The 57,671-nt window shown below is 44.5% G+C and carries 61 protein-coding genes, 3 tRNA genes and 1 other RNA gene (2 of these 65 cut by a window edge); 59 read left to right on the top strand and 6 right to left on the bottom strand.

The genetic code is table 11. The annotated features are described in order from the left end of the window. The 26 genes from mtaB to DSBG_RS03400 all read left to right on the top strand — a co-directional run. Positions 1 to 272, top strand: the 3' end of a protein-coding gene (gene mtaB / locus DSBG_RS03515; RefSeq protein WP_491005701.1) for a tRNA (N(6)-L-threonylcarbamoyladenosine(37)-C(2))-methylthiotransferase MtaB. It extends 1,048 nt beyond the left edge of the window; only the last 272 of its 1,320 coding nucleotides appear in the window; its start codon lies beyond the left edge, outside the window; the stop codon is at positions 270 to 272. 85 nt (positions 273 to 357) lie between these two features. Next, on the top strand, positions 358 to 702 hold the full coding sequence (locus DSBG_RS03510; protein ID WP_068962850.1) for a histidine triad nucleotide-binding protein: 345 nt from the start codon (positions 358 to 360) through the stop codon (positions 700 to 702). A gap of 122 nt (positions 703 to 824) precedes the next feature. Further along, positions 825 to 1,001, top strand: coding sequence for a 30S ribosomal protein S21 (rpsU, locus tag DSBG_RS03505; protein WP_009620268.1), 177 nt, complete (start codon positions 825 to 827; stop codon positions 999 to 1,001). A gap of 13 nt (positions 1,002 to 1,014) precedes the next feature. Next, positions 1,015 to 1,467, top strand: coding sequence for a GatB/YqeY domain-containing protein (locus DSBG_RS03500; protein ID WP_068962832.1), 453 nt, complete (start codon positions 1,015 to 1,017; stop codon positions 1,465 to 1,467). 137 nt (positions 1,468 to 1,604) lie between these two features. Then, positions 1,605 to 1,883, top strand: coding sequence for a YabP/YqfC family sporulation protein (locus tag DSBG_RS03495; RefSeq protein WP_068962831.1), 279 nt, complete (start codon positions 1,605 to 1,607; stop codon positions 1,881 to 1,883). 181 nt (positions 1,884 to 2,064) lie between these two features. Further along, entirely contained in the window at positions 2,065 to 3,285 is a 1,221-nt protein-coding gene (gene yqfD, locus DSBG_RS03490) for a sporulation protein YqfD (RefSeq protein WP_068962830.1), read from the top strand. Positions 3,286 to 3,348: 63 nt separating this feature from the next. Then, positions 3,349 to 5,601 carry an HD family phosphohydrolase gene (locus DSBG_RS03485; protein WP_068962829.1) on the top strand — a complete coding sequence of 751 codons (2,253 nt, stop codon included), beginning with the start codon at positions 3,349 to 3,351 and terminating at the stop codon, positions 5,599 to 5,601. 113 nt (positions 5,602 to 5,714) lie between these two features. After that, a complete protein-coding gene (gene ybeY / locus DSBG_RS03480; RefSeq protein WP_068962849.1) occupies positions 5,715 to 6,188 on the top strand; it encodes an rRNA maturation RNase YbeY in 474 nt (157 codons plus the stop codon). A gap of 117 nt (positions 6,189 to 6,305) precedes the next feature. Next, positions 6,306 to 6,692 (top strand): diacylglycerol kinase family protein, encoded by a 387-nt coding sequence (locus tag DSBG_RS03475; protein ID WP_068962848.1) that lies wholly within the window; start codon positions 6,306 to 6,308, stop codon positions 6,690 to 6,692. A gap of 103 nt (positions 6,693 to 6,795) precedes the next feature. Beyond that, entirely contained in the window at positions 6,796 to 7,239 is a 444-nt protein-coding gene (locus DSBG_RS03470) for a cytidine deaminase (protein ID WP_083236710.1), read from the top strand. 408 nt (positions 7,240 to 7,647) lie between these two features. Continuing rightward, positions 7,648 to 8,562 (top strand): GTPase Era, encoded by a 915-nt coding sequence (gene era, locus DSBG_RS03465; RefSeq protein ID WP_068962828.1) that lies wholly within the window; start codon positions 7,648 to 7,650, stop codon positions 8,560 to 8,562. Continuing rightward, positions 8,559 to 9,212, top strand: coding sequence for a deoxyribose-phosphate aldolase (deoC, locus tag DSBG_RS03460; RefSeq protein WP_176716157.1), 654 nt, complete (start codon positions 8,559 to 8,561; stop codon positions 9,210 to 9,212). The genes era and deoC overlap by 4 nt, the downstream gene beginning before the upstream one ends. Further along, on the top strand, positions 9,205 to 9,399 hold the full coding sequence (locus DSBG_RS22270) for a hypothetical protein (protein ID WP_141694227.1): 195 nt from the start codon (positions 9,205 to 9,207) through the stop codon (positions 9,397 to 9,399). The genes deoC and DSBG_RS22270 overlap by 8 nt, the downstream gene beginning before the upstream one ends. Positions 9,400 to 9,436: 37 nt before the next feature. Then, entirely contained in the window at positions 9,437 to 10,222 is a 786-nt protein-coding gene (gene recO / locus DSBG_RS03455) for a DNA repair protein RecO (RefSeq protein ID WP_068962827.1), read from the top strand. Beyond that, complete coding sequence (locus tag DSBG_RS03450; protein WP_083236709.1) at positions 10,215 to 10,676, top strand: UBA domain-containing protein; 462 nt, start codon at positions 10,215 to 10,217, stop codon at positions 10,674 to 10,676. The genes recO and DSBG_RS03450 overlap by 8 nt, the downstream gene beginning before the upstream one ends. A 122-nt stretch (positions 10,677 to 10,798) precedes the next feature. Then, positions 10,799 to 10,945, top strand: a complete 147-nt coding sequence (locus DSBG_RS22845) for a hypothetical protein (protein ID WP_176716156.1) — start codon at positions 10,799 to 10,801, stop codon at positions 10,943 to 10,945. Positions 10,946 to 11,089: 144 nt separating this feature from the next. Next, complete coding sequence (gene glyQ / locus DSBG_RS03445) at positions 11,090 to 11,980, top strand: glycine--tRNA ligase subunit alpha (RefSeq protein WP_068962825.1); 891 nt, start codon at positions 11,090 to 11,092, stop codon at positions 11,978 to 11,980. A 1-nt stretch (position 11,981) separates the two neighbouring features. Next, entirely contained in the window at positions 11,982 to 14,057 is a 2,076-nt protein-coding gene (glyS, locus tag DSBG_RS03440; RefSeq protein WP_068962824.1) for a glycine--tRNA ligase subunit beta, read from the top strand. A 114-nt stretch (positions 14,058 to 14,171) separates the two neighbouring features. Continuing rightward, positions 14,172 to 14,813 (top strand): transcriptional regulator CcpN, encoded by a 642-nt coding sequence (gene ccpN, locus DSBG_RS03435; RefSeq protein WP_068962823.1) that lies wholly within the window; start codon positions 14,172 to 14,174, stop codon positions 14,811 to 14,813. Positions 14,814 to 14,918: 105 nt separating this feature from the next. Further along, positions 14,919 to 15,740: a pyruvate, water dikinase regulatory protein gene (locus tag DSBG_RS03430; RefSeq protein ID WP_068962822.1), complete on the top strand. Its 822-nt coding sequence runs from the start codon at positions 14,919 to 14,921 to the stop codon at positions 15,738 to 15,740. Next, the gene (ppdK, locus tag DSBG_RS03425; protein WP_068962821.1) at positions 15,733 to 18,378 is read left to right on the top strand and encodes a pyruvate, phosphate dikinase; all 2,646 of its coding nucleotides are present in this window, start codon (positions 15,733 to 15,735) and stop codon (positions 18,376 to 18,378) included. Before DSBG_RS03430 ends, ppdK begins: the two co-directional genes overlap by 8 nt. Positions 18,379 to 19,088: 710 nt before the next feature. After that, positions 19,089 to 20,666, top strand: coding sequence for a [FeFe] hydrogenase, group A (locus tag DSBG_RS03420; RefSeq protein ID WP_068962820.1), 1,578 nt, complete (start codon positions 19,089 to 19,091; stop codon positions 20,664 to 20,666). Between the two features lie 19 nt (positions 20,667 to 20,685). Continuing rightward, on the top strand, positions 20,686 to 21,462 hold the full coding sequence (locus tag DSBG_RS03415) for a 4Fe-4S dicluster domain-containing protein (RefSeq protein WP_068962819.1): 777 nt from the start codon (positions 20,686 to 20,688) through the stop codon (positions 21,460 to 21,462). Positions 21,463 to 21,492: 30 nt separating this feature from the next. After that, positions 21,493 to 22,713 carry an NrfD/PsrC family molybdoenzyme membrane anchor subunit gene (gene nrfD / locus DSBG_RS03410; protein WP_068962818.1) on the top strand — a complete coding sequence of 407 codons (1,221 nt, stop codon included), beginning with the start codon at positions 21,493 to 21,495 and terminating at the stop codon, positions 22,711 to 22,713. A 234-nt stretch (positions 22,714 to 22,947) separates the two neighbouring features. Then, positions 22,948 to 24,003, top strand: a complete 1,056-nt coding sequence (locus DSBG_RS03405; protein WP_068962817.1) for a 4Fe-4S dicluster domain-containing protein — start codon at positions 22,948 to 22,950, stop codon at positions 24,001 to 24,003. A gap of 341 nt (positions 24,004 to 24,344) precedes the next feature. Beyond that, positions 24,345 to 25,478, top strand: coding sequence for a glycosyltransferase family 2 protein (locus DSBG_RS03400; protein ID WP_068962816.1), 1,134 nt, complete (start codon positions 24,345 to 24,347; stop codon positions 25,476 to 25,478). Between the two features lie 56 nt (positions 25,479 to 25,534). Here the strand turns inward: DSBG_RS03400 and DSBG_RS03395 are convergent, their stop codons facing one another. Further along, positions 25,535 to 26,791 (bottom strand): PucR family transcriptional regulator, encoded by a 1,257-nt coding sequence (locus DSBG_RS03395; protein ID WP_068962815.1) that lies wholly within the window; start codon positions 26,789 to 26,791, stop codon positions 25,535 to 25,537. Between the two features lie 210 nt (positions 26,792 to 27,001). Between DSBG_RS03395 and DSBG_RS03390 the strand changes: the two genes are divergently transcribed. From DSBG_RS03390 to DSBG_RS03330, 13 genes are all read left to right on the top strand, one after another. Further along, positions 27,002 to 27,808, top strand: a complete 807-nt coding sequence (locus DSBG_RS03390; RefSeq protein WP_068962814.1) for a methyltetrahydrofolate cobalamin methyltransferase — start codon at positions 27,002 to 27,004, stop codon at positions 27,806 to 27,808. Positions 27,809 to 27,840: 32 nt separating this feature from the next. Further along, positions 27,841 to 28,473 carry a corrinoid protein gene (locus DSBG_RS03385; protein ID WP_068962813.1) on the top strand — a complete coding sequence of 211 codons (633 nt, stop codon included), beginning with the start codon at positions 27,841 to 27,843 and terminating at the stop codon, positions 28,471 to 28,473. A 33-nt stretch (positions 28,474 to 28,506) separates the two neighbouring features. Next, positions 28,507 to 29,484 (top strand): uroporphyrinogen decarboxylase family protein, encoded by a 978-nt coding sequence (locus tag DSBG_RS03380; protein WP_068962812.1) that lies wholly within the window; start codon positions 28,507 to 28,509, stop codon positions 29,482 to 29,484. Positions 29,485 to 29,732: 248 nt separating this feature from the next. Further along, positions 29,733 to 30,281 (top strand): DUF2284 domain-containing protein, encoded by a 549-nt coding sequence (locus DSBG_RS03375; RefSeq protein WP_068962811.1) that lies wholly within the window; start codon positions 29,733 to 29,735, stop codon positions 30,279 to 30,281. A 391-nt stretch (positions 30,282 to 30,672) separates the two neighbouring features. Next, positions 30,673 to 32,538, top strand: a complete 1,866-nt coding sequence (locus tag DSBG_RS03370; protein ID WP_068962810.1) for an ASKHA domain-containing protein — start codon at positions 30,673 to 30,675, stop codon at positions 32,536 to 32,538. Then, entirely contained in the window at positions 32,510 to 33,766 is a 1,257-nt protein-coding gene (locus tag DSBG_RS03365; protein WP_348980958.1) for a multidrug effflux MFS transporter, read from the top strand. Before DSBG_RS03370 ends, DSBG_RS03365 begins: the two co-directional genes overlap by 29 nt. Positions 33,767 to 34,059: 293 nt before the next feature. Beyond that, a complete protein-coding gene (locus DSBG_RS03360; protein WP_068962809.1) occupies positions 34,060 to 34,428 on the top strand; it encodes a BlaI/MecI/CopY family transcriptional regulator in 369 nt (122 codons plus the stop codon). Then, positions 34,429 to 35,313: a M56 family metallopeptidase gene (locus DSBG_RS03355; protein WP_068962808.1), complete on the top strand. Its 885-nt coding sequence runs from the start codon at positions 34,429 to 34,431 to the stop codon at positions 35,311 to 35,313. An 86-nt stretch (positions 35,314 to 35,399) separates the two neighbouring features. Beyond that, positions 35,400 to 36,467, top strand: a complete 1,068-nt coding sequence (locus DSBG_RS03350; RefSeq protein WP_068962807.1) for a DUF4825 domain-containing protein — start codon at positions 35,400 to 35,402, stop codon at positions 36,465 to 36,467. Positions 36,468 to 36,485: 18 nt separating this feature from the next. Then, positions 36,486 to 37,436 (top strand): transposase, encoded by a 951-nt coding sequence (locus tag DSBG_RS03345; RefSeq protein WP_176716155.1) that lies wholly within the window; start codon positions 36,486 to 36,488, stop codon positions 37,434 to 37,436. 91 nt (positions 37,437 to 37,527) lie between these two features. Then, the gene (mntA, locus tag DSBG_RS03340) at positions 37,528 to 37,932 is read left to right on the top strand and encodes a type VII toxin-antitoxin system MntA family adenylyltransferase antitoxin (protein WP_068962805.1); all 405 of its coding nucleotides are present in this window, start codon (positions 37,528 to 37,530) and stop codon (positions 37,930 to 37,932) included. Continuing rightward, positions 37,933 to 38,355, top strand: a complete 423-nt coding sequence (gene hepT, locus DSBG_RS03335) for a type VII toxin-antitoxin system HepT family RNase toxin (protein WP_068962804.1) — start codon at positions 37,933 to 37,935, stop codon at positions 38,353 to 38,355. Between the two features lie 131 nt (positions 38,356 to 38,486). Next, the gene (locus tag DSBG_RS03330; RefSeq protein ID WP_242877393.1) at positions 38,487 to 39,527 is read left to right on the top strand and encodes a deoxyguanosinetriphosphate triphosphohydrolase; all 1,041 of its coding nucleotides are present in this window, start codon (positions 38,487 to 38,489) and stop codon (positions 39,525 to 39,527) included. 190 nt (positions 39,528 to 39,717) lie between these two features. On the opposite strand, the gene DSBG_RS03325 is transcribed toward DSBG_RS03330, so the two are convergent. After that, positions 39,718 to 40,320 (bottom strand): GerMN domain-containing protein, encoded by a 603-nt coding sequence (locus tag DSBG_RS03325; protein WP_068962803.1) that lies wholly within the window; start codon positions 40,318 to 40,320, stop codon positions 39,718 to 39,720. A 414-nt stretch (positions 40,321 to 40,734) separates the two neighbouring features. Between DSBG_RS03325 and dnaG the strand changes: the two genes are divergently transcribed. From dnaG to DSBG_RS03275, 12 genes are all read left to right on the top strand, one after another. Next, positions 40,735 to 42,588, top strand: coding sequence for a DNA primase (gene dnaG / locus DSBG_RS03320; RefSeq protein ID WP_068962802.1), 1,854 nt, complete (start codon positions 40,735 to 40,737; stop codon positions 42,586 to 42,588). Continuing rightward, on the top strand, positions 42,578 to 43,768 hold the full coding sequence (gene rpoD, locus DSBG_RS03315; protein ID WP_068962801.1) for an RNA polymerase sigma factor RpoD: 1,191 nt from the start codon (positions 42,578 to 42,580) through the stop codon (positions 43,766 to 43,768). The genes dnaG and rpoD overlap by 11 nt, the downstream gene beginning before the upstream one ends. A 134-nt stretch (positions 43,769 to 43,902) precedes the next feature. Then, a tRNA-Asn gene (locus tag DSBG_RS03310) sits at positions 43,903 to 43,977 on the top strand. Positions 43,978 to 43,997: 20 nt separating this feature from the next. After that, positions 43,998 to 44,072, top strand: a tRNA-Ile gene (locus tag DSBG_RS03305). A 154-nt stretch (positions 44,073 to 44,226) separates the two neighbouring features. Next, positions 44,227 to 44,301 (top strand) — tRNA-Val (locus tag DSBG_RS03300). A gap of 147 nt (positions 44,302 to 44,448) precedes the next feature. Continuing rightward, the gene (locus DSBG_RS23945; protein ID WP_282434191.1) at positions 44,449 to 44,583 is read left to right on the top strand and encodes a hypothetical protein; all 135 of its coding nucleotides are present in this window, start codon (positions 44,449 to 44,451) and stop codon (positions 44,581 to 44,583) included. After that, the gene (locus DSBG_RS03295; protein WP_068962800.1) at positions 44,567 to 45,370 is read left to right on the top strand and encodes a tRNA (adenine(22)-N(1))-methyltransferase; all 804 of its coding nucleotides are present in this window, start codon (positions 44,567 to 44,569) and stop codon (positions 45,368 to 45,370) included. Before DSBG_RS23945 ends, DSBG_RS03295 begins: the two co-directional genes overlap by 17 nt. Then, on the top strand, positions 45,361 to 46,212 hold the full coding sequence (locus DSBG_RS03290; protein ID WP_068962799.1) for a Nif3-like dinuclear metal center hexameric protein: 852 nt from the start codon (positions 45,361 to 45,363) through the stop codon (positions 46,210 to 46,212). Before DSBG_RS03295 ends, DSBG_RS03290 begins: the two co-directional genes overlap by 10 nt. Before the next feature lie 202 nt (positions 46,213 to 46,414). Continuing rightward, the gene (locus tag DSBG_RS22840; protein ID WP_207647212.1) at positions 46,415 to 46,576 is read left to right on the top strand and encodes a hypothetical protein; all 162 of its coding nucleotides are present in this window, start codon (positions 46,415 to 46,417) and stop codon (positions 46,574 to 46,576) included. A gap of 51 nt (positions 46,577 to 46,627) precedes the next feature. Then, an RNA gene (gene rnpB / locus DSBG_RS03285) (RNase P RNA component class A) lies at positions 46,628 to 47,067 on the top strand. Positions 47,068 to 47,356: 289 nt separating this feature from the next. Then, the gene (locus tag DSBG_RS03280) at positions 47,357 to 47,740 is read left to right on the top strand and encodes an EamA family transporter (protein WP_068962798.1); all 384 of its coding nucleotides are present in this window, start codon (positions 47,357 to 47,359) and stop codon (positions 47,738 to 47,740) included. A 215-nt stretch (positions 47,741 to 47,955) separates the two neighbouring features. Next, a complete protein-coding gene (locus DSBG_RS03275; RefSeq protein WP_009614438.1) occupies positions 47,956 to 48,144 on the top strand; it encodes a hypothetical protein in 189 nt (62 codons plus the stop codon). 81 nt (positions 48,145 to 48,225) lie between these two features. Here the strand turns inward: DSBG_RS03275 and DSBG_RS03270 are convergent, their stop codons facing one another. Both DSBG_RS03270 and DSBG_RS03265 read right to left on the bottom strand, forming a co-directional pair. Beyond that, complete coding sequence (locus tag DSBG_RS03270; RefSeq protein WP_068962797.1) at positions 48,226 to 49,011, bottom strand: CheR family methyltransferase; 786 nt, start codon at positions 49,009 to 49,011, stop codon at positions 48,226 to 48,228. Between the two features lie 111 nt (positions 49,012 to 49,122). Next, positions 49,123 to 49,560, bottom strand: coding sequence for a YaaR family protein (locus tag DSBG_RS03265; RefSeq protein ID WP_068962796.1), 438 nt, complete (start codon positions 49,558 to 49,560; stop codon positions 49,123 to 49,125). Positions 49,561 to 49,591: 31 nt separating this feature from the next. Between DSBG_RS03265 and DSBG_RS03260 the strand changes: the two genes are divergently transcribed. Continuing rightward, positions 49,592 to 50,632 (top strand): M28 family metallopeptidase, encoded by a 1,041-nt coding sequence (locus DSBG_RS03260; RefSeq protein WP_068962795.1) that lies wholly within the window; start codon positions 49,592 to 49,594, stop codon positions 50,630 to 50,632. Here DSBG_RS03260 and DSBG_RS03255 read toward each other — a convergent pair. Both DSBG_RS03255 and DSBG_RS03250 read right to left on the bottom strand, forming a co-directional pair. Further along, positions 50,629 to 51,513, bottom strand: coding sequence for a flagellar motor protein MotB (locus DSBG_RS03255; protein ID WP_068962794.1), 885 nt, complete (start codon positions 51,511 to 51,513; stop codon positions 50,629 to 50,631). The genes DSBG_RS03260 and DSBG_RS03255 overlap by 4 nt on opposite strands. Next, positions 51,510 to 52,325: a flagellar motor protein gene (locus DSBG_RS03250; protein WP_068962793.1), complete on the bottom strand. Its 816-nt coding sequence runs from the start codon at positions 52,323 to 52,325 to the stop codon at positions 51,510 to 51,512. Before DSBG_RS03250 ends, DSBG_RS03255 begins: the two co-directional genes overlap by 4 nt. A gap of 391 nt (positions 52,326 to 52,716) precedes the next feature. Here DSBG_RS03250 and flgM point away from each other — a divergent pair, with 391 nt between their 5' ends. The 7 genes from flgM to DSBG_RS03215 form a co-directional block, all read left to right on the top strand. Continuing rightward, complete coding sequence (gene flgM / locus DSBG_RS03245; RefSeq protein WP_068962792.1) at positions 52,717 to 52,989, top strand: flagellar biosynthesis anti-sigma factor FlgM; 273 nt, start codon at positions 52,717 to 52,719, stop codon at positions 52,987 to 52,989. Positions 52,990 to 53,021: 32 nt separating this feature from the next. Then, positions 53,022 to 53,504, top strand: a complete 483-nt coding sequence (locus DSBG_RS03240; RefSeq protein WP_083236707.1) for a flagellar protein FlgN — start codon at positions 53,022 to 53,024, stop codon at positions 53,502 to 53,504. A gap of 3 nt (positions 53,505 to 53,507) precedes the next feature. Beyond that, complete coding sequence (flgK, locus tag DSBG_RS03235) at positions 53,508 to 54,947, top strand: flagellar hook-associated protein FlgK (RefSeq protein ID WP_068962790.1); 1,440 nt, start codon at positions 53,508 to 53,510, stop codon at positions 54,945 to 54,947. 12 nt (positions 54,948 to 54,959) lie between these two features. Beyond that, on the top strand, positions 54,960 to 55,874 hold the full coding sequence (gene flgL / locus DSBG_RS03230; RefSeq protein ID WP_068962789.1) for a flagellar hook-associated protein FlgL: 915 nt from the start codon (positions 54,960 to 54,962) through the stop codon (positions 55,872 to 55,874). Positions 55,875 to 55,906: 32 nt separating this feature from the next. Next, entirely contained in the window at positions 55,907 to 56,365 is a 459-nt protein-coding gene (fliW, locus tag DSBG_RS03225; protein WP_068962788.1) for a flagellar assembly protein FliW, read from the top strand. A gap of 1 nt (position 56,366) precedes the next feature. Beyond that, positions 56,367 to 56,600 (top strand): carbon storage regulator CsrA, encoded by a 234-nt coding sequence (gene csrA, locus DSBG_RS03220; protein WP_068962787.1) that lies wholly within the window; start codon positions 56,367 to 56,369, stop codon positions 56,598 to 56,600. 246 nt (positions 56,601 to 56,846) lie between these two features. Continuing rightward, positions 56,847 to 57,671: the 5' end (the start) of a flagellin N-terminal helical domain-containing protein gene (locus DSBG_RS03215; protein WP_068962786.1), read on the top strand. 939 nt of this gene lie beyond the right edge of the window; 825 of the gene's 1,764 nt are visible here — the first part of the coding sequence; its start codon is at positions 56,847 to 56,849; its stop codon lies off the right edge, out of view.

Raw genomic sequence — 57,671 nt, 5'->3', positions numbered from 1 at the left:
CAGACTATCCGGATCAAGTTTCGAAAAAGCTAAAAGAACAACGGGTTAAGGATCTCATGGCGGTTGCTCGCGTTAGTCAAGAGGCATTTGTTCGTCGTTTTGTTGGAAAACCTGTGGAAGTGTTGATTGAATGGATTGATCCAAAAGGTTGTGCTGTAGGGCATACACCACATTATATTCAGGTTAAAATACCTCCTCGTGACGATGGAAAGCTCTGGGTTTCGCGGCAGCTTGTAACGGTTGTTTTAGAAGAAGGTCATCTCTTAATCTGATGGTAAAAGTGTAAAAAATTGACTAAAATACTTGGTAATAAAAAACGTTGTGTCGAATATGATAAGGGAGGAAATCAAAATGCCTATGTCTGATTGTATTTTTTGTAAAATTGCCCGCCGGGAAATTCCCAGTGAAATCGTCTATGAAGATGATGCGATAATTGCTTTTAAAGATATTCAGCCGCTGGCTCCCGTGCACTTGGTCGTTATTCCAAAGAGCCATTTGCGTAGTCTTAATGATGTCACGTCTGAATATGAAGCATTAATGGGTCATCTTTTGGGTGTGATCCGTCGCTTGGCAAGTGAGTTTGGGGTTGCAGAGTCTGGTTATAGGGTGGTAACGAATACGGGAACTGACGGAGGCCAAGTTGTCGGACACCTTCATTTTCATTTGCTTGGGGGTCAGGCTCTTAACGCAAAGATTGGGTGATTGTGTCGAAAGCCAATCGGGCAGTCGGTTATGGCTTTAAAGTCAACTTGACTCAACCAACTTCATCCAGTATAATAGTAAAGGTATAATTGTGATGATCCAGTGGAGGGAGGGATAAGACAATGAGTGAAGTCAAAGTTGGTAAAAACGAATCCCTTGATGCCGCACTCCGCCGGTTCAAGCGTACTTGTCAAAAGGCAGGGGTTAGTGCAGAGGCTCGTAAACATGAGGCATATGAGAAACCAAGTGTGAAGAGAAAGAAAAAATCTGAAGCTGCACGTAAACGCAAGTTCAAGTAAGGAGTGTCTCGAATTGACCCTGAAAGATCGCCTCGTTGAGGATATGAAGGTTGCCATGAAGGCCAAAGAGGAGGGGAAGGTTAGACTTTCCGTCATCCGAATGGCCAGGGCTGCCATAAAGTATGCTGAGATTGACAAGAAAATTGAATTTAACGATGATCAAGTCATCGAGGTATTAGCACGTGAAATGAAACAGCGTCGAGATTCGCTTGAAGAGTTTAAAAAAGCGGATCGCCCCGAAACGGTTAAGGCTCTGGAAGAGGAAATGGCCATTCTAATGGATTACCTTCCTCAACAGCTTTCCGAAGGGGAAATTCGTCAGCTTGTTCAAGAAACAATCGGCATAGTAGGGGCTCAAGGCCCTAAAGACCTCGGGAAAGTCATGGGTGCGCTATCACCTAAGACGAAAGGCCGTGCAGATGGCAAACTTGTTAATCAAGTTGTACGGGAGATTCTCGGGGCATAATCCATTAGTTTTAAAGAAAAACCCAGTTGAGGAATACAACTGGGTTTTTTGCTGTTCAAAAACAATTTGATCAAGGCTTGGACTATTCTGGCTCTTTCCCTCATAAAATTGCATACAGAGGGGAGGAGTCAATTTTTATGTTCAAAAAGTTAAAAAGGAACGTCGGAGATGTTTTGGATTTTCCAGCGGATGTGGTGGGCGAAGGTCCGAAAATTACGATAACTGGGCGACAACAGGTTTTGGTTGAAAATTATATTAGCATTATTACCTTTACGGAGGAAGAAATTCGGTTGGAAACGACGGAGGGGGATGTGTGTTTTCAAGGAAAGGGACTAGAGCTTAAGGTTCTATTATCCACAGAACTGCGCATTGAAGGGGAGATCTTTTCCCTATCATTTACTGCACAGAAACTATAGACTGACTGGATTCGAACCTTGAACATCCTTGTTCGAGGTAATGGCCAGCGCATCGGTGCAACTATGACATGCGGTGTCTGAAGCCCTGGAGCAGGCCTATGTGAACACTCATACCGCTGATACGGCACCCTGGGAAGGATGGAAATAGCTTTATTCAGGATAGAGGAGAGGAGATAAAGTAATGTTTGAATGGTTGAGAACATTTTGGCAGGGACGGATTTTTTTCCTCGCGAGAGGAGACCAACTTCCGCGTTTCTTGAATCAAGTGTTAAAAGACGGTGTGATTCTTCACCATATTCAAAAATCAGAACGAGGGATGCGGGCGCAGATTAAGTTGGCAGATTTTCGGCGTTTGCGGAAAGCTGCTCATAAAACTCATACGAGGGTACATATTATAGCAAAATATGGTTGGCCTTTTATTGCCAAACGTTGGTGGCGCAGAAAGGGTTTGTTGGCAGGGATCGTCATAATTGCCATGGTATTAACTGTGTTATCGCAACTTGTGCTGTCCATTTCTGTGTCGGGCAATAAGAATGTTATGTCCTCTGAGGTTTTGGAGAGGGCAGAAAAATTAGGACTTAAAACCTGGACTTACTCGAAAAACCTGGATTTAAACCAGATTGCCAAAGTTCTTCAGGAACAATTGCCGGACGCGGCTTGGATTGGTGTGGAACGTAGTGGAACAAGCGTTAAGATTAAAATATCAGAGAAAATACGCCCGTCCATCCCTAAAGAGGCGGGGAATCTGGTTGCTAGCCATGCGGGACTTGTCAAGGAAATTATGGTGATTCAAGGAACCCCTATGGTTCATGAAGGAGAAATCGTCAGGGCGGGTCAAGTGCTAATTACGCAGGTGCCAAATCCAGGGGTGCCAAGTATACCCATTGCTCAGAATTCTGCAGCGAACGAGTCAAATAGTTCTAAGCCGGTTCCCCAAGCCTCTGCAGCCAGAGGGTTTGTACGGGCACGAGTGTGGTATAGTGCCGAAGAACAAGTTCCCTTGGTCGAAGATAAAGTTGAGGAAAGCGGAAGAGTTACTGCAGGATGGGGTATAAAATTTGGCTCTCGCGTCATAATGGTAACAACACCGGATTCTCCGTATGAGCAAACTGAAAAAGAAGTGCTCGTTCAATACCTGCAACCCTGGAGGAATTGGCGTTTCCCTGTCGAAGGTATAAGAGTGAACTATAAAGAACTTCATAATGTGCACCTTGAACGGTCTGTTGCCGAAGCACGTCAACTGGCTGAAGAAAAGGCTCGGGTTGAAGTCCGGAAGAAGATCACGCCCGGAGTTGTGATTGTGGAAGAAAATGTGAAGGTTCTTTCGAGTAATTCTAATATCGAACGGGTTAGAGTTGAGGTGGAAACCTACGAAGATTTGGCGGTCTATGCCAATCCTTGAGACAATACACCGCTTATTCAGTTTATAGAGCGTGCTGAAAAGGTAAGGCACTGAGAAGTAAGGATGATGGTATTGAAGTTTAGATGGGTTAGAAAGATTTGGGAGGGGTTATCCAGCCGTTTGGATTTGCTTAGACATCACACCAACTGGCTACGTGCTATCGTTGGGGTGATGTATTTTCTGTTGTTTGCGGTTCTTTTATCTTTAGGCTTATTTGTTTCTAAACTCCATTTGGAAGTAGGGGAACCTAGTCCTCAGCTCATCACTGCGCCGTGGAGTAAGGACATTGAAGATACAGAGAAATATTCTAAAGACCTGGAAGCTGCTGCAAAAGCTATTCAACCTGTGTATAAGCCTAATGATGAATATTTGGCCGAGCTAACCAATGATCTGGGGAAAGCGTTCAATACCTTAAGTACTACGGCGGCGACCACGGGGGGCACGACTGAACTTGTCAGCAAATTAAAGCAAACAAAGCCGTTTACAGTCTTACCAGATGAGGTGTTGGCTTCGCTGCTAAAGGATTCTCCGGATGTTTTAAGTGCAGTTAAACAGATTGGTGGAGACATTATCTTAAACGATGCGCGCAATGTCAATTCCGGGGCGCGGACCGAGGTAGATGTGGCGTCACTGCGCGAAAAAATTGTTTTGGACATTCATCAGTCGGCACTCCAGGATGATGCCAAAGCGTTTTTTAAGGCCTTTGTGGAGCAAGAAGTGACCCAACCGACCTTGATTATAGATGAGCAAACTACAGAAAAATTGCGTGCTGCGGCGCGAGCTCTTGTGAAACGGGATGTCCTTTACTTTAAGACAAACCAAAAGATTATTGGGCCCGGAGAGATTGTTGATGAGAAGGTTTTCCATGTCTTGGTTGAATATGGGCTGATCAATAGTCTCAATACCTGGAAGATGGCGGCGGGGATTGCGTTGATGGTTCTCATTGGAATGGGAATCATTTTAGCCTATTTGTACCAATATAAACGGGATATACTACGTTTAACCAACCGCAGTGTTCTAATTGGACTGACGATGATCTTGGTGCTCGCCATGGGGCGTGGAGTAATTTCCTTAAATTTAGGGGGACCTGAATACAATGCCTTGGCGGGTGTACTCATCCCAGTGGCTTGGGCAACCATGACGGTTGCAATTTTAGTTGATGTCGATGTCGCTTTACTTGTCTCAGTGGTCTTAGCATTTTTTGTGGCTGTTTTAGTGGACCCTACTCTTTCAACCTCGACTGGCCTGCAAACAGGTTTAGTGGCCCTTTTTGGCGGGTTTGTTGGGGTGTATAGTGTCTCGCATTTAAGCCAACGTTCTGATCTGGCTCGTGCCGGGTTATTTGTGTCCGCGATGAATGTTTTGATGGTCAGCGGGATTGCCTTAACCACCGGAATGCGTTTAATGGTTTGGGTTGTTGGTTTAATCTTAGGAATTGTTAACGGAGTGGCGTCTTCGTTCTTAACGGTGGGTGCGTTGCATTGGTTTGAGTCGGGATTCCGTATTACTTCCTCTGTTCGGCTTTTAGAATTATCCAATCCCAATCGTCCGTTGCTGAAGCGTTTATTGATGGAGGCGCCAGGGACATACCATCATAGTATTTTAGTAGGCAATTTGGCTGAAGCCGCGGCTGAAGCTGTTCATGCGGATGCTACCTTGGTAAGGGTGGGCTCGATGTATCATGATATTGGAAAATTAAAACGCCCTTACTTTTTTATTGAGAATCAATTTACTCAAGATAACCCCCATGATAAGATTGCTCCGACTCTAAGCTCGTTGATTATTACCTCCCATGTCAAGGATGGGTTGGAGATGGCCAAGGATAATAAACTCCCGCAGCAGATCCAAGATATTATCGCTCAGCATCATGGGGACGGTTTAGTCAGCTTCTTTTATCATAAGGCTCTTGAAGAAAATGATGAGATTCCAGAGGAGGCCTTTCATTATGAAGGGCCTAAACCTCAGACCAAAGAGGCAGCCCTTGTGGCCTTGGCTGACAATGTAGAAGCAGCGGTACGGTCTATGAAACAACCCACACCTGGACGTGTCGAAGGGTTTGTTCGAAAAATTGTTAAGGACAAGCTGAATGATGGACAGTTAGATCAATGTGATTTAACGTTTCAAGACTTAGATCGCATTGCGATGGCCTTTGTGCGTGTTCTGACCGGTATTTTCCATTCCCGCGTCGAATATCCGGAATTGCCGGTAACCGGAAATGGAATGCTCTCTAAGAAGTCTTTGGGCGAGACCAGCCAAGAAAATGATGAAGGGGTTCCCCAGGATGATCAAAATCCCCCGGTTACTGATAAATCTTAAAGCTTTGGGTAGAACCGATATAGTTAGGTTTCGGGTGACTAGTTTATGTTGGAAGGGAGGGAAGGGTGGCCCAAATCTGTTGCAACAAAGGGATGGGGTTTACCCGTAAGCACATGATCCTGGATATTTCTTGGGAGGAAGAGTCTATTTCACTTGACCAGCGTGAGCCGCTTAGTACAATGCTGAGTCAGGCCATTGAAGAGGCCATCCGTCTATCGGATGGGCCGGAAGAGGCGGAGGTGAGCCTAATGCTGGTTGATGACCAGCGCATCCATGCCTTGAATCTTGAATATCGTGGGGTGGATCGCCCGACGGATGTTCTTTCTTTTGCTTTGCAAGAGGAATTGGATGAGGAACCTGATTCGGAGTTCGAGGACGATATGCTCGGTGATATCGTAATCTCTGCTGAACGGGCCAGGGAACAAGCTAAAGAATATGGTCATTCTTTCGAACGGGAAATTGTGTATCTGGCTGTTCATGGGACGCTTCATTTGTTAGGTTATGATCATGAAGAAGAGCCGGATAAACAAGAAATGCGTAGCAAAGAAGAAGAAGTGATGGCTTTATTGAGGTTAGAAAGAGTGTAGCTATTAAGCACTCTATAGCGAAGTGAGGGCGAAGGAGGATCCTACCTTCAACTGAAGCAGAGCCTGGAACTCTTACATAGAAAAGTGGAAAGTTTGGAAGTGGATAATACGGAGCGGATGGGGAAATATCAGAAACCAGGGTTTTGGCGCAGTCTTAACCATGCTTGGCGAGGGTTGATATACACTTGGAAAACGCAGGGTCACTTTCAGTTTCATGTCGTTGCAGGAATTTGCGTCGTAGGCTGTGCTTGGTGGAGCGAGGTTTCTCGTTTGGAATGGTTAATTCTTATTTTCGCAATTGGTAGTGTTATTGGCGCAGAAGCCATGAATTCTGCTCTCGAAATTGTAGTGGATTTGGTGCAACCAAACTTTCATCCTCTAGCGGGAATGGCAAAGGACGTGGCAGCCGGCGCAGTTTTGGTTGCAGTAATTCAAGCTGTGGTGATAGGGGTGATTGTCTTTCTACCACGGCTGTTAAGCTTCGTGAGTTATCTTTTAGGATAGACAGACGAGAATGTCCACATTTCTTTCAAATCTTATGAGACAATTGGTTTAATAAACTTTTGTCTATAGTCGATAGTCTATAGTTTAAGGAGCAGTTTTGAATTTGAAGCAGAAAAATCAATTGCTTAAGACAGAAACACTCGAAACACAGGTCCTGCAAGAACTTATTGACCAGGCTCAGGCGGCATACCGACAAGCATACGTTCCTTATTCTCACTACCCCGTTGGGGCAGCCGCACTGTTTGCGTCGGGTGTGATTTATGGTGGGTGCAACGTTGAAAATGCCAGTTACGGTTTAACAGTTTGTGCAGAGCGAAACGCTATTTTTCAAGCTGTGGCTCATGGAGAACGGGAACTGAAAGGAATCGCCATCGCTGTGCCGACAGATGTGTTTCCTTCTCCTTGTGGTGCATGTCGTCAAGTGATACGAGAGTTTGCTGTGGATTGCCCGGTAATTTTGATAAATGGTAAGGGGAAAACGAAGGTTACGAGGTTGAAGACGCTCTTGCCGGATGCGTTTGGGCCGGAGTTTATGGGCGACTTGTAAGCGACTTGTAAGACACAGCGCTCGGTGCTTACGACGCAGAGCAAACTAACCGTTCAAGCTCCCGGCTCTGGGGAGCGGGGTTCATCCTTCGGCGATAGTATTCTTTTAAAGAACCGCCTACGGCGATAATCTCCACTGGAGACTATCGTGCCAGATGAGCCATCCTTGGCTCACTGGCGGCAGCGCACGTCCTTGTGCGCTGCCCCGTCTCTGGGGTCGGTCGCTTGAACGGAAGTTTGCTGGGCTTGCTTACGCAAAGACGCCGCACATGTGTCATACTGCGTCCTGCCTGTTTGCACTTAATTCTAGTTATAGAAGTTGCTCTGAATAGACGTGGTAACTTAAGGTTATGGTAATAAATAATACAAAAGAAAATTAAAGTATTAAGATAGGGAAGTGACTTCACCGTTGGTTTCAACAAAATCAAATGAATTCCGTTCAGGCTTTGTATCTGTCATAGGAAGACCGAATGCAGGGAAATCGACCTTGCTTAATCATTTATTAGGTCAGAAGGTACTGATCATGTCTGATAAGCCTCAGACCACCCGTAATCGCATCCAGTGTATTCTAACGGAGGAACGAGGACAGATTATCTTTCTGGATACACCCGGAATCCATAAACCCAAACATAAGTTAGGGGAATATATGGTCGGTAAAGCCAAGGAATCCATGCGTGAAGTGGATGTTATTCTTTATATGGTAGACCTTTCGGCTGAATATGGTCCTGGCGAAGAGTTTATTATTGAGATGCTCAAGCAGACTCGGATCCCGTGCGTATTGGTCTTAAACAAAGTTGACCTTTTGGCGTCGAAAGAGCAGTTGATGCGTAAAATTCAGCAGTTTTCTGCGCTTGTGGATTTTAAAGCTATTGTTCCTGTATCTGCAAAAACAGGGGAAAATACGGACGAACTGTTAAAGGTTATTTTTAATCAACTTTCTAAGGGGCCTATGTATTATCCGGAAGATGAAGTTACCGATCAGCCGGAACGTTTTATTATGGCAGAGCTGGTGCGCGAAAAAGTGCTGCAGTTGACGCACGATGAAATTCCGCATTCGATTGCGGTAGTGATCGAAGAGGTAGCTGAGAAGAAGACTTTGGTTAAAGTACGGGCTTTGATTGTGGTTGAGCGTGACTCTCAGAAAGGGATTGTGATCGGGGCCGGAGGCAAGCAACTCAAGGAGATTGGCAGATTGGCTCGTATGGATATTGAGGCTTTATTAGGTAGCCCTGTGTTTTTAGAACTTTGGGTTAAGGTGAAAAAAGACTGGCGCAACCGGATGGATAGTTTACGAAATTACGGGTATGGAAAGGAACGGGATTGAGTATGCTGAATCTTGCTGGAATGACAGATCACACGTTGTTGAAACCGCAAGCTACGGAAAAAGATATTGTGACGCTTTGTCATGAGGCTCAACAGCATAAGTTTGCGACCGTTTGTGTCAACCCGACGTATGTGCAGACAGCGGCAAAACTTTTGCGCGGAACAGGAATTGGGGTCGCTGCTGTGGTAGGCTTCCCGTTAGGGGCGACGTTTACGGAAGTTAAAGTTCAGGAAGTTTTTATGGTTAAGGCGCACGGCGGCAAAGAAGTGGATATGGTTATCAATGTTGGCTGGGCAAAATCAGGAGATTGGGAAGCCGTTGAGCGTGATATTGCGCAAGTGGTTGCAGCGGCTCATGGTTGTGGATTGCTCATAAAAGTTATTATTGAAACCAGTTTGCTTACGGAAGATGAGAAACGAACTGTGGCTGAGATTGTCAAGCGCTCGGGAGCAGATTATATTAAGACTTCTACTGGCTTTGCCGGGGGCGGAGCGACCGTTCAGGATGTACGTAATCTTAAAGCGTGGGTCGGGGAAAAGGTTAAAGTTAAGGCTTCGGGTGGAATAAGGACCAGGGAGTTTGCCGTTGAGCTTATCGAAGCAGGAGCGGAACGTTTGGGGACCAGCGCGATACTTGAGGGACTTGTGTGACACAGCGCTCGGTCTTACGACGCAGAGCAAACTAACCGTTCAAGCTCCCGGCTTTGGGGAGCGGGGTTCATCCGGCGCATTTCATGCGCACCGTCTGATTGCAACAAAGAACCGTCCCTCGTCCCCTTCGGGCCTAAGTGCACTGGGAAATGAATCTTTAACTGATGGCTGGGGGTTTTATGTATAGAGAGCTAATAGATAACGCAAAATAGAGGGGTGAGAGCGTGGCCGTTTACCATGCGGACGCGTTAGTGATCCGTAGTCGGGAATTTGGGGAGTCGGATCGGGTGCTCACTCTTTTTTCTCGTGAGCTGGGAAAGCTGCAGGCTGTGGCAAAAGGGGTGCGTAAACCTAAGAGTCGTCAGAGGGCTGGGGTTCAGTTGTTTACCTATGGGGATTTTCTAATCCATCGCGGGAAAACTTTGGATACGGTTAGTCAGTGCAGTCCGAGGGAAAGCTTCCCTTATCTTTGGAATGATCTGGATCGCTCGTTTGCGGCTACGGGTATTGTTGAACTTTTGGACATTTCAACGGTTGTGGCACAGCCCAACCCGGAACTGTTTGCTCTTACGTTGACTTGTTTATTTTTGCTGGAACAGTTTGACCCTTCTCTTGTGCTCAGCGCTTACGCTTTGCGGTTAATGGTGTTGTTGGGATATCGCCCGCATTTAGGGGAATGTCTCGAGTGTGGGGTTAAGGTTAGTGGTGACCGTTTATTTTTCAGTCCGGAGGCCGGTGGTACGCTTTGTGGTCAGTGTCGAGAGACGTATTCAGGACGATGGATTCGAGCTGGTAGTATTGCGTTCATGCGTCAATTAATTCGGGCGGAAATCACTAAACTTGATCGCCTGCGTTGGAATGCTTGGATGCAACAAGAAATTTTGGAGACACTACGGCTTTATCTAGAGTATAAATTTGAGAGGCCGCTCAAGTCTTGGCGAATGGGAAGTTTAACCCGGGATGACGTGGGGCAGTACACTAACGGAAAGGAAGGGAACAAATTTGAGTGAAGCGTTGTGGACGGAACTTGAAAAGCTGGATGTCTTACGCGAACGAATGGGAATTGGCTATGAAGAGGCTCGGGTGGCTTTAAGCATGGCTCAGGGTGATGTAGTGAAGGCTTTGGACAACTTCGAGAAGGGTAGCGGTAAGGGGAAACCTGGGTGGGACTTTGTCGATCGAGGGCAGGGAATTTGGGACAGTGTCAAAGGTAAGCTGGGTAGCTTTAACAACACCACGGTTAGTTTAAAGAAACATAATAATACCATTGTAAGTCTTTCAGCTCCAGTGGGTTTGGCATTGGCGTATACGATCTGGCGAAGGCCGGCTTTACGGATGCTTGCTCTTGCTGGTGCAGTTGGGGCAGCGATTAATCATTATGAGCTAGAAGTAGCTTCTGGAGACAAGTCTTCGCATGATGGTGCTTTTAAATTCTCTTCGGATAGGGCAGATGCAGGATTATAGTGTTTGACACAATTCGCTCCTGGGAATATAATAGTTTAAATCTATACCTTTTTATGATGCAATGATGGGAAAAAAGTTCGCGAAACCTCTTTAATTAGCGAGTTCGGGTGGGTGTGAGCCGAATGGGAGAAGCGGATGGGGCAGCTCTGAGCAGGATAAACGAAGGGGACCCTTCTGGGGTCAAACAGGGTGGAACCGCGGGAACAAGCTCTCGTCCCTGTAGCTTATATGCTACGGGGGTGAGCGCTTTTTTATTTGTTGAAGATTGAGCTGGAGATCCTGAAGGAAAGTGATATACGGTAGGGAACTAATACTTGTTGGGGAACTACGCCTATTGGGCAGTCCACTTTGAAGAAACCTGAAAAAAGACAATGTTTTAAGAGTTATTTAAATTTATAAAGGGAGGTAAAACGATGCAGTTTCAAGATATTATACTTACCCTCAATCAGTTTTGGGGAGAACAAGGGTGTATTATTGCCCAACCTTATGACGTGGAAAAAGGGGCCGGGACGATGAACCCCTCGACGTTTCTACGCGCCCTGGGACCGGAGCCGTGGAATGTGGCCTATGTTGAGCCGTCACGCCGACCCACAGATGGCAGATATGGGGAAAATCCCAATCGTTTACAGCACTATTTCCAATACCAAGTCATTCTGAAACCCTCGCCGGACAATGTTCAGGAACTTTACCTGCAGAGCTTGGAACGGCTGGGGATTAATCCCAAGGAGCATGATATTCGTTTCGTCGAAGACAACTGGGAGTCTCCGACCTTGGGGGCTTGGGGGCTCGGCTGGGAAGTCTGGTTAGACGGTATGGAAGTGACTCAATTTACGTATTTCCAACAGTGTGGGGGGATTGACTGCAAACCAGTTTGTTGTGAAATTACGTATGGACTGGAACGACTGACCACGTATATACAAAACAAAGATAGTGTGTATGATATTGCCTGGGTCGGAGACATCTCGTACGGTGATATCTATTTACAAAACGAAATCGATTACTCGCATTACAATTTTGAAGTTGCGGATATTGAAGCATTGCAGATCTGGTTTGATATGTATGAGCGTGAGGCCAAGCGGGTTGTAGAAAAAGGATTGGTACTCCCTGCCTATGACTATGTGTTGAAGTGCTCCCATACCTTTAACCTGCTTGATGCTCGCGGAGCAATCAGTGTCACAGAACGCACAAATTATATTGCGCGGGTGCGTGCGCTAGCCCGTCTTTGTGCTCAGGCTTATGTAGAGCAACGGGAGAGACTGGGTTACCCTCTGATCAAAACAAATTCAGTGAAGGAAGTGGAGTAAGATGGCGAACGACTTTTTGCTTGAAATAGGAACAGAAGAAATCCCGGCTAAATTTTCGCCGGGGGCGATGGCTCAGTTGGAGGAACAAGCACGCAAACGTTTAGCTGAACTGCGCTTGGCCTATTCGGAAATGAAAGTTTTCGCTACCCCTCGCCGTCTGGCCCTTTTGGTAGCGGGGCTTGAGGAAAAACAAGAGGATTTATTGATGGAAGTCAAAGGCCCCGCTGTGAAAGCGGCCTATGATGCAAAGGGGGTCCCTACAAAAGCTGCTCAGGGCTTTGCTCGAGGGCAAGGTGTAAAAGTTGAAGACCTTTTTGTTCAAGAGGTCAATGGGGTACCGTATGTGTTTGCTCGGAAATCGGAAATAGGGTTGGAGACTTCGACCTTATTGCCCCAATTCGCAAGCGAGCTCATTAATGCCCTGCATTTTCCTAAACCTATGCGTTGGGGAGACTTGGATTTTCGTTTCGCTCGTCCGATTCGTTGGATCGTTGCTCTTTACGGAACAGAAGTTGTGTCACTTGAGCTCGTCGGGCTTAAGTCAGGACGTGTCTCGCGCGGGCACCGAACGCTGGCGACAGAACTTATTTCCCTAGCCCAACCGTCTGATTATGGCGAAGCCTTACGTAAAGCCTTTGTTATCGTTGACCCGGAGGAGCGCAAGAGTGCGATTCAAGCGCAAATTAAAGTTCTGGCAGAGAACGTCGGTGGTGAAGTGCCTGAAGATGAGGAGCTCTTGGGCGAAGTCATCCATCTTGTGGAGTATCCGACTGCGTTACTGGGCACAGTAGCCCCACGCTACATGCACCTGCCTGAGGCGGTAATTACCACCCCGATGCGGGAGCATCAACGATACTTTCCGGTGCGTGCTAAAGACGGAAAACTCTTGCCCAATTTTATTACAGTACGCAACGGGGATGCCTTCGCTTTAGATACAGTGAAAGCCGGAAATGAAAAAGTGTTGAAAGCTCGTTTGGAAGATGCGGCCTTTTATTATCGTGAGGATCAAAAGGTTCCATTGTCAGAGTTAGTTGCCAAATTAGGGAAAATTGTGTACCACGAGAAATTGGGTACTGTCGAGCAAAGGGTAGAACGTTTGCGCGGCTTGTCCCGGTTCATTGCTGAGAAGCTGAATTTTGAAGGAACTTTGCAAGAAGAAATTGATCGAACTGCTTTTCTGGCGAAAGCCGATCTTGTGACCTTAATGGTGAGTGATTTCCCGGAACTGCAAGGCATCATGGGGGCGGACTACGCTAAAGCCAGTGGAGAGTCACCGCAGGTCTGTCAGGGGATACTCGAACACTATCAGCCCCGTTTCGCAGGCGATGGATTACCCGTATCAGATCCCGGTCGTGTAGTCAGTATTGCGGATAAACTTGATGCAATTGTGGGCGCGTTCAGCATCGGAATCCAGCCCACCGGTTCTCAGGACCCTTATGCCTTAAGACGTCAGGCACAAGGGATTGTGGCCATCCTCTTAGATTCTAAATGGGAGATTTCTCTCACCGAACTTTTGCATGAGTCCTATCGTCTGCTCACAGAGCAGGGGACATCTCCATTGCCGATCGAGGACATCTTGCCCTTGCTCCAGGATTTCTTTCAACAACGCCTGCGTTTTGTGCTCCAGGAACAAGGACTGCGTTATGATACAGTGGAAGCGGCCTTGGCGATCGGAAGCGATGATATTAATCGTGCAGCGAAACGAGCTCAAGTGCTTTCCGAAAGAAGGAATGAAGAAACCTTTACTCCCTATCTCCAAGCCTATATTCGTTGCTTCAATCTAACTAAAAAGGAGGTAACTCAAGCCATAGATCCATCCTTGTTGGTTGATGCGACAGAAATAGCCCTGGAGAATGCCATATCTTTGCGTATAGAGCGTTTTGAACAGACTCGGTCGAGAGGGAATTATGTGATGGCCTATTTTTTAGCAGAGGAGCTGGTCTCCTACATTGAAGCCCTCTTCCAGGCGGTTATGATTATGGTGGAAGATGAAGCTTTGAAACGGAACCGACTGGCTTTACTGGGTCAGTGTGTAATAATGTTGGGATGTTTAGGTGATTTAAGTGTTATATCGTAAAAAATTATGTCAACTATCTATTCAATAAACAACATTTTGTGGTATAATCTGTCCTGTAAAGCACGATTAGTATGTCACATTAGGTTTGTAAGAAACATTAAGAGGTGAAATGGGTTGGAATGGACGGAACGTCAACAGCGAATTGTGGAGATAGTCAAAGCCTCAGGTTCCATCACTGGTGAAAAGATTGCGGCAAAGCTGGATTTGACGCGAGCCACTCTCCGCCCGGATTTAACCATTTTGACGATGTCTGGGGTCTTAGAGGCCCGGCCACGTGTCGGATATTCTTACCGTGAAAATAGCGGACCTTCCCCGATTATGGAACGGATGCTTCAGCTGCGGGTTTGCGCGTTTAAGTCTATGCCAGTCACCATACCAGAAACTGCAAGTATTTATGAAGCGACGGTTACGATGTTCACTCAAAATGTAGGGAGCCTTACGGTTGTCGGACCGGACCGCATTCTTTTAGGAATGATTTCACGCAAAGATATTATGAAAGCCTCTTTAGGTAAAAGCGACCTGCAACAAGTTCCTGTCGGTGTCATTATGACGCGTATGCCGAACATCTATATGACGACCCCGGATGAACCGGTCTTGAGTGCGGCCAAGAAATTGGTCCACCATCAAGTCGATAGTTTGCCCGTCGTGGAAGGGTATGTGGATGAAAACGGGGATGAATGTTATGAGGTCGTTGGGCGGTTTACTAAGACGAATGTCACGAAGCTCTTTGTCGAAATTGCAGATGCGAGGATGTGATTCCTTCCGGAGGGCGGGGATCAGAAGCCAGAGGTCAGAATATGGTATCCTGGAGACGGAGGACAGAAGTCAGGATAGACTTCGAATAAATTCGGAGGTGTGAACGTGACGACCCAAATGCCGGTGATTTATGTCATTTCGGATGCACTTGGAGAGACGGCGGAGTTTGTAAGCCGGGCAGCGGCGGCACAGTTTATTGGTGTCAAGACTCGGATTCGTCGAGTTCCCTACGTACGGGATCAATCGCATCTAGAAGATATTATGGAAGAAGCTCTGGCTGAACAAGCTATTTTGGTTTATACTCTTGTACTTAAAGACCTGAGAGATTTTTTGGAGAGCAAAGCTGTCGAGATGGGTCTTAGAACCGTTGATATATTGGGTCCGCTGATTGGCGCTCTTTCCGGCCAAACTGGTATGGAACCCACCCATACGCCGAATATTATCCATCGTTTGGATGAACAGTATTTCCGTAAAGTGGAGGCCATTGAATTTGCTGTTAAATATGACGACGGTAAAGATTCCCGGGGAGTTCTGTATGCCGACGTTGTTCTTATTGGCGTTTCTCGGACATCGAAAACTCCACTCAGTATGTACTTAGCCCATAAAGGACTCAAAGCCGCGAATATCCCATTGGTCCCTGAAGTCAATCCTCCCGAGGAGCTTTTTAATATTTCTCCGCGGAAAGTGGTTGGTTTAATATTACGCCCTGAATTGCTCAACCAGATCCGAACAGAGCGCTTAAAAACCTTAGGGTTGGGAGCGACCTCGGATTACGCCAACTTGGAGCGCATCATGCAAGAGCTGGAGTATGCGCGGGGTATTATGAGACGTATTGGTTGTCCGATTATCGACGCCACGGGCAAAGCAGTCGAAGAGACTGCGAGCATCGTGTTAGAAATATTATTTAAGGGGGAGCGAAATGACTAAGAAGTATGTTTACTTATTCCAAGAAGGTAAGGCTTCTATGCGCGACTTGTTGGGGGGAAAAGGGGCCAATTTGTGCGAAATGACCAATATTGGTTTGCCGGTGCCACCAGGATTCACCATTACGACGGAAGCATGCAACGAGTATTACAGCAATGGTGAAAATGTTCCCAATGGGACTTGGGATCAAGTATGGCCTGCCTTGGCTGAGATTGAAAAGGCTACTGGGAAACTGTTTGGCGATAAGAAAAATCCGTTGCTTGTTTCAGTTCGATCTGGGGCGAAGTTCTCAATGCCTGGTATGATGGATACTGTACTTAATTTAGGTTTAAATGATGATACCGTGGAAGCAGTAGTGGCGAATACCCAGAATGAGCGTTTTGCGTGGGATTGTTACCGCCGTTTTATCCAAATGTTTGGAGATGTTGTCTTAGAGGTTGAACATTACAATTTCGAACAGATTTTGGAGACAGCTAAAGAGAAACAAGGGGTTCACTTTGACTCCGAACTTTCGGCAGAAAGTCTTAAATGGATGGTAAGTGAGTATAAGAAAAAGATTGAACGTAAAACAGGCAAGCCGTTCCCTATGGATCCCCGAGTTCAGTTAGAACTCGCGGTTTTGGCAGTTTTCCGTTCTTGGAATAATGACCGGGCGAATGTTTACCGGAAAATCAATAATATTCCTCATGATATTGGGACAGCCGTGAACGTCCAGTCCATGGTTTTTGGAAATATGGGTTCTGACTCAGGAACCGGGGTAGCTTTCACTCGCAGCCCATCGACTGGCGAAAAGGCTCTTTACGGGGAATATCTGATGAATGCTCAAGGGGAAGATGTGGTGGCTGGTATCCGGACGCCACAGCCGATTGCTACTTTGGCTCAGGAAAATGCAGAGATTTATCAACAGTTTGCAGATATTTGCCAACGCTTAGAATCCCATTATCGGGATATGCAGGATATTGAATTCACCATTGAACGCGGTAAACTCTATATGCTGCAAACTCGCAATGGTAAACGAACAGCTTCGGCAGCAATTCGGGTGGCGGTGGAACTTTTCCGCGAGGGTGTAATCACTAAAGAAGAAGCGATTATGCGAATCGAACCGGAACAATTAGACCACTTATTACATCGTCGCATGGATGATGCTGCCAAAGTTCAAGTCCTGGCCAAAGGGCTCCCCGCTTCTCCTGGTGCTGCCTCTGGAAAAATCGTCTTTAGTGCAGAGGAGGCAGAACGGCAAGGGGAACTCGGAGAAAAGATAATTTTGGTTCGAACAGAAACTACACCGGATGATATCCGCGGTATTTTGGCTGCCAAAGGGATCTTAACGAGTCGGGGCGGTATGACAAGTCATGCGGCTGTTGTCTCCCGTCATATGGGCAAGCCAGCTGTCTGCGGGTGTGATGCCTTAAAGATCGACTATAGCTTGGGTCTCTTTAGTATTGATGGAGTAGAGTATCCGCAGGGCACAATCATCTCTATCGACGGATCAACCGGTCGAGTGATCAAGGGCGAAGTGGCAATGGTGGATCCGGAACTGAGTGCAGATTTTAAAGAGTTCTTGGATTGGGCCGATGAAATTTCGAGACTCAAAGTAATGGCTAATGCCGATACCCCAACTGAAGCGACGAATGCCAGGGATTACGGAGCTGTCGGGATCGGGTTAACTCGGACGGAGCACATGTTTATGGACCCGGAACGGATTCCGATTGTTCAACAAATGATCCTTGCTCAAACTCTCGAAGAGCGCGAAGTGGCCCTGGAAAAACTCTTACCAATGCAAGAAGAGGACTTCTATGGTATTTTGAAGTCGATGCAAGGACTACCTGTGACCATTCGCTTACTGGATCCTCCTCTCCACGAGTTTCTCCCGCACTCTGAAGAGTTGATTGTCGAGATTACGAAGCTGAAAATTACTAAAGAAGACGCTGATTCTCTGCGCGAAAAAGAGGCTTTGTTACGCAAAGTTCGGGCGCTTTCTGAACTTAACCCAATGCTGGGTCACCGTGGTTGCCGTCTGGGCGTATCCTACCCTGAGATTACAGTTATGCAAGCCCGGGCCATTTTCCAAGCCAGTGCTCGTCTTGTCAAAGAAGGCTGCGACATCCATCCGGAAGTCATGATCCCGCTCATCTTTGGCGTAGATGAATTCCTGATGATGCGCAAGCTTGTGGATGACACTGCGGCAGATGTTATGCGGGAACAGAGCGTTCATATTCACTATAAAGTGGGAACAATGATTGAAGTGCCGCGTGCTGCCCTTACAGCCGATGAAATCGGAAAAGTAGCAGACTTCTTCTCCTTCGGAACGAATGACCTGACTCAAATGACAATGGGCTTGTCCCGTGATGACGCCCAAGGTACGTTCCTCCCAACCTATCTGGAAAAGAAAGTCATTAGCTCAGACCCATTTGTAGTGCTCGATCGCAATGGGGTTGGTAAGCTCGTCGACATGGCTGTGAAACTCGGTCGGAGCTCAAACCCGACTCTCGGCTTAGGGATTTGTGGAGAGCACGGTGGAGAACCAAACTCCGTGGAATTCTGCCATATCGTTGGCTTGGATTATGTCTCTTGCTCCCCATTCCGCGTTCCTATTGCGCGTTTGGCTGCCGCTCAAGCTGTGGTAAAGAACAAGAAATAATCGGAGATAAATCAATAGTAAAAGCGTAGATCATTTTTGATACAATAGATAATGCGACTAATCATATTTAATATGGAGGGTATTGGAACTTCAATTTCGAGTTCCGATACCCTTTTATTTTGCATCCTCGGTTTTCTTTTTTTTGGAACAACACGAGACATTGAAATACTAAAGGCTCTTTGAGCCTTTTTTAATTGCAGTTTAAACGGTTTCCAAACGTTCTTAATATTTTCTTTATTGACAAAAGCTTTTTTTACTTACATAAACGTGACAGTTAAGATTCAGATATTAAACTAAAAGAGTTGCTAGTTCTCTCAACAAACATTTTGTAAGAAAGGAGCATCACTCTTAATCCTCAAAATTTGCATCTAAAGATGCCTGATTATTAGTTTAAAGAAAGTTTTACCCATTAAGAAATTAGTTTTACATTTTTTACAAATCATTTTAATTTGTTCAACTTGTGAGTAATGCGTTTTCCTTGAGAGGAAAACTCGTAGAATACACCACCATGATTAAATCTCACCCAATTCTTAGTTGATTGAAATAAGTGCAAAAGTTCACAATAATAAGTGAAAGTATTCACCTATTGCATAATTCTAAAATTTTCTAAATAATTTCACTAATTAATGGTAGAGAACAATAAAACAGTTTCAGTTGAGAGTCAATAGCAATTTTGCTTATAGAGTTTACTAAAAAAGGTGGTAAAACACATGGCAAGCAAAGCAGGACAAGCAAAAAAATTGTCCAGACGTTCTTTCCTTAAGTTTGTTGGAGGAGCAAGTTTAGTCGGTGTCTCGCTAAACTTGGCTGGTTGTGGCGAACCGCTTACAGCGGATAAAGCCGTTGGCGGAAGTGGTTGGATGCCAACCCAATACAATGCACCAGGCAGCTGGCCAACCAACGTTCGCGGTCGCGTTCCCATTGATCCAGAAAACCCTGCGATTATCAGAGATGACCAAAAGTGTATTCTTTGTGGTCAGTGTATTGAAGTATGTGAGAAAATTCAATCGGTGTATGGAAATTACGAATTGCCAATTAAAAACGAAATTGTTTGTGTAAATTGTGGACAGTGCACTCAATGGTGTCCTTCGGGAGCAATTACAGAACGGGATGATACGGATAAAGTATTCAAAGCTATCGCAGATCCAAATATCACCGTTGTAGTACAGACTGCGCCCTCAACTCGTATTGGTCTGGGTGAAGAATTTGGCATGCCTGTCGGAACTAATGTTCAGGGTAAACAAGTTGCAGCCCTGAGAAAATTAGGGTTTGACGTAGTTTTTGATACGAACTTCACAGCTGACCTGACAATTATGGAAGAAGGCACAGAACTTGTTAAACGTGTTAAAGGCGAATTGAAAAAGCCTACGCCACAGCTCACATCATGTTGCCCGGGTTGGGTTAAGTTTGTCGAATATTTTTATCCTGATCTTATTCCTAATTTATCATCAGCCAAGTCTCCTCAGCAGATGGAAGGAACTTTAATGAAAACCTATTATGCTGAAAAGAAGAATGTAGACCCCAAAAAGATCTTTTCAGTAGCCATCATGCCTTGTACAGCAAAGAAATTTGAATGTCAACGTCCTGAAATGGCTTCTGCCAGAAAAGAATTAAAAGACAGCAATGTTTCACCGGATGTGGATGTAGTTCTTACAACAAGAGAACTTGCCCGAATGATCAAGAGAGCTGGGATTAATTTTGCTGCTCTTCCTGACGATCAGTATGATCTGCTGATGGGTTCAGGAACAGGGGCAGGAGCAATTTTCGGTACCACCGGCGGTGTTATGGAAGCTGCAGCTCGTTCTGCCTATTATCTTATAACTGGACAACAGCCACCTGCAGCACTTTGGGATTTAACACCTGTACGAGGAATGCAGGGTGTTAAAGAAGCGGCAGTTAATATTCCCGGTGTTGGCAATGTAAAAGTTGCAGTAATTTCTGGTCTGACCAATGCCAGAATGGTTATGGATCAGATTAGATCAGGTAATGCTCCGTGGGTTTTTATTGAAGTCATGGCATGTCCCGGAGGCTGCGAATATGGTGGCGGACAACCTCGGGCATCTTCCCCTCCTTCAGATGAAGTTCGCAATCGGCGTGCTGCATCTTTATATAAGATTGATGCTAAGGCGAAACTGCGCAACAGTCACGATAATCCCCAAATTAAACAAGTCTATGCCGATTTCTTAACCGCTCCGATGAGTGAAAAAGCAGAAGAACTTCTGCATACAAATTATATTTCCAGGGCTGCAGAGTTTGTTGTTAAAAAGCCCGCAAGTAAAATATATTAAGTCTAGGAGGTGGTAAAACATGGCAAAGGGAATACTCGTAGATATACCGAAATGTATCGGTTGTGAAAGCTGTTCAGTAGCCTGCAAATTGTGGAATGAACTGGAATGGGATCCGCAGGAAAAGACTAAGACTGCTACAGACAGAGCAAAGGAACCCAACAACGGCTTATGGCCTGAAGAATGGACATCAATAAACCGTTATAACCTCCAGAAGAACGGCTCATCAGTCGGGAGATATGTCAAAACCCAATGTATGCATTGTGAAGAGCCTGCGTGTGTATCAGCATGTTTCTCCAAAGCCTTACAGAAGCTTCCCCAGGGACCGGTCATCTATGATCAGAAGCTGTGCGTAGGTTGCCGATACTGCATGATGGCCTGTCCATTTGACATATTGAGATACGAATGGAAGAAGTCTATTCCTGGAGTAAGGAAATGCCAGATGTGCCCGACAAGAGTCACTAATAACCAGGAAACAGCATGTACCTCAGTGTGCCCGACTGGAGCCATTACCTTTGGGGACAGAGACGAGTTATTGGCAGAAGCAAAAAAGAGAATCAGAAAAAACGGTTATGTAGACAGAGTATTTGGAGAGAAAGAAGCAGGTGGAACATCCTGGCTTTATATCTCGGATACGCCATTTGAACAGATGAGATTCAGAACGGATGTAACAACTAAGCCGTTGCCTTCTTACACAGAAGGATATATGAAAATGACACCCTTTATAGGAGGTGCCTGGGCGACCATATTAGCCGGATTATATGTATTTAATAATAAAAACAAGGAGCCTCTAGATTAAAATACAGCAAAAATGAATGGAGTGAAATATATGGAACTTGTTACTACATTCGTAAGTCAAGCAGGTGCGAAGTTAAATAGCGTGAGATGGAAGTTTAGAATAACCCCCATGAGATTGGTGTTTATGGCCATTGCGGCCGTGGCCATAGCTGTAATCCTGGTGCGTTTTGTATTAGGCCTGGGAGCAACAACCAACCTGAACGATCAGTGGCCATGGGGACTATGGATCGCCTTTGACGTACTGTTAGGGGTAGCCTTAGCAGGAGGCGGATATGGAACATGCCTTATAGTATACATACTACGCAGAGATAAGTTTTATTCAATAGCCAGAAGTACAATGCTGACATCATTATTAGGTTATATTGTTGTTGTACTCGGGTTATTGATTGAAGTAGGACAATGGTTCAACTTCTGGAGACCCTATGTATCATGGGGGCATGCCAGCGTATTGTTTGAAGTTTTCTGGTGCGTTTCATGTTATACAGTGATTCAGATCCTGGAATTCTGCGAAGTAGCAACCGAGAAAGTATTTAAAGGCTTTCACAAATACCTTAAGAAAGCAATGCCTGTACTGCTGATCGTCGGCATTACCCTGCCGACACTGCATCAATCGTCACTGGGCGAACTGTTTTACCTAATGGTAGGTAAAGAGAACCCGCTTTGGTGGTCGGCATTTCTGCCGCCGTTCTTCTTATTATCCTCATTTTTTGTTGGAGCAGGCATGATTGTTATAGAAAGCAGTCTTGCTGGGAAGGCACTTGATCATAAAGTAGATAACTCAGTCTTAAGAGGATTGGTCAAAATATCTGGCGGAGCTATGCTCTTGTATTTGATCTTAAAGATCGTGGATATAGCGGTAAAAGGAACCGTTGCCAATGTTTTTGCCTTTGATTTGCCCAGTATCATGTACCTGATTGAACTGGTTTTTGGAGTAATAATACCGATTATCATAGCCTTCAGTTCTTTGTCCAGCACCCGTAAGGGCTTAATCTGGTTTGGAATACTTGACGTAGCCGGTGTAATTCTGAATAGGTTTAATGTAGTGTTCACAGGAATGGGCAAATACCTGAATCAATACGGCGGACATTATTCTCCAGCTTGGACAGAGATTATAGTCAGCTTAGGATTAGTATCCATAGCTTGTTTAGTATATCTGTTCATAGTAGAAAACTTCAGTATTATGGGTCATCAAGGATCGGAAGCTGTTGAAGATATAATGACTGAAGTTGATTTCGCTTCCACCGCGAAATAAGCGCTTTATTTCGGCAAAGCTAAACCATTAATCTTGATGGTTTTTCAATCTAACTTATAGCGCAGGGTAAGTAATTCTGCCTGCGCTTTTTTGTATTTAAATAAGAACCGAAAAAGTCAGTGAGTTCCATTGCCAGGATATTCTTTTATATTTGAAGAATGTAGTTTTCTTAGGGGTTGTCGAACAGCCCCTAAGTTAGGAGCATATAACCGTCTTCACAAAAGAGGTGTCTTAATGCTTTATAACTGTCAAATTGTATATAACCCCGCTAATTGTCTTAATAACAAAAAAGCATACGTTAATCTTTGTCGGTTATGTACCGACTCCTGTCCCCATCAAGTTATTTCCATATATGGGGAACTCGATGCCAAACGCTGCACAGAATGTGGGATTTGCATGGCTGTTTGTCCGAGCGACGGATTTGTCTATCGCAACTCTGATAAGCTCTATGAGTATATTCGAAATTCGGAGAAAATCGTTTTGACCTGCCCCCAAGCAATTCCGGCAGGTCATGAGATTCCTTGTCTGGGAATTCTCGATCGGGATTTATGGATGACTCTCATGTTGTATGCCCGAGAGAAGGAATTGACGATATTCACCGGAGAGTGTGCAAATTGTCCAGATAAAAAAGCTTGTGGAATGAGTGTGCAGGTTTTTAAAGAGGTGCATAACACCTGGAAAGATCATCCGCCAGTACGGATTAAAGTTGCAGCTGATGATGGGAACAGTGAATCAGCGATCGGTGAAACGTTGTCAGTTCAAACCCAGAACGAGGAAAAGGGCTGGCGGGACATCGGTCGTGAGAAATTCGAAGCAATGTTAGCGGGGAACACTTCCGGTGAAACATATCTTATTCCGAAGACACGACAATTCTTGGAGGAAACCTGGAAAAACTGTAGATCCGGGATTGAGGTACTTCCTATACCGGCCTTAAATGTGAGCGAAAGTTGTACAAATTGCGGTGAATGTCCGGAGATTTGTCCGCAAGGAGCTTTGACGAAAAAGGAAAGTAAAGAACAGTTGACCTTGATTTATGAACCAATAAAATGCGTCCGCTGTCAAAGATGTGTTAGTATCTGCCGCTCTAAAGCTTTAAGTATGGAAAGTAAATTATTATCTTATCGTTTACTAGTAGGTAAGGTACTTTTGCACCAAGGAAAAAGACGGTTTTGCTCTGGGTGTGGTAAGCAGGTGTTTGATAGCTTTGAGCCAGCAATGTGTATAGATTGTGCAGTGGCTGCAAATGCGAATTGGATTATAGCTGATTCTTGGAACCCTTCAAAAGAGTAGGGGTATGTTGCCCCATTTTGAGTTGATTATTTTCCGGTATCCTCCACTTCGCAGAGCATGAACCTAAGTTAGCTTTAGTGAAGGGATAAAATTATGATCGTAATTATGAAACAGAGAGAAAGCCCATTTGCGGAGGGCTTTCTCTCTGTTTATAGGATAAAATATCAGGTGTTTCTTTGTCTATCGACAATGAAATATCAAAATGAGATTAAGGAGCTTTTTCATCGGTGTAGTTTTCTTGAAACACCTAATTTTTAATTTTGTCCAAAGGAGGATTTTTATGGAATTAGATTGAACATGCTTATTGAAGGTGAAATAAATGAAAATTCATGGAGGTAGTTATGAATATTCTTTTTTCAGTATTGTCCTCAATTAGTACCTTTATAGGGGTAGGTACTGTCTTGCTTTGGTTTCGATATATTAAAAAGAGACCAGTATTTCTGAAAACGGATAGATCAAACAAGGGTATTATTTATCCATCATTATCAGTAATAATTCCAGCCTGTAACGAGGAAGAATCGATTGAACAGGCAGTTAGACAGTTAATCAGTCAAGATTACCCTAATTTAGAGGTAATCGTAGTGAATGACCGCTCTACTGATAAAACTGGGGCGATTTTGGAAAAACTTAAAATTCAATACCCACAACTGAAAGTTATAACTATTTATGATTTACCTCCCAACTGGTTAGGTAAAAACCATGCTGTTTACCAAGGAGTGAAAGAAGCTACTGGCGAGTGGTTACTTTTTACCGATGCCGATGTTATGTTCTCCCTGGGAAGTTTAAAGAAAACTCTTGGATATGCTCTGGAGCACGCGCTAGACCACCTAACAATCACTCCTGATTTGTATTACGGAGGTGTTTTCTACCGTGCCTTTCTTACCTACCTCAGTTTTGCAATTACTGCTACGGTGATGTTTACAAACAAGGTGGGAGTTGGTGCTTTTAACTTAGTGAAAAAATCCGTATACAAGGAAATTGGTGGATACGAAGCAATAGCAATGCGGGTAGCTGATGATATGTCTTTTGGGGAACTTGTGGTAAATAAGGGATACAAACAGGATTTCGGATTGTCGGGTAAAGGCTTTATTATTGTAAAATGGTATAATAACCTTTTTGACCTGCTCAAAGGAATTAAGAAAAACCAGTTTGCACATTTTAAATTCAGTGTTGTTACAACATTAGGAATATGCCTTTATGCTCTGCTAGTGGGGGTTTACCCGTTCGTTGGCATATTTCTCGGACCAATTTGGGCGAGAGCTTTGTGCGGTCTTTCTGTCGTCAGTTTGTTTGGTGTCTACAATTATTTTGCGAAATACTTGAATATCTCCCGTAGTTATGTTGTGATTCACCCTATATCTGTCTTGCTGTACATTGGAGCAATATTAAATTCGATGGTTAAAACTATAAGCCAAGGTGGTATAGAATGGCGAGGAACCATTTATCCCATAAAAGTATTGAAGAAACATATATGAGGGCAAGTCCTCTCGCACCTTATTGGACGAGAGGACTTGCCATAACATTTAGAGATTTAGGGCAAATCAATTTTCAACAATTCCAGAATTTTAAATGATAAATGCAAATGAAGAAATGTATTACTATTATTGATATCGATATTCATAATGGATTCGATTTTCTCAAGCCTGTAGAACATGGTGTTACGGTGAATATTCGAGGCTTTGGCAGATTCGGTGATGTTTTTAGAATGAATAATAAAGGTATACAGACTTCGTGTATAGTCTGTGTTATTCTCGCCATCGTATTCAATTAGTTTCCAAAGAGATGGATGACAATTTTTTCTGAGATTTTCAACCCCGGAAGACTCTGCAAAGTGATAGATGGCATATTCCTCATAGGGATGAAAATAATCTTCCTCATTAAGTAACATGCCCAATCTCAAGGCATCTAAAGACTGGAAATAATGCTCCTGTACTTCTTCCAAATTATGAAAACATCGGCTCATACCGGCATATATATGGTAGGTTTTCAAAAACATCTTTAACTTATTAATCTCGGATTTATAAAACTGGTCGTGATCATCATAACTTATGATTAAAACTATCTTATCCTCGTAAATGACGGCCTTGCTTTTGGGTATCTGATTTTCAAGTTCATTTCTCAAATAAGCCAAAGATGTTTTAGAATTGTCGAAACGACTGATATCCAGCGCGAGAGTGTAAAGATTTTTGCTGAAGCGGATATTTAAAACTTTAATCCGTTCTTGAATGATTTTCCCATCCTTAGTCTTTCCAGTCAAAAGCTCTTCAATAAAGTTTTCATGCATTACTCCTCGTGAATAGTGGATGAATTTATTTTTTTGCAGCTCAATTGCTATAGCCTTAGATAAGAGGATAGCAAGTTCAAGATCTGTATTTTGAAAGGGCTTTTCGTGAGCAATAATCGACAAAAGCGCAATTTGTTTGCCTCCGATTACGACTTTACTCATAATCCGGGGGTATTTTGAATACGGATCTGTCCAGAAAAAAGGAACTTCGCTCTGGTTTACGAGCAGGGTGAGTTTGTTCGAAGTGTAATAATTTACGGAACTTAATGATGCATAACCCGAAGTGACGTATTCATTCCATACAGGGTCGTCCTTGACTTCAGTATTCGAGAAGGCAATCGTTTTTAAACTCGTATCGATCAGCAAGACTGGGTTCCCAAACATTGCATACCCTAGTTCAACTATGTGTTGCAAGCCGCTTTCCCCTGCGAGAGCCTCGAGGAGTTGAAGTGAGTTTTGGGCGAGAAATTGACTGTTACTCAAATTAGTAGTAGATTGTTCCAATTAAATACCTCCCTGCAGCGGAATCGTGCAATGTGAACAAAATCTTCCGGATTATTTCAGATGTATATACAAAGGCTTACAGCTCGAAAAATCGAAATATTAAATATATTAGTTATATTCACTCTAACTAAACATTTTTAGAGTGATTTGTCAAAAACATTATAAACTTCATCTAAGGTGAAATGCAAAAAGGAAAAGAGGCGACAATGATTGATCATAATCGGCGAAAAAATTAACGGTGCTATTCCTTCTGTTGCTAGGGCAATAAAAGAAAACGATGCGGATTTTATCCAGAGTCTTGCTAAAATTCAGGTCGATGCCGGAGCACATTTTATTGATGTCTGCGCATCGACTGACGTCAACATCGAAGTCAAGACTCTGAAATGGCTGATCGATCTGGTCCAGGAAGTCACAGATACGCCAATCTGCATCGATAGCCCTCGTGCCCAGGCTATTGCCGAAGCGATTCCGTTTTGCAAACGGCCGGGACTCATCAATTCCGTATCCGGTGAAGGTGATAAGATTGAGGTCATCTTCCCTACCATCGCGGATACCAAATGGGAATGTGTTGCCCTTTTATGCGATGACAGTGGTATTTCTAAAACTGCTGAGCAACGGCTCGCAGTATTTGCCCACATTATGAAAAGGGCCAAAGAATTTGATATTGCCCCGTCGCGCCTGCACATCGATCCGCTGGTCGAAATGATTTGTACCTCGGAAGACGGCATCAATATGATTGTCGACGTTGTCAAAGAAATCAAAGCACAGTATCCGGAGCTTCATGTGACAGGAGGTTTGAGTAATGTTTCCTTCAATCTTCCAGCCCGAAGACTCGTCAATCAGGCGTTTACTGTGCTGATGATGAATGCCGGAATGGACAGCGGAATTCTCGACCCTACCAACCAAGATTTGCTCGGCATGATCTACTCCACAGAAGCGCTGTTAGGCAGAGACGAATACTGCATGGAATACATTGGAGCCTATAGGGCTAGTTTATTTGGTCAAAAAAATAGATAATAAATATAACGAAGATTAAGGAGGGCTAAACAATGTCTAAAATCCAAGAAGTAAAAACTATGGTCGAAACAGGAAAAGCTAAGCTCGTTCCGGGTTTGGTGCAAGAAGCATTGGATGAAGGAAACGCGGCAGGGGATATTCTTCAGGCGATGATTGCTTCTATGGGGGTTGTTGGGGACAAATTCTCCAAAGGTGAAGCTTATGTTCCTGAAATGCTTATGTCGGCTAAAGCCATGTCCAAGGGTGTCGACGTGCTCAAACCTCTGCTTACCGGTGAGAGCTCATCGTCTTTGGGAACCTGTGTTATTGGGACAGTTCAGGGCGATCTCCATGACATCGGCAAAAATCTCGTTGCCATGATGCTGGAAAGTGCCGGCTTTAATGTGGTGGACCTGGGTGTTGACGTATCCGCTGATAAATTCCTTGAGGCTATTAAACAAAACCAAAACGTAAACTTAGTAGCCTGTTCAGGACTTTTGACAACCACGATGCCGTCGATGAGGGAGACAGTTCAAACGCTCAAAGCCAGCGGCTTAACAGGCTTCAAGGTAATCGTCGGCGGGGCACCTGTAACCCAAGAGATGGCGGATGAAATCGGCGCCGACGGTTTTGCTTCCGATGCCGGAAGTGCTGCTGTCAAAGCTAAAGAATTAGTCAAAGCTTGAAAGACGTTGATAATATAAGGAGGGCGAGGGTTTATGTTAACCAAAAGACAGAACTTGTTGGAAACCATTAGAGGTGGAAATCCCGACCGATTTGTTAAGCAGTATGAGTTTATGAATATGATCATGGAAGTTCCTACGGGATTAGAGATGAAATACGGGCAGACATGGAAAGATCAGTGGGGCATTACCTGGAAGTGGCCGGAAGGCCAAATCGGCATGTTCCCCGTGCATGATGAGGAACACAAGGTCTTGAAGGATATTACAGAGTGGAAAAAGTACGTAAAAGTTCCTGCGATTGACACATCGGATGAAGCATGGGCTGCGGCAATAGCTCATGCAAACGCTGTGGATCGTAATGAAGAATTTGTCACACCCTTTATTGCCCCCGGCGTCTTTGAGATGACCCATCATCTGATGAGCATGGAAGATGCCTTAATGGCTCTGTATGAAGAGCCAGAGGCTATGCATGAGTTTATTGATTGTCTTACTGAGCGGGAGTTAGCCTTTGCTAAAGTATTGATTGATAAAATCCACCCGGATTGTCTTTTCCACCACGATGACTGGGGAGGCCAAACAAACTCGTTTATTTCTCCCAGTATGTTCGAAGAGTTCTTCTTGCCGGCTTACAAGAAAATCTACGGTTTCTATAAAGCGAATGGAGTTGAGCTCATCGTCCACCATAGTGATTCCTATGCGGCTAATCTGGTGCCCTATATGCTTGAAATGGGAATCGATATCTGGCAGGGTGTCATGACAACGAACAACACGCCAGAGCTTATTAAACAATATGGTGGTAAAATTAGTTTCATGGGTGATATTGACAGCGGTGTTGTTGATTTTCCGGCCTGGACACCTGAAATAGCTGCCCGAGAAGTGGAGAGAGCTTGTAAAAATTGCGGGAAGTTATATTTCATCCCTTGTTTAACCATGGGAGGGGCTTGGAGTGCGTTTCCAGGCGTTTACGATAAAGTCAGTGAAGAGATCGACAAAATGAGTAAAGAAATGTTTTAATGATGCTTGTACAACTTCATCATTTCAAACACTACTTGAAGGTTACTGCTCAGGAGTCAGGAGTTCTCTGGCTTTCTGACTTCTGAATACATGAATAGTTATAATGAATGAGATTATTCGGAACTATAGTTAAAGTCAGGGCAAACGAGTTGCCAAATAACGTTGGGTCAAATGGTCGAGAGAGCTTTCAGTGGCTCTCTCTTTTGAAAAATGGATAGATTTACATTCTACCTTAAAGGGGCAATCATATGGAAAAGGTACAAAACGATTTAGTAAAAGAGGCCCTTGAATTAAACGCGACTCATGCCGCGATGGTTGAAGTGACTAAAATTCCGTTTAATGAAGACTTCAGAAAACTATGTGAACAAAATTCCTGTGGTTCATACAATAAAAACTGGATGTGTCCTCCTGCGGTTGGGCCAATTAGTGATTTGATTAAGCGAGTTTCGGGCTTTAAACAGGGCCTTTTGCTTCAGACGGTTCACCAGCTGGAAGATTCCTATGATTGGGAAGGTATGCTCGAGGGACAGGCTAATCACGAAAAAATATTCAGGAAACTTCTTGAGCACGTAGAGAAGAGAAATATCTTTAGTCAGATTCTGCCCTTAAGCGCGGGTCCTTGCATGCATTGTGCAAAATGTGCCTATCTCACAGGAAAAGAGTGCTCTTTTCCCGACAAAGCCATATCATCGGTTGAAGCCTATGGAATTGACGTAACCGCCTTGCTGAAAGGCTGCGGGATACCCTATTCTAATGGTCAAAATACGGTTTCCTATGTGGGATTGATCTTGCTATGAAAATAGATCCTTCGGGTCGGGTAGCTTCGCCCACATCCTGCAAGAAAGTTAATTCGTGCGAAGACAGTGTCTTCGTGTGTCACTCAACATTCCGAGGCTCGCCCACTCGCTTGCGAGGAGCTCCGCCAAACCTCCGGGTAATACCTGATGTGAACCGCTGGCTCCGCTTCCCACGCAACCTTTGTGAGCTTTACCGCCTCTTCATGTGATGAGTTCACTCTTGTGGGCGAAGCTGCCTGCCTTTCGGGTTAACGGATTCTTTAGAATTTTTTTGGAGATTATTTTTGGAGATGGTTTTTAGAGTAGAGCAGTGATGTAATATTATGGTTAAAATGAAGAAGAGAATAGCTTTAGAGTATAATCTGATCGATTAGATTATCAGGAGGGCGTCATGGAGATAAAAGTACTCCCAAACCAAGTGATTACTGCCCGCAGGGATGAAACGTTAATGGACGCCTTAGTCCGCCAGGGTCTTTCTGTTCAGAATGTTTGTAATGGTAAGGGAACTTGTGGCAAATGCAGGGTCCGAATCATGGGAACGGTTCCCTCGCCCACTGAACGTGATCGAAAACATCTGAATGAAACTGAACTTTCGGCTGGAATTCGTCTCGCCTGTGCGGTAGCGCCGGAACAAGGAATGACCATTGAACTTGATGTTGTGGATAATTTGGATCGGAAAGAGGCGGCACTCTTGGGCATGAAGGTTACCACCTTAGACCCTGGGGTGGAGAAGGTCTTCCTTACTCTCAGCAAGCCGACTTTAGCGGACGAACGAGGAGACTGGGATCGTACGGTCGATGAGCTGATCAAGGTTACAGGTAAAGTCATCGTTGGTTCCAATTTAAAGGTTATCGGTAAGGCCACTGAAGTTATCCGTGCCAACAACTATTCACTGAGCGCTACGGTTACAGATCAGGAGATTCTGGATATTGAAGCAGGGGATACCAGGTCGAGCTTGTTGGGGGCTGCCGTCGATATTGGAACAACCAGTGTAGCAGTTGCCTTAGTTGATCTTTTACAAGGAACTATTTTGAAGGTGGTATCAACCGAAAACGAACAAGCTGCTTATGGGGCGGATGTCATTTCCCGTATATCTTTTGCCAATGAAAGCAGGTACAACGCTGCCTTATTGCAAGATGCTATGCGGAGAATCATTAATCGCTTGCTTAATGAACTCAAACAGGCAACAAACGTAAGCCTTAAGGAAATTGTTAAAATGACCATCGTCGGCAATACAACAATGCATCATCTTTTCATCGGGTTAGATGTAGCCCATCTGGCAGTTGCTCCCTTTGTTTCTGTCTGCAATCGTCCGTTAGAGGTTTCAGCTGATGAGTTGGGGTTGGACCTAAATCCTCAAGCTAAGGTATTCCTGTTTCCTAATATCGGAAGCTTTGTGGGGGGAGATACATTAGGAGCTGTTATCGGAGCACCGGAAGTATTAGAACCTGGGAACCATCTTTTAATTGATCTCGGCACCAATTGTGAGTTGTTCTTGAAAACAAACAATACCATGCTGGCTTGTTCAACTGCAGCCGGTCCAGCTTTTGAGGGAGCAGGCATTACGAGTGGCATGAGGGCAAGAAAGGGTGCTATCGAAAGCATTAGGCTTTCTGAACAAGGGGTAAGTTATCAGGTCATCGGCGGCCAGACCCCAATAGGAATTTGCGGTTCCGGCTTGATTGAAGGAATTGACGAGATGAGACGGACCGGGGTAATCAATGTTCAAGGAAGGATTGGCGACCCGGAAGGAATTTCAACCCTTGCTCCAGAGCTGCAACGTCGAATTCGGGGGACTGAAAAAGGCAATGAGTTTGTCCTGGCCTATGGCTCGGACTCAGGGCGGGATATTACCCTCACTCAGAAGGATATTGCAGCCTTTCAATATGCTAAAGGGGCTGTGTGCGCAGGGATTAAAACGCTGGTAGAAATGGCAGGATTAGCGGTATCAGACCTGGATTCAGTGATTTTATCCGGTACCTTTGCCACGTATCTTAAAGCTGAAAATATCTTAAATATCGGCCTTGTTCCTAATATTCCGCCGGAAAGAATAAAGGCTGTTGGAAATGCAGCCCATATGGGTGCTATTCGGGCCCTTCTTGATCAGCATCAGTTAGCCTTCGCGGAAAACTTATACCGGAAGATACGCCATATCGAGCTGGGGGGCAGTGCTACTTTTTCTGATTATTTCATGGAAAGTATGTACCTCGAACGCCTGGAGGAGGAATGTGAAGGGGATTGTGATGATGGAAACTAGCAAACTTGATAGAGCTAAGCACAGTGGACAGAAATATCTGGGCGAGAAAGGACTCCTTGCTTTGATAGGCTTTCTCAGTGCTTTTATCCCGCTGTCCACTGATTTATACCTCCCTGCTCTACCACACATGGCAGATAACTTCCACGTTTCTGTCGGCCTAATTAACCTTACTTTGACGCTCTTCTTTATTTTTTATGCTGCAGCTACCTTGTTATGGGGCCCTCTCAGTGATAAGTATGGCCGCAGGCCCATTTTAATCATTGGCTTGATTCTCTATACAACGGCCAGTGTCTTATGTGCTTTGTCTACAAATGTTTACCAGCTTATCGGCTTTCGGATTTTGCAGGCTGTCGCTAGTGGGGCCGTTACCTCTGTTGCTTCAGCGGTTGTTAAGGATGTTTATGATGGCCGCAAGCGGGAAGCTGTTTTGGCGCTTGTGTTTTCCATGATGATGATTGCCCCAATTATAGCGCCGGTTATCGGTGCCTTTGTCTTAGGGGTAACATCCTGGCGGGGAATTTTTTGGACTTTGTCCGGCGCAGGAATTTTAGCGCTGGCCAGTGCCCTTGCCATGGAAGAAACCATAGAGCATCGCAGTACAGGAAACATTCTCCAGTCCCTTTCTAGGCTCGGGGTAGTGCTGAAGAATCCCGGATTTACTTCATTGCTAGTTACTTTTTCGCTGCGATCAATACCTTTAATGGCTTTCATCTCATCATCATCCTATATTTATATCGATCAATTTGGCTTAAGTGCCAAAGTCTATAGCTATTTCTTTGCCGGGAACGCTGTGTTTATGGTCTTAGGCCCTATGCTTTATATGAGGCTTTCCAGCCGATTTAAAAGCAGGACAATGATAAGTGTCTGTTTCCTGGTACTTTCCCTAAGTGGGTTATTTGTCTGCACTTTGGGAAATCTAAGCCCCTGGTGGTTTGCAGTATCGTTGCTTCCGTCCACCTTGGCGGGAAGTGTCATCGGTCCACCCAGTGCCAATCTAATGCTTGATCAGCAAAAGACAGATACGGGATCAGCCTCTTCTCTGATGAATAGCTCTATTACTATTATGGGAAGCGTGGGCATGATGCTTATTTCCTTTAACTGGGCTAATCGGATATGGGTCCTGGGAGCCTTAAACTTGATTTTCGGACTTTTAAGTTTATTCCTCTGGCAGTGGGTTTCCAAAGGTACGCATGTTATCCAAGTGAAAGACGACAAGGCGACAATATAGAAACACCGTCTAAAAAATTTACGAAAATAGTGAGGGTATTGTCTTTTATGATTTTAAGAGACAATACCCTCGATTTTATTTATTGTTTGCATTCTTTGAGACGCGATGCATCCGGCCTCCATTGTCTTGGCATGATGGTAAACAACCGGAACCCCGTCCGGCATCCGAACTGCTGAAAATAGGCGAAATGGCCTGCTATGCCCCAAATATTCCCAAAACGTTTGACAAATACGTTTTACATTTGTAAAATAATAATAATGAGTTCGACAATTGTAAAATAAGGAGCGTTGGAAATGATAGGCATGCAAAAAATCCCCGACAGTGAGCTGGAAATCATGATGATCATTTGGGATGCGGATAAAAAATTAACATCCGATTATATCATGGATCACCTGGATAAGACTTGGCAGAAAACGACTGTGCTTAATTTTTTAAGCCGGCTTTGCGACCGCGGCTTTTTAACGTGCCACAAGGAAGGCCGGTTAAATATTTATGAGGCCTTGGTAAAAAAAGATGATTATTTGCAAAAGGAAAGCAAGACATTTTTGCGGAAAATGCACCACAACTCCCTGACCAGCTTGGTTGCGGCCCTTTATGACGGAGAAAGCGTTTCTAAGGAAGATTTGAAGGAGCTGAAAAAGTATATAGAGGAGGCGGAATAAATGCTGAATAATATTTTTCTGGTTTCCCTCACCATGTCGGCCGTCATTGTTTTGCTGCTCATAATTTCGCCGTTTTTACATAAAAGGTACAGTGCCAAATGGTGTTATATAGTGTGGCTGGTGTTAGCGCTCCGTCTAGTATTTCCTTGGAGGTTTGAATTGCCTCAGGCGCCTGTTCATCTACCCTCACCGTCCGACCAAACTATTATTCTTAAGCAAGATGGAATGCCGGGCCTGATTATGGGTGACAGTCACCTGGAAAAAGGCGATAACCCCTTTGCTCCTGTTTCTGCATCTTCACCTTCAGCTTCATCTGCAGCGGTTAATGAATCAGCTTCTGCCGGTTATATCCCCGTGATCAACCTGCAGGAATTATTGCTTGTCGTTTGGGCCTTGGGCGCCATGTCTTTTTTCTTGTTCCATATCATCAGCTATATAAAATTCCGGAGAAAAACCAAGCCGTATTGCAGAGAGACTGATCGTACGGTGCTGGACAGTGTTCTCAATTCTATGAAAATAAAAAGCAGGCCACAGCTTTTTAGATGTTCTAAAATAGCAAGCCCCATGCTGACAGGCTTTTTCCAGGCGGCGATTTTATTGCCTGACGTGGATTATACCTGGGAGGAATTGTCTGTCGTCTTACAGCATGAGGTTATCCACTACAAACGGGGCGATATCTGGTATAAACTGCTTTTGCTGACAGCTAATTCTGTACACTGGTTTAATCCCTTCGTCTATTTTATGATCAAGGCGGCCAACCGGGATTTGGAGTATTCCTGCGATGATATCGTGGTCAGAAACAGCGACCTCAATTTCAGGAAAGAATATTCGTTGACCATCCTGAAATCGATGCAAAACAGCCGGACAACCACACTCCATATTTAAACAAATTGAATTCTAAAAGAACTTCCGGTCTGATGTTTGAAAATCAAGACAGGTAATTGGAACTTCAAGAAAGGATGGTTATAAAAATGAATAATTTCCTGAAGCCGCCGGCGCTTTCAACGGGCTTTTCAGAGAGCGGCAAGAGTGCCAAGAAAAGATTTGCCAATATTTTGGACAGGAACAACAAAAAGAGAGGTGTTTGGGCGCTGGTACTTGTCCTAGCCCTGGCAGGTGTTAGCGGCACAATGGTTGCTTGCAGCAAGGGACAGGTAAGCGCCGGTAATGGGCAGGAAAACACCAACAATCAACAGGAAAGCACCAACAAGGGACAGCAAAGCGCAAGCGCCCTGGACCAGCCGGACGGCTATGCCAAAAAATTATATCAATATCAAGGAACTAATACCGGTGATAACTCAACGGTAGCCGCAATTATCCACGCGCTTAACTATATAGATTTGCCGCTGAAATCCATCGAGCTCAAAACGGATAGCGAGCCTTATGGAATTACGGTCAATTATCAGGTCGACAGCAGGGCCAATTATCGTTTTCCCGAAGATATTTTAACCGGCTGGAATAAAAATGCGGCCGTGATGTTTAGCTTAATTCCCAACGCCAGCGAGATTTCATTCAGGCTTTATGATCAATACGGTGAATTTGTCGGGTATAATCCCAACCGGGAAAGCTTAAGCGAAGTTTACGGAATGGATTATTTTACTTCCGTCACAGTGAAAGGGGCTGCGGTCAGCCTGGATTCCTTTACAAATTATCTGAACAAGGTTTCCACCATAAAAAATATGGAGGATTTTTACGGCGAAGGACAAAAGCAAAGTTCAGCGAGAGAAAAGCAAATCTATTCCGTGATCGGGGACGATCGTGAAATCACTGTAAACAGCGGTACGGGATTTTCGGTCACGATAACGGACGCCTTTGCCGCCAATCCTCCCATCAAAGAACTAACGAATCAAAAGGAGCTATTAGCACAATATAAAGGCAAAAAGATCACGTTTTCAACCTATCAAATCAACAATTTTAAAACAAACGACAGAACATTTTACCTGTTTGCTTTTGACGGGGAGAAACTGATTGCTTATGCTGATTTAAAAACAGCCGCCTCCGAGCAGAATGTCATCAGGACATTAAACGGTTTACAGTAGAGAGACCCTATAATTGTTTTGAAAAATATTCCCTCCAGTTTAAGTGCAAGTATTGTGCAAGTATTGGGGACGGTTCTTGACTTGCATCAAGCTATTGCTAATGGTATAATTATCCTAAATTGGGTTATTGAGAAGGGGAGATATATGCCAAGAGTACAAAGGATCAAAGGCGAATTTTCTACATATCATGTGGTACAGCGGGGTAATGAGAAAAAGAACATATTCCGGAGCGATGAAGACAAGCTTAAGTTTTTAGAGATTGTATCGAAGGCTAAGGAGAAGCACAGTTTTTTAATCTATGCATACTGTCTAATGAACAATCATGTCCATCTCCTTATTAACGATAATGGCAATGACATTTCTAAACTAATGAAAAGCATCAATGTGAGTTATGTTTCATACTTTAACCGCATTTATGAGAGGTGTGGGCATCTTTTTCAGGATAGGTTTAGGAGCGAGGTAGTCAAAGACGATCGTTATTTGTTAGAGGTTAGTCGCTATATCCACAATAATCCGGTGAAGGCCAAGATTGAAACAAAACCGGGCGGTTTCAAGTGGAGTAGTTATAATATATACTCTGGAAAAGCCAGCGATGATTTTGGTCTATTAGATACAAGTAAGATATTAGGTTTCTTCATGGGCTCAAAAATGAAGTCCGTATCTGAATATGAGAAATTTGTTGCTAATTATGGAGAGTTCGAGGGTCACATACTAGATATTAATGAGGAATATGAGGATTTTGGGCAAGAGAAGCGTGATCGTAAGCACGAATTTTCTTTGGCCAAAGTGCGGATTGAACAAATGTTAGATGAAGAAAAAATGACTATAGAAAAATTATTGGAGAATAAATCCCTGAGAAATGAGATGATTCGAACTGCTCGAAAGAATTACTCCCTTAATCTAAAAGATCTTGGTGAGTTATTCGGAGGAATAAGCGAGTCTCAAGTAAGTCGGATTGTGGTTAAGTAAATGGCAAGTCAAGTATGCAAGTGCAAGAACCGTCCCCGACTTGCACCAGTGCAAGAACCGTCCCCGACTTGCGGAAATGAGGTGCGAATTGATGGATAAGTTAATGGAAAAATGCAAAGTAGCGCTTGCAACCTTTCCTGAGATTGAGTTGGCTTACTGGTTCGGATCACGCGCTGTGGGAAAAGGGACCCCTCTGAGTGATTGGGATTTTGCCGTTAAATATAATAAAGACATGACCTGGAAGGAACAATTAAATATTCGTTCAACTATTGCTGATAGTCTGGAAACGGATGACATCGATTTAGTGGATTGGGATCAGGCCCCCCTCCCCCTGCGTTATGCTGTCGTACAGGAAGGCGTCTTGCTTATTAGTCGCAATGAGAGCTTAAGGGTAGATTTAGAAACAAAAACACGGTCTCGTTATTGGGATTTTGAACCTTGTTTAAGAGAGCATCAGGAGGCATTCTTTCGGCGCGTTGCAGAAAGGGGATTATAAGTGGTTAATCGCACAAAGGTCGAACGGCAATTAGAGCTAATCAAAGAGTATTTAGAATTCTTACAAGAAATTCAAACTCTTCCCGAAGACGAGTTTTCTGCGACCAAAAGAAATTTTCATAGTGCTGAACGTTGCTTACAGTTAGTCATCGAATGCTTAATTAATATTGGAAACCATATTATTTCTGATCAAAGTTTGCGAGCCCCGAAAGATTATGCGGATATTTTTAAGGTACTCGCAGAAAATTGCATTTTATTAACGGAGGATGCGCTGACCCTAAAACAAATGGTGCAATTTCGTAACCGGCTCGTCCATGTTTATTGGGATATTGAACCCAAAGTATTGTGGCAGATTATTCGGGAAGAGTTAGGAGATATCGAACGGTGCGCACGAAACTTGGCTAAATATGCTCAAAATCACTGATCTCGCGAAAGGGTAGATACCTGACGACAATAAGAGGGCTTTAATAGGAGTGAGGTTTAGAATATCCGTGAGCAGTCTGTGCAAGTGCAAGAACCGTCCCCGACTTGCGCCCATAGGGAGGAATTGTGTCAATGAGTGAGACAATTAAGCATAGAGTATCCAAACAAGAACCGTCCCTACTTGTACCATTTGCATTAAATATCCGTGAGCGGTCCGAAAAGGAAGAAGAGCGTCTTTCGCCTTATGCTGCTAAAAGCAAGGATGCCAGGCGGGAACGCTTGGAAGAAGAGTGTCCGATTCGTACTAAATTTCAACGAGATCGAGATCGGATATTACATAGCAAGCCGTTTAGGCGCCTAAAACATAAAACTCAGGTTTACATCGCTCCTTCGGGGGATCATTATCGAACTCGTATGACGCATAGTTTAGAAGTATCCCAAATATGCCGAACAATCGCTCGGGGGTTGCAATTGAATGAAGACCTCATCGAAGCAATTGCTTTAGGGCATGATGTGGGGCACACTCCCTTTGGGCATGTCGGGGAGGAGGCTTTGCGGCGAATTATTAAGTACTTTGAGCATAATGAGCAGTCGATTCGTATTTTGAAAGTACTAGCTCGTGATGGACAGGGGTTAAACCTCACCGAACCCGTTCTGGACGGAATTTTACATCATACCGGAGATGGTATACCCAAGACTCTTGAAGGGCAGATTGTGAAAACTGGAGACCGCATTGCTTATCTTTGTCATGATTACGATGATGCTTTACGGGCCGGTTTACTTCTCCCAAGTGACCTGCCGGAGATTGTTAAGCGGACACTGGGGGTTAAACCAAGCGATATGATTACCACGATGGTTATAGATATGATTGAGGCGTCTCAGGGACAAAACCATATTGCACAGACGAGCGAGGTCGGTGGTGCGATGCACGAATTTAGGCAATTTATGTTTGCCAGAGTATATAATAGCCCAACCTTGCGCGAAGAGCGGCGTAAAGGGCAATACATTGTTCAAGCGCTTTATGAATATTATCGACAGAATACGTTCAAACTGCCCCAAGATTTTTTAATTTGGGCTAACGGTGACGAAACCCAGGCGGTTGCTGATTATATATCTGGGCTGACAGATAATTATGCGATTGATCTGTTTCAGAGATTGTTTGTTCCGCGCTAGTTTGCTAACAATAGATAGTTGTAGATAACAGCAGAAGAAAAGTGGTTGAGAGCTAGGCTCTCCACCACTTTTCTTCTGCCAATGACCCTTAGAAAGTATAAGTTGCGAATAACAGAAGTAAACTAAAGAGACGACACAAAAGAGTCTGGCGTTAGGTGCGCCATGACTCGTATAGACGTTCTTTGTTGACCTAGTTTGTTTTGGTAATTAAGCCATCATTTCGCTGAAGTGGGACACTAGTGTCAAGGTTCCCGAGAATTCCATCAAGTTTTTTCCCGTCTAAGAGAAATTGCACGCTGTGAACGTTTGGAAGGGTCGTTAAGGTATTTACAATGCTATAAATAGTCATTTCTTCGCCAGCGGATCCTCCGCCAAAGTTCTTTTTAAATTCTGAGGATAGATCAATTGTTGCGACGTTATCTTTGACAGACGCGTTTAGCAGGGTCGTCCCCTTAGGAAGTGGTTTTTGCAATCCGGAAGGAGGATTGGCCAGCTCTGTGAACATTGCTTTAATAACGTCCTCATCAGCCAATTCAACCGTTCGAGCTGTGGAGATCAATCCACTAGCATCTGAATTGGGAAAATAAAGGGTTAACGTTACAGAGTGCGGAGTTGTCTCTGAGGAATTGTTCTCTTGGGGAGGCGTTGGGGTTATTCCGGAGCTTGGAGTAGGAGTGTTATCTGATGGTTTGGGAGCTTGTGTTTTAGAAAAGTTATAACTGATCAGAAAAGTCCCGATAAGTAATAGGGAAACGATTGCTATGGAGAGCGTTTTAAATGTACGTCTAGACATAAAGTATTCTCCTTTCTCATAAAGTTCTTTATTTGCATCAGTTAGAATGTATACGTGTGGAGCACAAGATACCTCATTATTGGATTGGAAGCCAGTTCATTTTTTAGGACATAGTTTATTCCCTTATATAGTAACATGCTTTTGGAGTGCGGGAAAGGGTTTGGCAGGGTATTCTTCTCTCTTCGGGAAGGAGTCGGGCAAATTCTTAGTAAAATAATTGTCGAAGAAAGCAGGTATTGTTATCGAATAAGGAGAATAATTTATATTCCGAAACAGTATTTTAACTCTTTCTAAAAACTGATCATTGATAAGAGGTTTAAAAAGAGGATTTTATGAATTTTCGGCGAAGAATTGTATATGACAAGGGTTGACAAACTAAATTAATTGTGGCTGAGAATCGAAAGGCGAAAAAACGTGGACAATAGAATTCATGACGATTTTATCCCGGAAGAGGTTATCGAGGAAGTGCGTTTGCGCACGGATATCGTTGAGGTTATATCTGACTATGTCGGCTTGCAGCGTAAAGGGAAAAATTATTGGGGACTTTGTCCTTTCCATTCCGAAAACACGCCCAGTTTCACTGTAACCCCTGAGAAACAAATGTTTTATTGTTTCGGATGTCACGTTGGAGGAAATGTCTTTACATTTGTCATGAAAAAGGAAAATTGGTCCTTTGTGGATTGCGTTAAGAACTTGGCGCACAGATGTGGAGTGTCACTTCCTGAGAAGGAAATGTCTCCCCGTGAAAGAGAAGAAAATCGCCTGCGACGACGCTTTGAAGAAATTCACGAATGGGCTGCAAGTTACTTTCATGACCTTCTGCTGAGGTTACCAGAAGGAGAACCTGGACGTCTCTATTTTACTAAGCGCGGAGTCAACTTGGAGACGATGAAAAGTTTTCGTTTAGGTTATGCTCCAGAACGTTGGGATGGGTTATTAGATTACATGCAGGAACGCGGAGTTCAGCCGCATGAATTGGCGGAAACAGGCCTGGTTATTGAAAAGGAAACGCAGGGTAGAGATGGACGGAAATATTATGATCGTTTCCGAAATCGCGTCCTTTTTAGTATACTGGATCGCCACAACCGTCCGATTGCCTTTGGTGGTAGAGCGCTGGATGATTCAATTCCTAAGTACCTAAATTCCCCGGAGACTCCGTTCTTTAATAAGGGGCATCACCTTTATGGGATGCATCGTGCTCATCAAGGAATCCGTGAAGCGGGTTTTGCCATAATGGTTGAGGGGTATATGGACGTCATTGCACTCCAGAATGCTGGGTTTCCGAATACAGTGGCCTCCTTGGGGACAGCTTTAACACGAGATCAGGTAAAACTATTAAAACGATATACACAGCGGGTCGTTCTCCTCTATGATTCCGACACAGCAGGAATTCAAGCTGCTTTGCGGGGAGGAGAAATTCTCCGTGATGCAGGAATTCGCGTGGATGTTTTAACATTAACTGGAGCAAAGGATCCGGATGAGTTTTTGAAAAGTTACGGTGTCGAGGATTTTAACGAAGCTTTAAAAGGAGCTTTAACCTATGTCGAATTCAAGTATCGGACATTAGTCCGGGAGATACCACCTCAAAACATTCATGAAAAGGCGGAATTAGTCATTAAACTCGCTCCAGATATTTTGAAAGTTGCCAGCCCAGTTGAACGGGAAGGTTATGAGAGGTTATTAAGTTTGGAACTTGGACTTACATTGGATGCGGTGCAACGCGAGATTGCCACTCAGGATCAGAAAAAACCTAAAAAAGACCGTGTACAGGAATATTCTCCACAAAAACCGATTAATTCTGGTAAAAATAGAGATAATATTACTGATACCATTATATGTAAAGATAATCCGGCGCACAATATACCGACCGTTAATTTAGGTGTTTATCGCGCAGAGCGTACTCTTCTGCGCATGCTATTAGAAGACATTGCGCATTTGCCAAAAATTAAGGCCAAGTTGGGTGTTTCATTCTGGAAAGTTCTGACACATCAACAGATTTTTGATTATCTCGATCAGGATGGTGGATTGCCTGCGCATAGCGACGAAACGGTTCAAAGCCGCTTAGCTAGCTTGCTCCTGGAAGAGTTAGATATATCCCAAACCGAGCGGCTCTTAGATGATTGTATCAAGGAGATTCTTTCTACGCAAGCAGAAGAAAGAGTAGAGGATCTTCAAGCCCGCATGGCGGCTTTAGAAAAATCCGGTGACATGGCAGGGGCCATGGCTCTGTTGAAAGAGATAGGAGAGCGGTTGAAACGTGGCGAATAGCAAGGTTAAAGGCACCCAAAAGAATGATCCGAGGGAAGGTGGGGGACAGATGAACGATGAGCAAAAAATGGACAACGTCCAAGCCCTCATTCAGAAAGGCAAAAAGAAAGGATCCATAACCTACCGAGAAATTATGGATGCTCTCCAAGGAATTGAGCTTTCCGCGGATCAAATTGATGATATCTACCAACAACTTGGTCGAATGGGAATAGATGTGGTGCCAGAGCCTGGGGAAGTCGAGCAAGAAGTCTTGAAGAAATCCAAGGATGATGACGATGATGATATTGTCGATGAAGTGGATGACGAGGTCGAAGAAGAGGCTGAAGTAGATCTTTCCGTGCCGGAAGGCGTTGGGATTGATGATCCAGTTCGCATGTATCTCAAAGAAATCGGACGAGTTCCGCTGCTCTCAGCTGAGGAAGAAATTGAATTAGCGAAACGGATGGAGGACGGCGACGAGGAAGCGAAGCGCCGTTTAGCAGAAGCTAATTTGCGCCTCGTGGTCAGTATCGCCAAACGATATGTCGGCCGAGGTATGCTTTTCTTGGACTTAATTCAAGAGGGGAATCTGGGACTGATTAAGGCTGTAGAAAAATTCGACTATACCAAGGGGTATAAGTTTAGTACGTATGCCACCTGGTGGATCCGTCAAGCCATTACTCGTGCTATTGCTGACCAGGCCCGGACTATCCGGATTCCTGTGCATATGGTAGAAACGATTAATAAATTGATTCGTGTTTCTCGGCAACTGTTGCAGGAGTTAGGGAGAGAACCCGCACCTGAAGAAATTGCCAATGTGATGGATATTCCGGTCGAACGGGTACGTGAAATTATGAAAATCGCCCAAGAGCCTGTTTCACTTGAAACGCCGATTGGGGAAGAGGAAGATTCCCATCTTGGAGATTTTATTCCGGATGATGACGCGCCAGCACCGGCTGAGGCCGCTTCATTTATACTCTTAAAAGAGCAATTGGAAGAAGTTCTGGAAACCTTAACTCCTCGTGAAGAGAAAGTACTCAGACTACGCTTTGGACTTGATGACGGACGAACTCGGACCTTAGAAGAAGTAGGCCAAGAATTTGGCGTTACTCGCGAACGAATTCGGCAAATTGAAGCTAAGGCATTGCGAAAATTGCGTCATCCAAGCCGGAGTAAAAAGTTAAAAGACTACTTGGAATAAGTGGACCAATCGCGACAAAGAGGTAGCTCAATTGAGGTCAATATTGAGGTTCAATATTGCAGGCAACAATAAATTTTAGATAAAGACTTGACTATGGGCTCTGAATTACGTATAATAATCCGTGCAAAGGACATTCCTCGATAGCTCAATGGTGGAGCAACCGGCTGTTAACCGGTAGGTTGTAGGTTCGAGTCCTACTCGGGGAGCCATTTTTATTTTGCCTTTATACGGGCCCATAGCTCAGCGGTAGAGCCCCCCGCTCATAACGGGTTGGTCCTAGGTTCGAATCCTAGTGGGCCCACCAATTCGAAGTTCGTAGATCGAGGTTCGAGGTTCGTGGTTCGAACCTTGGTATAGGTAAAGCTTAACTTGAATCGGTGGAAGATTGAAATGTAAGGTTCAAGGTTCTTGTTCGTATGGTTATCGAACCACGAACAACGAATATCGAACAACGATATGGGCGATTAGCTCAGCGGTAGAGCGCATCCTTCACACGGATGAGGCCACTGGTTCGAGACCAGTATCGCCCACCAAGCAAATGGACATACCAAGGGTTGTAGGATCGCAAGATCAACTACTACCCTTGGTTTTTTGTATTCTCAGACAAATTACTCCAATTAAGCTGTTTTGGTTATCCTATACAGTAAAAAGAAGAGGAAATACAGGAAGGAAGATCATTTATGAGTACAGCTTTAGCTATCAACAGTTTTGTGGCCAATCTCTCATTTTTTTTCACTGAGAAACCTTTAATGGAACGGTTTGCTACCGCAAAAGCAATGGAGCTCAATGAGGTGCACAATGACGATATCAGTTAGTATCGGTCCACGTTTGCAAACGGTCGCCTCGTTTGTTCCCAAGGGTGCAAAACTTGGAGACATTGGAACAGATCATGCCTATTTGCCGATAGCCCTCTATGAGACTGATCAGATATCAAAAGCAGTGGCGGTTGATGTCCATGAAGGGCCGTATCAATCTGCCTTGATGGCCGTCAAAGGTCGACACTTAGAAGCTGTCATTGACGTACGATTTGGTGATGGGCTAATGCCGCTCGAGGCTGAGGAAGTTAATGTCCTAACCCTTGCGGGGATGGGTGGCAGAACCATGCTGGATATTCTTTCAGCCCGGCCGGACGTTTTAGAGTCTGTGGTCGACCTCATAGTGCAACCGCAAGGTGCGGAAGGCGTCTTACGCTTAGCATTATTGGCTGGCGGCTGGCGTCTCAAGGCTGAGAAATTGGTGGAAGAAGAGGACCGCATATATATCATTATGGCTTATTCTAAGGAAGCAGGATGGGGCAGAGCTGAACTTTTGGAAAAAGAACGTTTGTGGAATCAGCGTTTGCGTCCACTCTTGGAGAGCGGGGTTATCCTAGCAACCGAAGCAGAGTTTTCAAGCTTAGTACATAGGCTGGTCTGGCATTTTGGGCTACTGGTCTTGGAAGAGCGTCCGGACCTCTTAACAGGCCTTTTAAACGAATATAGGGGCATGTTATTAAGGCGGCAGGAGCAAATGAAAAAGTCAAAGAGCGTAGAGATTATAGCCAAAATCAGAGAAGTTTCGGATGAATTGGCTTTAGTGGAGGGACTACGAATATGGCAGTAACGGTTGGATTAGTGGCTCAGATTATCGAAAAAATAGCTCCAAAATCATGGGCTGAGGATTGGGACAATGTCGGTTTACTAGTTGGGAGCGGATCGGACTCAGTCGAACGCATCCTCATCACCTTAGACGGAACCTTGGAAGTAGTCGAAGAAGCGAAAGCTTATGGTGCCCAACTTATCGTAGCCCATCATCCGATTATCTTTCGCCCGCTAAAAAACTTAAGAGCAGATAATGCTGCGGCTCGAGTCCCTTTGCGACTACTAGGACATCAGATCGGATATTACGCTGCTCACACGAATTTGGATCAATCGATTATTTCCTCCAGCCGAGCCCTTGGCGAAGTCTTGGGCTTGCAGGAAATGAAGATCTTGGAAGAGTCGGCATATAACCTTATTCCAATTCCCAAGCGTGATGAAACGGCGAGAGGGTATGGCATAAGTGGGTATCTAAAAAAGCCAGAGAAGTTAGGCCCTTTATGGAAGAGATTTTTGGACAGTCTAAGCCAATCTGGCATCTATGCACAACCCTATGAGTTGTCGGGAGTTCGCCTGGCGGGTTCATTAGAGAAGGAAGTGCGAAAAGTGGCCATCGTAAACGGCAGCGGAGGTCGCTTTGTACCCAAAGCGTTGTTTAAGGGCGCGGATCTTCTGATTACTGGAGACGTTGACCATCACGCTGTCCTTGACGCCCTAGAAGGCGATATGGCAGTCGGCGATCTTGGGCATTTCCTAAGTGAGGCACCTATGCTTCAAGCAATGTATCAATATCTAACCGCAGAGAAATCTCTGCAAGGAATTGAAATTCGCGTAAGTTCGCTTAATCGGTCGCCTTGGTTAGGATAAAGGCGGCCGACTCTTTTTTAAAAAAAGTTTTTTAAAAAACTTTGTGAAAGTGGGGATTAACACTTGACTTTAAATGTCGAATATTGTATTATTAGTTTAGATAGAATAGTCGGAAAATAGACTATTTTCAAGAAAGTAGTTAAGCGTATTTCGAAGAGTAAGTGCAATTTTTATAAACAAAAGAAAGGAGCGTGATGGACGAATGAACATGAATCGGACAGAAATTCTACGCCTCGAACGTGAAAAGGTTTTGATGAACTTAGCAGAAGACAATGCTAACCGTGCGAAATGGTTAACCGTGTTAATGGACATTGATGATGAAATGGAAGAAATAGCAGAAAATAAGCTCAAAGCTGTCTATTAACCAATACTCTCCATTTGACCTAAGCGAATTTTTTTAGTAAGATAAATAAGCGAAGTCGACCGGATGGTCGCGGAGGTAAGGACCGAAAGGTCGCCTCTGAGGAAAGTCCGAGCTCCATAGGGCAAGGTGCTGGGTAACGCCCAGTGGGGGGAACCCCAAGGAAAGTGCAACAGAGAGATACCGCCGATAACGGAGGTCAGTTGTCAGAGGCCGGAGGTCAGAATAAGTTGGTTTTAATCCGACTTCAGGTTTCCGACGACTGACTTCCGAGTAGGTAAGGGTGGAAAGGCGAGGTAAGAGCTCACCGGCAGTCAGGTGACTGGCTGGCCATGTAAACCCCACCTGGAGCAAGACTGAATAGGGGAACTATGAACGGCCCGTTTTTGTTCCCGGGTAAGGTCGCTAGAGGCCGTCGGTAACGGCGGTTCGAGACAGATGATCATCACCTCCATACGGAGGGACAGAACTCGGCTTATAGGTTGACTTCGCTTACTTATGAGAAACTAAACAACGTTCTAATTTGACGAAAACTGGCAGGTATGCACCTGCCAGTTTTTAATTTTCTGGTTTATATGATTAGACCATGGAGTGAATTCATAGTTGAGCATCTTGGAGTGAATGTGGAAGCAAATCGATTAAGGCATTGGAACTTGATTTGATTAAGTTTCTCATTGCATAAAGGAACAGTATTTCGAGAAACCTAAATGGTATCATATAGATCGTATCAAACTATACACAAGTTTAGTCTTAAAGAATTTTAGCTTCAGGAGTTCTAATTATATGAATTTAATTTCAGAAGTACGTCCGTTATTTGTCGCTTTGTTTTCAATAGTATTGGGGGCCTCAGGGCAATTTTTATTTCGTCTGGGAATGCTGCATTATGGAAAAGTATCGGTAACAGGGATTTGGCGACAACTAGGATCGATTATTTTAACCCCGGCGATTTTCCTGGGTTTTATGTGCTTTGGGGTGAGCTCTATTCTCTGGCTTGTAGTAATTTCACGCTGGGAGCTTAGCTATGCGTATCCGCTTGTAGCATTAGGCTATGTGATTGCCATACTGTATGGGACTCTTCTGCTTCACGAAAATCTTTCGATCGCAAAGATACTGGGAAGTTGTCTAATCTTAGCAGGGATTAGCGTTTTAGGACTATGGGGGGCATAACACAGAGGTCAGAAGTCAGAAATTATCATAGCCATAGTTAAGTTAAAGGTTCAAATCCTCAAGAGACCAGAGGTTTAAGACCTTTGATATTATTTGAAATATTAAACCTTTATATCCTGAAAAGAAAGTTGCAAGCTCACGTTGAATAAGATATGATAATTGTAATCCTATATCTTTTTGGAGTCATAAAAGACAAAAAAAGGGGCGTGTGTTGGATGATATTTAAGGACTTTGGGCGAGGCGCACGGATTGAATTATCTAAGATGGCCAAACTGCTGGGAATGAAGTTCATCGGTTATAATCCAAAGGCACAACAGGTATCGTTGGAAGTTCAAGGTAAAGGGGTTACATATCCCCTGGAAGAATTTATTCAACAGTATGAAAGGGTTTGTCCTACAACTTAGACTCGAAGTAAGAATTTAAGTTTAGATATGATGATTGTAAGGGCCTCTCGCTTAATGAAGTGAGAGACCCTTTTTTAGATACTATTGTTTCTGGTAGAAGAAAGAGGATACAGGTTTGAGGCCTAGGTGATTCATCCCAAAGAGATGTTCAGTACTCCCGGTAAAAAGGATTCCGCCGGGACGTAAGGCATCTGTAAATTTTTTGTAGAGCATTTCTTTGGCTTCGTCCGTGAAGTAGATTACAACATTTCGACAGGCGATAAAATCAAAACCCGATTGGAAACGATCAGTTAGCAGGTTTTGGTGCTGGTAAGTAACCTGACGTTTAACTTGGTCTTTAATTTGATACCCTTTGTCAGATGGGGTAAAATACTTTTGCAGGACTTCAGGTGGAGTACTCACAAAATCATTTTGTTTATAGAGGCCGTCTTTGGCTTGTTGTAGTACATTGACATCAATATCTGTACCTAGGATGCTAAAACGGGCATTAGGGAAATGGTCCATCAGGGTCATGGCTAACGAGTAGGGTTCTTGGCCACTTGAACAGCCTGCACTCCAGATTTTCAGCGGATTTTTATTCTGGAGGAGCAGGGGAATAATCGTTTCTCGCAGTGTTTTCCATTGGTTAGCATCTCGAAAGAACTGAGAGACGTTAATGGTTAAGTGTTTGAAGAAGGCATCATACAAGACGGAGTCACCCAGCGCCTTTAGGAAGGGCGGATAGGTCTGATACCCGTGGGAGTTCATAAAGCTGAGGATTCGGCGTTGCATTTGGTTTTGCTTGTAAAACTTAAGATCGAGTCCACTCTTAGGGTGAAACGCTTTAACAAATTCTTCGTAGGTATTTGGCGTGGATGAGTAGGACAAAAGGGTTACACCTCTTTTTTCTAAAATACTGCTTAAATTCAAGCTGGAAATAAAAGATATCCATAATTACTAACGAATAAAGATATAGAATCATTTGACAGTGAAATTTTCTTAGGCAAAAAGGTCGACGATCAGCCCGCGAATTTCATCGATCTTCGTTAAGACCTCAAGGGGTTTGGCTTGTTGGTCCAAAAGTTGATTCCCTAGCTCCTCTAATGAGCGATCGATTTTGGCGATCCGTGCCATGACCTTGGGCCGGCCTTGGGAATCCCATAACGAATTTTCCTGTATTTGGCGACTCTGGCCAAAGGTTGAACGAACGAAGGATTTAACCATATTGCGGAAGTCTTTCAGATCTCGGATGGATAGGGACTGAGCTAACTTTTTCCCTTGTGTTTCAAGGCGCCCGAGAAAGGACTGGAGTTCCTGCCGCTTAATCTTTTGGGTCTGAGATAAGACTCCACTAAAGTCACTGGTTTTTTCCGGTGAACTTTGCGAATCGAGACTCGGAGTACTGGATTGATGTGGGGCATCGATGCGGATAGACATAGGCATTCTCCTCTTAGAAAGGATTTAAATAATGCAGACGCGCAGAGTATTTTTAAAAACATTACTGGGTTTTGCAGCCATTATCATACCCTGGAGTGTTTTGCCGACCCGTTTAGGAGAGGCTATGAAGACGGGGTTAGGACATCCGTCGGTTAAACTGTTGCTGCCCCCATCCCTCACGAGCAAACAGAATAATGCGATTAATGAAGAAAGCCTAAGTCGGACAGCCATGGATGATATCTTCGCTCTAACCAGCTCAGAGATGCAAGGTCGCAAAGCGGGATCTGTAGGAGAAGCTAAAGCGGCAGAGTATCTGGCTTCCCAATTAAGCATGCTCGGGTTAAAGCCTATGGGAGATCAAGAAACAGGGTTTACTCAAGCGTTTACGATTTCTCCGGTAATTGAAACCAGGATTAATGGCCGACTAACCTTTAGACCCGGGGAAAATCGAAACTTAAGAACGCCGAGTGCTAACCTTCTTGGTGGGCTCCTGGGGGAAAATCCAGCGGAGATCGTCCTAATATCGGCCCATTACGATCACCTGGGGGTTTTCGAAGGACAGGTTTACCCTGGGGCTAACGATAATGCCTCCGGAGTAGGGTGCGTACTCGATGTTATGCGGCGAATTCTTCGTGAAGGGAAAACTCCAAAACGGACAATCGTTCTTGCCTTTTGGAGCGCCGAGGAGATGGGGTTTGTGGGGTCTGAAGCGTTTGTCCACGCTTCGTCGTTTCCTCTTCACCAGATTCAGGCTGTCCTTAATGTGGATACGGTAGGAAATGGGATGATTGGGGATTTTGCGCTCTGGTCGAATGGGGAAAATATAGCGGTTAAGGCTATTTACAAGGCAGCGTCCGAATGTGGGGCCAGTGCTGTCCTAACCCCAACAGGAGGGCATAATAGCGACTCGGTCAGTTTCATTTCGGCAGGTATTCCGGCGTTAACCCTGATGACCCATGATTGGTTATATAAAAATCATACGCCCGAGGACACTACCGCGCTGGTGAAACCGGAACAGATTCACTTAGCTTCTGAGATCATTTACCGAGCCGTTCATATTCTTGCCTTTTAAGGTTTTATCTTTGGAGCAGGGGTTTGTAGGTCAGAAACGGGTGTTTGGTTAATGGGCTCGGTCACATCATATTTGGAGCGCAGAATGATCAGGTCAATTCGGCGATTTCTACTGCGTCCGGCGTCAGTATTATTAGAAGAAATCGGTCGATATTCTCCGTAACCGGTTGCCGAGAGCTGGTTAGGGTTAATCCCATCACTTTGTAAAATCTGTACTACATTGGTTGCTCGAATCACGGAAAGTTCCCAATTGCTAGGGAACTGTGCAGTGTGGATCGGTAGATTGTCCGTATGTCCTTCGACCTTGATTTGGTTGGGTGCTGCCGCAAGGACCGTAGAGACTTTCTCAAGAATAGCGCGGGCATGGGGAGTAATAACAGCTGAACCGCTATCGAAGAGTAGCGTTTCCTGAATGCTGACGACAAGGCCACGTTCTTCGATGGAAGTTACCAAGGTCGCCTGAATACCATTGTCCGCTGCAAATTTATCAAGCTTCGCTTTGATCGCGTCAATACTCATCTTTTCAGCGTCAAAATTTCCCTGACCAGCGTTCTTATTTTCCCCGTTCGTGGCGGGATCCGTATAGGTCGTATTGTTGGGATCCGTCCCCTTACCAGGGGCGGTAGTTTTGGCGGAAGGAGTTCCGGCTTGAAAGAGAGACGGTCCGACCGGGTTGGAAGCTAACTCGATTTTTGCGGGCGTGCCCCCGCCAAGTGCTTTGTTCAAGGATTCGGCAACAGCTTGAAACTTTTCGGCATCGACTTTACTCATCGAATAAAGGACAACAAAGAAAATCATAAGTAAGGTAATTAAGTCAGAATAGGTAAGCAGCCAGCGTTCCCCATTTTCCTTTTCGGCTTCATGTTCGCGTTTTCTACTCATCGGCTTTCAATGGCCGGAGCACGACCTAGTGCACCTGAGCCTTCTTCAGTTTTTTCCCCAGAGGGAAGCAGCGTCCCCACGTGAGTTTTTAATTTCTCTTTCAGGATAGAGGGATTCTCACCCGCCTGAATCGATAGAATTCCGTCTAGAACCATTTCCATCGCCGATACTTCAGCTTTGTCCTTCATTTTGAGCTTGGTGGCAATAGGAAGCCAAATAAGGTTAGCGGAGGCGACCCCATAAAGGGTGGCAATAAAAGCGGCAGCGATCGATTCGGAAAGCGCTGCTGCATCCGAAAGATTTCCTAACACCATGACGAGACCCATAACCGTCCCGATGATGCCTAAAGTTGGGCTATAGCCACCGGCTGCTTCAAAGACGGAGATCCCCACCTTATGGCGTTTCTCGAGGATAGCGATATTTGATTCCAGAATTTCTTTGGTAATTTCAGGATCAGTTCCATCAATGACGAGTTGCATACCTTGACGGGTGAAGCGATCTGTCACAGTTTCAAGTTCCTGTTCAAGACTGAGTAATCCTTCGCGCCGTGCTTTTTCTGCAAAGCGCACTAGTGTTTCGTAGGCCTCGGTATTTCCAAACGATTGGGCAGTAAATGCTGTTTTAATCCATTGAGGGAATTTCTTGAGATCAGACAGCGGAAAGCTGGTCAAGATTGCCCCCGCTGTCCCCCCGAAAACGATGACGGCTGCGGATAATTGACCGAGTGCACCGACTGATCCCCCTTCCATTGTAAACCCGGCGATCAGGGCACCGAATCCTGTGAGGATACCTAGTATGGTTGATAAATCCATGTTCTTGTTGCCGCGTTCCTTATACACTTAATTCGATAACTAAATGTATATAGGGTTTCGACGTACCTCCCTTGCTTTTTTTTAAAAATATGGTTTTAAATACATTAGCTAGTATGGTGGCTTGTAAGTGAGGCACTTTAAGCAATCACAAAGGTTTTTTAAAGATTTTTAAGATAAGACAATTAATTTAGTGATCGCACTGTTTATATCGGCATATTTCACTCGAAACTTAAGCCCATTTATGCTAAATGTAGTATACAAGAAAAGCCAAGTGAGAGGTAGAACTCTTGCTTTAACCTTAAAAATTTTTGTAACGAGCAAATTTCTCTTCAGTTTTACCGGGCCATCGACGATATAGTGAGTAAGAATAATGTATCTTGGAGTGATCGATATGAAAGTTGACGGAACATCTATGTCTCCGGTTGGGAGCGTTCCAGCAACCAATCGCTTGGGTCAAGTTGAGAAAAAGGGGTTAGTTCCCGAAGTGGACAAAGTAGCTGTATCGGATAAAGGGCAACTTTTTCAGACTCTGCTGAAAAAAGCTAAGGAGATCCCCTCGGTTAATGAGGAACGTGTGCAGGCCCTCGCAGATCAGATAGAACAGGGAGAATTTCAGGTGGATGCCCAAAAGATTGCCAACAAATTATTGTCACCTGATTTTTAATGGTTTACCACACTTCACAGAGGGGGGATTTCGTGTCTGAAGTAGTACAGAACTTAAATGAAAACTTAAAATCACAAGTCTCTCTCTATGAAAAGTTAAATAGCTTGGAAAGAGATAAACAAAAAGCCCTAATTAAAAATGACATTGCAGAGATCGAGAACATCACGGTGCAACAAGAAAGATTATTAATTGAAGTAAGTCTATTAGAAAAAGAGCGTCTCTTGTGGGCTGAGGCCATCGGGGATGAATTGGGAAAAGCACCTCAGGATCTTACCTTGGCAGAATTGGTGGGGCATTTCCCAGTACTTGAGAGCGTACGGCTTGATCTAGACAATGTCGTTGGCCGTCTTCGAGAGATTCATGCTACAAACACTAAACTATTGCAGCAAGCCATGAAAATAGTGGAGTTTACGGTAGGCCTGCTTACGCATCAAGAACAGAATACCTATACTCATCCAAAACGCAAGGAACAGGAAGAGAACCGGCGACTTCATCTACTGGACTGGAGGATTTAAGATATGAGTTCCACCTTCTTTGGCTTAACCATTGCGGGAAAGGCGCTGTCTGCCCAGCAAATCGCTTTAAATATTACGGGCCACAATATTGCCAATGCTGACACGGAAGGGTATTCAAGACAACAGGTGAATATGACGACGACATACCCCTATACGGTTGTGGCATCAGGAAAGAATATGAGTCAAGGCTCCGGGGTGACCATTGATACGATTATGCGAGCTCGGAATGCTTTTGTGGATAAGCAGTTGCGCTCCGAAACGTCAACCCAGGAATACTGGGGAGCAAAGGAGACCGGCCTTAGTGAGATAGAATCGGCCATGAATGAACCCACTGATTATAGCCTTAGCAGCGACTTGAGTAATTTCTGGAATTCATGGAATAATCTGGCAGATAATCCAGAAGATTCTGGGACTCGCTCGATCTTAGTGCAACGAACCTTAACACTCACGGATAGTCTTCACGCCATCTCTGATCAATTTACGGAAATGGAGGCAAATCTCAACACGAGTGTCAATAATCAAATCACCGATATTAATGACTATACGGACCAAATAGCAGAGCTCAACAAACAGATTAAGCGTGCAGAGATCACGGGGGATACACCCAATGATCTTTATGATAATAGGGATCTGCTGGTAGACAAACTATCAAAAATCGTGAATGTTACGGTGACAGAAGGCATTGACGGTAGTTATCCTAATGGGAAAGTTAATACCTATGATTTAGCGATCGGAGAGCCACCTCAGACCTTGGTCAGTGATGCTGGTGTGGTTAAAGAGCTAAAAGAGGTTACAACCACGGATGGTAGTGGTAATCCAATTAAGGTTCTTCAGTTGGATGGGACTATTTTGACGTTGGGAAATAACATGGGCTCCCTGCAAGCGGATAGAGAGCTCCGTGATACGTACTTGCCAGATTTACAGGGGAAATATGATACCTTAGCTGCAGGAATTGCGAGTGCAGTAAATAGTATTTATGGCACAACGACAAAATTCTTTACGACTTCCGATTCTTCAACAACTATTACAGCGAGCAATATCACATCTTCAGTTGCTGCGGCTGACATTGTGGCAGGGGACGGGACCTCAGGGGATGGGAGTGTTGCGGCTGCGATCGCCGCTCTCTCGGAAGGGTGGTCCAGTATCTCAGGCACGGATTTAGATGGCTTTAAAGCCAAGTATGGGTCGTCACTGGTAGATTCTTATTCAGCTACTGTTGCAAAGCTGGGCGCCGATTTGCAACAGGCTACTCGGATGAAAAAAGGGCAAGAGGCCTTAGTTGCCAATCTAACCACTCAAAAAGAAACGGTTTCGGGAGTATCACTGGACGAGGAAATGATCAACCTGACCAAGTATCAGAAAAGTTACTCGGCAGCTGCGCGATTGGTCACGATGATGGATGATTTGTTAGATACTCTCTTAGGTATGGGAATGACGAAATAGGGGTGAATAGGGATGCGGGTAACTAATAATATGTTGAGCCAAAATGTCAAGAACAATATTGAAACGTCTAATGAAAAAATGCTAAAGCTACAAGATCAATCGTCTTCTGGCTTAGGCATAAGTAAACCTTCGGATGACCCGTCAGCGATCCAACGTATTATTCGTTTGAGGAATAGCATTTCTAATGTTGCGCAGTATCAGAGTAATGCCTCGGAAGCATCGTCCTATATGAGTACGATCGACGGTGCCCTTGGAGAGATTACCTCTCAGCTCCAACGAGTCAGAGAGCTAGCGGCAGAAGGGGCCAATGGGACCTCAACCCCGGATGATAAGGCGGACCTTGCTCTTGAAGTGAGCCAAATCTCTAAACAACTTGGTGTGGAGGCCAATACACAAGTAGGGTCTAAATACGTCTTTTCAGGCACGGCTACGAATCAGAAACTGGTAAACTCGGATGGGACCATGAACTCATCAGCCAATAGTAATCCACTTCTGTATCAGGTTGGCAGTGATATCTCGATTAACGTTTCAATCGATGGGCCAGCGTTGTTTGGTGATTCTACAGATACTACTACCACTCCTCCAACTACCACAAAGGGAATATTTACAACCTTGAATGATTTGAGTGACGCTTTAAAGAATGGCGATGCTACAACCATTTCGGGTTACTTGGACAAAATTGATGCCAGCATCAATAGTGTTATTGCTGCCCGTGCTGACTTAGGGGCCCGCATGAATCGGATGACCGCTCTGCAGGGGCAGTTAGGCACCACTTCCGCTAATCTGCAAAAAAACCTTTCTACAATACAAAATGTGGATATCGAGTCGACGATTATTAGTTATACGAGTCAGCAGAATGTTTATCAGGCTGCTTTAGCGGTAGGTGCTAAGATTATACAAAGATCATTGGTTGATTATTTGAGTTAGAAAATTATGCTCATTTTAAAGGAGGAAACACCTTGGAAATAGAGTCTACAAGATTCGGGAAACTAGAGGTGGCGGAAGAGCAAGTGTTCAGCTTTCCTCACGGAATCCCTGGCTTTCCGGAGGAAAAGATGTTTGCCTACCTTCAACACGAGGAGGGAAGTCCTTTTTCCTTTCTTCAGTCGATAACTGAGAGGAATTTGACCTTCGTCTTGGTGGATCCTTTTGCCTTCTTCGGAGACTATGAATTTGTACTGGAGGATGAAATGGCCTTAGAGATGGGCCTTTCCCAACAAAATCCCCCCCAAGTGTTCTTGATCGCGACGGTGAGAGGAAAACTGGCAGATATGACGGTCAACCTGTTAGCCCCTGTGGTGATGAATGGGGTCAAGCGGGTTGGGCGGCAGGTTATTCTAGACAAGCGCGATTATTCTATCTGTTACAAACTGTTTCCTGACGGCTTGCCGAAGGAAGCTGACAAGGGGGTAGGGTGATATGTTAGCACTAACCCGCAAGGTTGGCGAGCGAATCGTCATTGATGACAACATCGTAGTGACGGTGGTCAGCATTAAGGGAGATAGCATCCGCCTGGCCATCGAGGCGCCCAAAGAGATCAAGGTCTATCGTGGGGAGATCTACGATGCGATCGTAGCAGAAAACAAACAAGCTGCCATCCCTTGTGAGTTATCCGAGTTGGATGGGCTGAAAGCATTGAGAATTAAGAAGTAAGGTGCCAATCGGTAGCTTACTTCTTTTTTTTGCCGAGCGGAGAGAATGGAAAATATTATTTATATAGAGAGAGATAGTTAAAAAACTTCTTAAAAACCCTAAAGTTCTAGACTTGCTCTCTCGATATACTAAATAGAAGCGTCAAACAGTTCTATCCTCCCAGCCGGCCGGTGGGAGAGATACAGCTGTCTGAGCTAATTAATATCGGGCAAGGATGCCCGATGTAAAAATCAAGGAGGAAATAATATGATTATCAATACTAACTTTGCGGCACTCAACACTCTTCGCCAGTTGGGTAACAATGAAAAAGCAACTCAAAGTTCTTTAGCCAAACTGTCCTCAGGTCTTCGTATCAACGGCGCAGCTGACGATGCAGCAGGTCTGGCCATCTCCGAAAAAATGCGTGGCCAGATCAGCGGCTTGAACAAAGCTACCAGCAATGCTCAAGATGGTATCTCCATGGTCGCTACGGCTGAAGGTTCGTTGAATGAGACCACTAGCATCCTCCAACGTATGCGTGAACTCGCCGTTCAGGCAAGCAGTGATACCAACACCACGAGCGACCGTACAGCTATGCAAACTGAAATGAATCAGTTGACCTCAGAAGTAAATCGAATTGGTAATACAACTGAGTTTAATACTCAGAAACTGCTGCAAGGCGATGGCAGAACAAACTTGACTGCAACTGGTGTTATTTCTGCGACTGGAACTCTTAGTGGTGCAGTTGACCAATCTACTACAGAGGCTACTCAGACGACAACTATGACTGCAGGTGCTGTTGATGCTGATACCGCTACTTTTACTATGGCTGGTCAAACATTAACCTTGACATTTACAGCAAATAATACAAATTATGATGATGATGAAGTATATGGGATGACTGGTGCGAATACCAGTACTGCTACAGCCAAAGTTAATATATCCGCTACTGCTGGCAGCAACACTGATATTACCGCAGCGACGGATGCTGCCAAGGCAGTGCAATCTTTTATTGATAGCAACGACGTTCTGAAAGGCAACTATGTAGCTACCACAGATTCAGCTGGTGCTATCACGATTTCGGCCCTCAAA

It is taken from the genome of Desulfosporosinus cupriresistens, assembly GCF_001707885.1.
GTDB lineage: Bacteria > Bacillota > Desulfitobacteriia > Desulfitobacteriales > Desulfitobacteriaceae > Desulfosporosinus.
This window is presented reverse-complemented; position numbering and strand designations above follow the sequence as displayed.

Coding starts and splice junctions, on each gene's coding strand:
- flgM (WP_068962792.1), top strand. CDS start 52,717: ATGAAAGTTGACGGAACATCTATGTCTCCGGTTGGGAGCGTTCCAGCA.
- DSBG_RS03485 (WP_068962829.1), top strand. CDS start 3,349: ATGATGGTATTGAAGTTTAGATGGGTTAGAAAGATTTGGGAGGGGTTA.
- DSBG_RS03385 (WP_068962813.1), top strand. CDS start 27,841: ATGTCTAAAATCCAAGAAGTAAAAACTATGGTCGAAACAGGAAAAGCT.
- DSBG_RS03350 (WP_068962807.1), top strand. CDS start 35,400: ATGAATAATTTCCTGAAGCCGCCGGCGCTTTCAACGGGCTTTTCAGAG.
- DSBG_RS03405 (WP_068962817.1), top strand. CDS start 22,948: ATGCTTTATAACTGTCAAATTGTATATAACCCCGCTAATTGTCTTAAT.
- DSBG_RS03400 (WP_068962816.1), top strand. CDS start 24,345: ATGAATATTCTTTTTTCAGTATTGTCCTCAATTAGTACCTTTATAGGG.
- DSBG_RS03330 (WP_242877393.1), top strand. CDS start 38,487: ATGAGTGAGACAATTAAGCATAGAGTATCCAAACAAGAACCGTCCCTA.
- ppdK (WP_068962821.1), top strand. CDS start 15,733: ATGACTAAGAAGTATGTTTACTTATTCCAAGAAGGTAAGGCTTCTATG.
- flgK (WP_068962790.1), top strand. CDS start 53,508: ATGAGTTCCACCTTCTTTGGCTTAACCATTGCGGGAAAGGCGCTGTCT.
- DSBG_RS22845 (WP_176716156.1), top strand. CDS start 10,799: ATGGGAGAAGCGGATGGGGCAGCTCTGAGCAGGATAAACGAAGGGGAC.
- nrfD (WP_068962818.1), top strand. CDS start 21,493: ATGGAACTTGTTACTACATTCGTAAGTCAAGCAGGTGCGAAGTTAAAT.
- flgL (WP_068962789.1), top strand. CDS start 54,960: ATGCGGGTAACTAATAATATGTTGAGCCAAAATGTCAAGAACAATATT.
- DSBG_RS03510 (WP_068962850.1), top strand. CDS start 358: ATGTCTGATTGTATTTTTTGTAAAATTGCCCGCCGGGAAATTCCCAGT.
- DSBG_RS03420 (WP_068962820.1), top strand. CDS start 19,089: ATGGCAAGCAAAGCAGGACAAGCAAAAAAATTGTCCAGACGTTCTTTC.
- DSBG_RS03495 (WP_068962831.1), top strand. CDS start 1,605: ATGTTCAAAAAGTTAAAAAGGAACGTCGGAGATGTTTTGGATTTTCCA.
- DSBG_RS23945 (WP_282434191.1), top strand. CDS start 44,449: ATGAGTACAGCTTTAGCTATCAACAGTTTTGTGGCCAATCTCTCATTT.
- DSBG_RS03370 (WP_068962810.1), top strand. CDS start 30,673: ATGGAGATAAAAGTACTCCCAAACCAAGTGATTACTGCCCGCAGGGAT.
- DSBG_RS03380 (WP_068962812.1), top strand. CDS start 28,507: ATGTTAACCAAAAGACAGAACTTGTTGGAAACCATTAGAGGTGGAAAT.
- DSBG_RS22840 (WP_207647212.1), top strand. CDS start 46,415: ATGAACATGAATCGGACAGAAATTCTACGCCTCGAACGTGAAAAGGTT.
- DSBG_RS03415 (WP_068962819.1), top strand. CDS start 20,686: ATGGCAAAGGGAATACTCGTAGATATACCGAAATGTATCGGTTGTGAA.
- csrA (WP_068962787.1), top strand. CDS start 56,367: ATGTTAGCACTAACCCGCAAGGTTGGCGAGCGAATCGTCATTGATGAC.
- DSBG_RS03375 (WP_068962811.1), top strand. CDS start 29,733: ATGGAAAAGGTACAAAACGATTTAGTAAAAGAGGCCCTTGAATTAAAC.
- DSBG_RS03475 (WP_068962848.1), top strand. CDS start 6,306: ATGGGGAAATATCAGAAACCAGGGTTTTGGCGCAGTCTTAACCATGCT.
- ybeY (WP_068962849.1), top strand. CDS start 5,715: ATGATCCTGGATATTTCTTGGGAGGAAGAGTCTATTTCACTTGACCAG.
- yqfD (WP_068962830.1), top strand. CDS start 2,065: ATGTTTGAATGGTTGAGAACATTTTGGCAGGGACGGATTTTTTTCCTC.
- DSBG_RS03260 (WP_068962795.1), top strand. CDS start 49,592: ATGCAGACGCGCAGAGTATTTTTAAAAACATTACTGGGTTTTGCAGCC.
- DSBG_RS03290 (WP_068962799.1), top strand. CDS start 45,361: ATGGCAGTAACGGTTGGATTAGTGGCTCAGATTATCGAAAAAATAGCT.
- glyQ (WP_068962825.1), top strand. CDS start 11,090: ATGCAGTTTCAAGATATTATACTTACCCTCAATCAGTTTTGGGGAGAA.
- DSBG_RS03275 (WP_009614438.1), top strand. CDS start 47,956: ATGATATTTAAGGACTTTGGGCGAGGCGCACGGATTGAATTATCTAAG.
- DSBG_RS03295 (WP_068962800.1), top strand. CDS start 44,567: ATGACGATATCAGTTAGTATCGGTCCACGTTTGCAAACGGTCGCCTCG.
- DSBG_RS03355 (WP_068962808.1), top strand. CDS start 34,429: ATGCTGAATAATATTTTTCTGGTTTCCCTCACCATGTCGGCCGTCATT.
- mntA (WP_068962805.1), top strand. CDS start 37,528: ATGGATAAGTTAATGGAAAAATGCAAAGTAGCGCTTGCAACCTTTCCT.
- rpsU (WP_009620268.1), top strand. CDS start 825: ATGAGTGAAGTCAAAGTTGGTAAAAACGAATCCCTTGATGCCGCACTC.
- DSBG_RS03250 (WP_068962793.1), bottom strand. CDS start 52,325: ATGGATTTATCAACCATACTAGGTATCCTCACAGGATTCGGTGCCCTG.
- DSBG_RS03360 (WP_068962809.1), top strand. CDS start 34,060: ATGATAGGCATGCAAAAAATCCCCGACAGTGAGCTGGAAATCATGATG.
- DSBG_RS03265 (WP_068962796.1), bottom strand. CDS start 49,560: ATGTCTATCCGCATCGATGCCCCACATCAATCCAGTACTCCGAGTCTC.
- glyS (WP_068962824.1), top strand. CDS start 11,982: ATGGCGAACGACTTTTTGCTTGAAATAGGAACAGAAGAAATCCCGGCT.
- DSBG_RS03325 (WP_068962803.1), bottom strand. CDS start 40,320: ATGTCTAGACGTACATTTAAAACGCTCTCCATAGCAATCGTTTCCCTA.
- DSBG_RS03255 (WP_068962794.1), bottom strand. CDS start 51,513: ATGAGTAGAAAACGCGAACATGAAGCCGAAAAGGAAAATGGGGAACGC.
- DSBG_RS03280 (WP_068962798.1), top strand. CDS start 47,357: ATGAATTTAATTTCAGAAGTACGTCCGTTATTTGTCGCTTTGTTTTCA.